41 protein-coding genes and 1 riboswitch are annotated in these 45,510 nt (G+C 70.8%); of the genes, 12 read left to right on the top strand and 29 right to left on the bottom strand.

Annotation, left to right across the window (positions count from 1 at the left end):
* Window positions 1-49 precede the first annotated feature (49 nt).
* The 3 genes from ACFWFI_RS10205 to ACFWFI_RS10195 are packed head-to-tail and all read right to left on the bottom strand — an operon-like array spanning window position 50 to window position 1,933.
* A complete protein-coding gene (locus tag ACFWFI_RS10205) occupies window positions 50-820 on the bottom strand; it encodes a DUF3710 domain-containing protein (protein WP_387387660.1) in 771 nt (256 codons plus the stop codon).
* A 1-nt stretch (window position 821) separates the two neighbouring features.
* On the bottom strand, window positions 822-1,349 hold the full coding sequence (dut, locus tag ACFWFI_RS10200) for a dUTP diphosphatase (protein WP_387387658.1): 528 nt from the start codon (window positions 1,347-1,349) through the stop codon (window positions 822-824).
* A complete protein-coding gene (locus ACFWFI_RS10195; RefSeq protein ID WP_387387657.1) occupies window positions 1,349-1,933 on the bottom strand; it encodes a PaaI family thioesterase in 585 nt (194 codons plus the stop codon). Before ACFWFI_RS10195 ends, dut begins: the two co-directional genes overlap by 1 nt.
* Before the next feature lie 58 nt (window positions 1,934-1,991).
* Between ACFWFI_RS10195 and ACFWFI_RS10190 the strand changes: the two genes are divergently transcribed.
* A complete protein-coding gene (locus ACFWFI_RS10190; RefSeq protein ID WP_387387655.1) occupies window positions 1,992-2,447 on the top strand; it encodes a DUF3093 domain-containing protein in 456 nt (151 codons plus the stop codon).
* A gap of 4 nt (window positions 2,448-2,451) precedes the next feature.
* Here ACFWFI_RS10190 and ACFWFI_RS10185 read toward each other — a convergent pair whose 3' ends face one another.
* The 4 genes from ACFWFI_RS10185 to ACFWFI_RS10170 form a co-directional block, all read right to left on the bottom strand.
* A complete protein-coding gene (locus ACFWFI_RS10185) occupies window positions 2,452-3,399 on the bottom strand; it encodes a hypothetical protein (protein ID WP_387387653.1) in 948 nt (315 codons plus the stop codon).
* A 12-nt stretch (window positions 3,400-3,411) separates the two neighbouring features.
* Window positions 3,412-3,708 carry a DUF4193 domain-containing protein gene (locus tag ACFWFI_RS10180; RefSeq protein WP_003965732.1) on the bottom strand — a complete coding sequence of 99 codons (297 nt, stop codon included), beginning with the start codon at window positions 3,706-3,708 and terminating at the stop codon, window positions 3,412-3,414.
* Window positions 3,709-4,112: 404 nt separating this feature from the next.
* Window positions 4,113-5,345: a sensor histidine kinase gene (locus tag ACFWFI_RS10175; protein WP_387387651.1), complete on the bottom strand. Its 1,233-nt coding sequence runs from the start codon at window positions 5,343-5,345 to the stop codon at window positions 4,113-4,115.
* A 7-nt stretch (window positions 5,346-5,352) separates the two neighbouring features.
* Complete coding sequence (locus tag ACFWFI_RS10170) at window positions 5,353-6,006, bottom strand: response regulator transcription factor (RefSeq protein ID WP_014153613.1); 654 nt, start codon at window positions 6,004-6,006, stop codon at window positions 5,353-5,355.
* Between the two features lie 364 nt (window positions 6,007-6,370).
* Between ACFWFI_RS10170 and ACFWFI_RS10165 the strand changes: the two genes are divergently transcribed.
* Window positions 6,371-6,544 (top strand): hypothetical protein, encoded by a 174-nt coding sequence (locus ACFWFI_RS10165; RefSeq protein ID WP_164992724.1) that lies wholly within the window; start codon window positions 6,371-6,373, stop codon window positions 6,542-6,544.
* 102 nt (window positions 6,545-6,646) lie between these two features.
* Here the strand turns inward: ACFWFI_RS10165 and ACFWFI_RS10160 are convergent, their stop codons facing one another.
* Together ACFWFI_RS10160 and ACFWFI_RS10155 are read right to left on the bottom strand one after the other, a co-directional pair.
* The gene (locus tag ACFWFI_RS10160) at window positions 6,647-7,447 is read right to left on the bottom strand and encodes an inositol monophosphatase family protein (protein WP_387387649.1); all 801 of its coding nucleotides are present in this window, start codon (window positions 7,445-7,447) and stop codon (window positions 6,647-6,649) included.
* A 75-nt stretch (window positions 7,448-7,522) separates the two neighbouring features.
* The gene (locus ACFWFI_RS10155) at window positions 7,523-8,647 is read right to left on the bottom strand and encodes a ferrochelatase (RefSeq protein WP_387387648.1); all 1,125 of its coding nucleotides are present in this window, start codon (window positions 8,645-8,647) and stop codon (window positions 7,523-7,525) included.
* A 125-nt stretch (window positions 8,648-8,772) separates the two neighbouring features.
* Here ACFWFI_RS10155 and ACFWFI_RS10150 point away from each other — a divergent pair, with 125 nt between their 5' ends.
* Both ACFWFI_RS10150 and ACFWFI_RS10145 read left to right on the top strand, forming a co-directional pair.
* On the top strand, window positions 8,773-10,017 hold the full coding sequence (locus ACFWFI_RS10150) for an MFS transporter (RefSeq protein ID WP_387387646.1): 1,245 nt from the start codon (window positions 8,773-8,775) through the stop codon (window positions 10,015-10,017).
* Window positions 9,977-11,296, top strand: coding sequence for a D-arabinono-1,4-lactone oxidase (locus ACFWFI_RS10145; RefSeq protein ID WP_387387644.1), 1,320 nt, complete (start codon window positions 9,977-9,979; stop codon window positions 11,294-11,296). Before ACFWFI_RS10150 ends, ACFWFI_RS10145 begins: the two co-directional genes overlap by 41 nt.
* 25 nt (window positions 11,297-11,321) lie before the next feature.
* Here the strand turns inward: ACFWFI_RS10145 and ACFWFI_RS10140 are convergent, their stop codons facing one another.
* The gene (locus ACFWFI_RS10140; RefSeq protein WP_387387643.1) at window positions 11,322-12,302 is read right to left on the bottom strand and encodes a RodZ family helix-turn-helix domain-containing protein; all 981 of its coding nucleotides are present in this window, start codon (window positions 12,300-12,302) and stop codon (window positions 11,322-11,324) included.
* A gap of 496 nt (window positions 12,303-12,798) precedes the next feature.
* On the opposite strand from ACFWFI_RS10140, the gene sepH reads away from it, so the two are divergent.
* Window positions 12,799-13,863, top strand: a complete 1,065-nt coding sequence (sepH, locus tag ACFWFI_RS10135; RefSeq protein ID WP_387387642.1) for a septation protein SepH — start codon at window positions 12,799-12,801, stop codon at window positions 13,861-13,863.
* An 83-nt stretch (window positions 13,864-13,946) separates the two neighbouring features.
* Here the strand turns inward: sepH and ACFWFI_RS10130 are convergent, their stop codons facing one another.
* Complete coding sequence (locus tag ACFWFI_RS10130; RefSeq protein WP_387387640.1) at window positions 13,947-14,774, bottom strand: sulfurtransferase; 828 nt, start codon at window positions 14,772-14,774, stop codon at window positions 13,947-13,949.
* Window positions 14,775-15,013: 239 nt separating this feature from the next.
* Here ACFWFI_RS10130 and ACFWFI_RS10125 point away from each other — a divergent pair, with 239 nt between their 5' ends.
* Entirely contained in the window at window positions 15,014-15,790 is a 777-nt protein-coding gene (locus tag ACFWFI_RS10125; RefSeq protein WP_387387639.1) for a VOC family protein, read from the top strand.
* Window positions 15,791-15,892: 102 nt separating this feature from the next.
* On the opposite strand, the gene ACFWFI_RS10120 is transcribed toward ACFWFI_RS10125, so the two are convergent.
* The 4 genes from ACFWFI_RS10120 to ACFWFI_RS10105 all read right to left on the bottom strand — a co-directional run bounded on the left by ACFWFI_RS10120 (window position 15,893) and on the right by ACFWFI_RS10105 (window position 21,356).
* Window positions 15,893-16,543, bottom strand: a complete 651-nt coding sequence (locus ACFWFI_RS10120) for a thymidine kinase (protein ID WP_387387638.1) — start codon at window positions 16,541-16,543, stop codon at window positions 15,893-15,895.
* A gap of 55 nt (window positions 16,544-16,598) precedes the next feature.
* Window positions 16,599-17,786 carry an alkaline phosphatase family protein gene (locus tag ACFWFI_RS10115; protein WP_387387637.1) on the bottom strand — a complete coding sequence of 396 codons (1,188 nt, stop codon included), beginning with the start codon at window positions 17,784-17,786 and terminating at the stop codon, window positions 16,599-16,601.
* The gene (locus ACFWFI_RS10110) at window positions 17,786-18,382 is read right to left on the bottom strand and encodes a DUF5998 family protein (RefSeq protein ID WP_387387635.1); all 597 of its coding nucleotides are present in this window, start codon (window positions 18,380-18,382) and stop codon (window positions 17,786-17,788) included. Before ACFWFI_RS10110 ends, ACFWFI_RS10115 begins: the two co-directional genes overlap by 1 nt.
* Window positions 18,383-18,443: 61 nt before the next feature.
* On the bottom strand, window positions 18,444-21,356 hold the full coding sequence (locus tag ACFWFI_RS10105; protein WP_387387634.1) for a bifunctional acetate--CoA ligase family protein/GNAT family N-acetyltransferase: 2,913 nt from the start codon (window positions 21,354-21,356) through the stop codon (window positions 18,444-18,446).
* Between the two features lie 165 nt (window positions 21,357-21,521).
* Between ACFWFI_RS10105 and ACFWFI_RS10100 the strand changes: the two genes are divergently transcribed.
* Window positions 21,522-21,803, top strand: coding sequence for an HPr family phosphocarrier protein (locus ACFWFI_RS10100; RefSeq protein ID WP_387387632.1), 282 nt, complete (start codon window positions 21,522-21,524; stop codon window positions 21,801-21,803).
* Window positions 21,804-21,976: 173 nt separating this feature from the next.
* Here the strand turns inward: ACFWFI_RS10100 and ACFWFI_RS10095 are convergent, their stop codons facing one another.
* The 4 genes from ACFWFI_RS10095 to ACFWFI_RS10080 form a co-directional block, all read right to left on the bottom strand.
* Complete coding sequence (locus ACFWFI_RS10095; protein WP_387387631.1) at window positions 21,977-22,681, bottom strand: GntR family transcriptional regulator; 705 nt, start codon at window positions 22,679-22,681, stop codon at window positions 21,977-21,979.
* A gap of 223 nt (window positions 22,682-22,904) precedes the next feature.
* Window positions 22,905-23,696, bottom strand: a complete 792-nt coding sequence (locus tag ACFWFI_RS10090; RefSeq protein WP_387387629.1) for a M23 family metallopeptidase — start codon at window positions 23,694-23,696, stop codon at window positions 22,905-22,907.
* Between the two features lie 12 nt (window positions 23,697-23,708).
* Window positions 23,709-23,877: riboswitch (cyclic di-AMP (ydaO/yuaA leader) on the bottom strand.
* Between the two features lie 190 nt (window positions 23,878-24,067).
* Window positions 24,068-25,450 (bottom strand): M16 family metallopeptidase, encoded by a 1,383-nt coding sequence (locus ACFWFI_RS10085; protein ID WP_387387662.1) that lies wholly within the window; start codon window positions 25,448-25,450, stop codon window positions 24,068-24,070.
* Between the two features lie 26 nt (window positions 25,451-25,476).
* Window positions 25,477-26,838: a M16 family metallopeptidase gene (locus tag ACFWFI_RS10080; RefSeq protein ID WP_387387628.1), complete on the bottom strand. Its 1,362-nt coding sequence runs from the start codon at window positions 26,836-26,838 to the stop codon at window positions 25,477-25,479.
* 246 nt (window positions 26,839-27,084) lie between these two features.
* Between ACFWFI_RS10080 and ACFWFI_RS10075 the strand changes: the two genes are divergently transcribed.
* Complete coding sequence (locus tag ACFWFI_RS10075; RefSeq protein ID WP_387387627.1) at window positions 27,085-29,535, top strand: DNA gyrase/topoisomerase IV subunit A; 2,451 nt, start codon at window positions 27,085-27,087, stop codon at window positions 29,533-29,535.
* A 33-nt stretch (window positions 29,536-29,568) separates the two neighbouring features.
* Here the strand turns inward: ACFWFI_RS10075 and ACFWFI_RS10070 are convergent, their stop codons facing one another.
* The gene (locus tag ACFWFI_RS10070; protein WP_387387625.1) at window positions 29,569-30,630 is read right to left on the bottom strand and encodes a CobW family GTP-binding protein; all 1,062 of its coding nucleotides are present in this window, start codon (window positions 30,628-30,630) and stop codon (window positions 29,569-29,571) included.
* A 20-nt stretch (window positions 30,631-30,650) separates the two neighbouring features.
* Window positions 30,651-31,814: a citrate synthase/methylcitrate synthase gene (locus ACFWFI_RS10065; RefSeq protein WP_387387623.1), complete on the bottom strand. Its 1,164-nt coding sequence runs from the start codon at window positions 31,812-31,814 to the stop codon at window positions 30,651-30,653.
* A gap of 138 nt (window positions 31,815-31,952) precedes the next feature.
* Between ACFWFI_RS10065 and ACFWFI_RS10060 the strand changes: the two genes are divergently transcribed.
* Window positions 31,953-33,329 (top strand): citrate/2-methylcitrate synthase, encoded by a 1,377-nt coding sequence (locus ACFWFI_RS10060; protein WP_387387621.1) that lies wholly within the window; start codon window positions 31,953-31,955, stop codon window positions 33,327-33,329.
* A gap of 42 nt (window positions 33,330-33,371) precedes the next feature.
* On the opposite strand, the gene ACFWFI_RS10055 is transcribed toward ACFWFI_RS10060, so the two are convergent.
* Complete coding sequence (locus tag ACFWFI_RS10055; protein ID WP_387387619.1) at window positions 33,372-34,379, bottom strand: LacI family DNA-binding transcriptional regulator; 1,008 nt, start codon at window positions 34,377-34,379, stop codon at window positions 33,372-33,374.
* A 181-nt stretch (window positions 34,380-34,560) separates the two neighbouring features.
* Here ACFWFI_RS10055 and ACFWFI_RS10050 point away from each other — a divergent pair, with 181 nt between their 5' ends.
* Both ACFWFI_RS10050 and ACFWFI_RS10045 read left to right on the top strand, forming a co-directional pair.
* Window positions 34,561-36,315: an ATP-binding protein gene (locus ACFWFI_RS10050; protein ID WP_387387617.1), complete on the top strand. Its 1,755-nt coding sequence runs from the start codon at window positions 34,561-34,563 to the stop codon at window positions 36,313-36,315.
* On the top strand, window positions 36,312-36,989 hold the full coding sequence (locus ACFWFI_RS10045; RefSeq protein ID WP_387387615.1) for a DUF7342 family protein: 678 nt from the start codon (window positions 36,312-36,314) through the stop codon (window positions 36,987-36,989). The genes ACFWFI_RS10050 and ACFWFI_RS10045 overlap by 4 nt, the downstream gene beginning before the upstream one ends.
* Before the next feature lie 48 nt (window positions 36,990-37,037).
* Here ACFWFI_RS10045 and ACFWFI_RS10040 read toward each other — a convergent pair whose 3' ends face one another.
* The 6 genes from ACFWFI_RS10040 to ACFWFI_RS10015 form a co-directional block, all read right to left on the bottom strand.
* On the bottom strand, window positions 37,038-38,630 hold the full coding sequence (locus tag ACFWFI_RS10040) for a solute symporter family protein (protein WP_387387613.1): 1,593 nt from the start codon (window positions 38,628-38,630) through the stop codon (window positions 37,038-37,040).
* A complete protein-coding gene (locus ACFWFI_RS10035; RefSeq protein ID WP_387387661.1) occupies window positions 38,627-39,067 on the bottom strand; it encodes a DUF485 domain-containing protein in 441 nt (146 codons plus the stop codon). The genes ACFWFI_RS10040 and ACFWFI_RS10035 overlap by 4 nt, the downstream gene beginning before the upstream one ends.
* 129 nt (window positions 39,068-39,196) lie before the next feature.
* The gene (locus tag ACFWFI_RS10030) at window positions 39,197-39,874 is read right to left on the bottom strand and encodes a response regulator transcription factor (RefSeq protein WP_387387611.1); all 678 of its coding nucleotides are present in this window, start codon (window positions 39,872-39,874) and stop codon (window positions 39,197-39,199) included.
* Window positions 39,871-41,034, bottom strand: coding sequence for a sensor histidine kinase (locus ACFWFI_RS10025; protein ID WP_387387609.1), 1,164 nt, complete (start codon window positions 41,032-41,034; stop codon window positions 39,871-39,873). Before ACFWFI_RS10025 ends, ACFWFI_RS10030 begins: the two co-directional genes overlap by 4 nt.
* Window positions 41,031-41,570: a DUF1453 domain-containing protein gene (locus ACFWFI_RS10020; RefSeq protein WP_387387608.1), complete on the bottom strand. Its 540-nt coding sequence runs from the start codon at window positions 41,568-41,570 to the stop codon at window positions 41,031-41,033. The genes ACFWFI_RS10025 and ACFWFI_RS10020 overlap by 4 nt, the downstream gene beginning before the upstream one ends.
* A 124-nt stretch (window positions 41,571-41,694) precedes the next feature.
* The gene (locus ACFWFI_RS10015) at window positions 41,695-43,821 is read right to left on the bottom strand and encodes a DNA gyrase/topoisomerase IV subunit B (protein WP_387387607.1); all 2,127 of its coding nucleotides are present in this window, start codon (window positions 43,819-43,821) and stop codon (window positions 41,695-41,697) included.
* A 432-nt stretch (window positions 43,822-44,253) separates the two neighbouring features.
* On the opposite strand from ACFWFI_RS10015, the gene ACFWFI_RS10010 reads away from it, so the two are divergent.
* Complete coding sequence (locus ACFWFI_RS10010) at window positions 44,254-44,487, top strand: DUF7455 domain-containing protein (RefSeq protein WP_014153643.1); 234 nt, start codon at window positions 44,254-44,256, stop codon at window positions 44,485-44,487.
* Between the two features lie 113 nt (window positions 44,488-44,600).
* Here the strand turns inward: ACFWFI_RS10010 and ACFWFI_RS10005 are convergent, their stop codons facing one another.
* Entirely contained in the window at window positions 44,601-45,431 is an 831-nt protein-coding gene (locus ACFWFI_RS10005) for a S1 family peptidase (protein WP_387387606.1), read from the bottom strand.
* Window positions 45,432-45,510: the final 79 nt, after the last annotated feature.

Here is a 45,510-nt window from a genome sequence, read left to right as displayed (position 1 = left end):
CCCCCTCCCCGGGGTGCGGCCCACCGGCCGGAACGAGCTGGGGGTGCGGTCAGCGCACCTCGGTGATCTCGGGCCCGCGCTGGAGCTGGCCCATGCCGCCGGAGAACTTCGAGCTCTCCTGGTCCTCCTGCTGCACGCCCTCGGGCACCATCTGGGCGTCCTCGGGAAGCTTCAGGACGATCGGGTCACGCGGGGCCATCGGACCCTCACCACGGACGACGACGGTGTCCCGGAAGATCGTCTCCAGCAGCCCGGCGGCCTCCGGCTGCACCGCGCCCTGGCCGGAGATCACGCCGCGAAGGAACCAGCGCGGTCCGTCGACGCCGACGAAGCGCACCAGCTGTACGCCGTTCTTCCCGTCCGGAAGCTGTACGGGGACCTGGGCGCGCAGTTCCCAGCCCAGCGGGCCCTCGACCTCGTCGATGATCCCGCCCTGCTGCGTGATGCCCGAGGCGATCTCCTCGCGCACCTCGCCCCAGATGCCCTCCTTCTTGGGGGCGGCGAAGGCCTGGAGCTGGACCGCGCTGTCGCGCACCACGACGGTGGCCGCGACGATCGCGTCACCGGCGACCTCCACGCGGAGCTCCATGCCCTCGACCCCGGGCACGAAGACGCCGCCCAGGTCCACCCTGCCCTCGCCGGGCTGGGAGACCTCGGAGATGTCCCACGGCCCGTCGGGGCGGGGGGCCGGCGGAAGGTTCGTGCGGCGCGAGCCGTTCCCGGCTCCGGTGTCGTCGAGCTCGTCGGCGACCTGCTCGGTCTCGCGCGCTTCGTCCGCCGTGTCCTTGGCGGAACCACTGTTCTTGCGACGTCCGAACACGTCAATGTCCTTCCCGGTCGGATACGACCGAAGCGTAGCTGTTCCCACCCTGGGTGTTACCGCCCGTGACGCCGTCCACCGCGGCGTGGCCGCCGGTGGATCCGAAGCCCCCCTCGGCCCGCGCCGAGCCGGGGAGCTCCGTCACCTCGTGGAAGCGCACCTTCTCGACCTGCTGGACGACCAGTTGGGCAATCCGGTCGAACCGTTCGAACCTCACGGTCTCGCGTGGATCGAGATTGACCACGATGACCTTGATCTCCCCACGGTACCCGGCATCGACCGTCCCTGGGGCGTTCACGAGAGCCACTCCGCAGCGGGCAGCGAGGCCCGAACGGGGATGCACGAAGGCGGCGTACCCGTCGGGCAGCGCGATCGACACCCCTGTGGGGAGCACCGCCCGTTCGCCCGGGGCCAGCTCGGCGGCCTCGGTGGTGACCAGATCGGCACCGGCGTCACCCGGGTGTCCGTAGCCGGGGATCGGCACGTCCGGGTCGACCCGGCGGATGAGTACGTCGACGGGGTGGCGCATCAGGGGTTCACCTCGAAGGCACGGGCGCGCCTGATCTGGTCGGGGTCGGACATCGCGGCCTGGATCTCCTCCGGCCGTCCGTTGTCGATGAAGTGGTCCACCTTGACCTCGATGAAGAGGGCTTCCGCCCGGACCGCGACGGGCCCCTCGGGGCCGCCGGTCCGCCCCGTCGCACGGCAGTAGATCTTCCGGCCGTGGACGGCGGTGACCTCGGCCTCCAGGAAGAGCACCGTGTCCACCGGCACCGGCAGGACGTAGTCGGTCTCCAGCCGTCCGGTCACGGCGATCACCCGCAGCAGCCAGCTCAGCGCGCCGAGCGTCTCGTCCATCGCCGTGGCCAGGACACCACCGTGTGCCAGCCCCGGAGCGCCCTGGTGAGCGGGCTTCACGGTGAACTCGGCGGTGACACTCACGCCCTCTCCGGCCGTCGCCTGGAGATGCAGTCCGTGCGGCTGTCCGCCACCACAGCCGAAACAGTGTTCGTAGTGGGAGCCGAGAAGCTCCCCGGGCGCGGGTGCGTCGGGATGGCGGACAGGCTTCACCGCGTCGGCCGGGGGTGTCAGACGTGCAGATGTTCCACTCACAGCCGCAGACCTTACCCGCGCGGCCGACCGCTGGTCGCGCCGTGCCAAGCTTGCTTTCATGCAGCCTTCCGCACCTCCCTTCGACGAACGTCTCACAGCGCCCCGTTCGTGGTGGCTCATCGCCTTCGGGATCGGCGTCGCGTGCGCGGTGATGTTCCTGCCGCTCGGCCTCCTGCCCATGCTCGGTGGCCTGGTCGCCGGTACGGCAGCGGCGTGCGTGGGCGTCAGTTCGTACGGCTCCGCGCGCATCCGCGTCGTGGCGGGCGCACTCGTCGCGGGCGACGCCCGGATCCCGCTGGAGGCACTCGGTGACGCCGAGGTGCTGGACGGCGAGGAGGCGCGCGCCTGGCGCACCTACAAGGCGGACACCCGCGCGTTCATGCTGCTGCGCAGCTACATCCCGACGGCGGTGCGGGTGAAGGTCACGGATCCGGCGGACCCGACGCCGTACGTCTATCTGTCGACCCGGGAGCCGCAGGCTCTGGTGGCGGCTCTGGCGCCCGTACCCGCCTGACGGGTCAGCGGCCGGGGTCGTCCAGTCCGTCGGGCAGCTCCTTGGCGGGCTTCGCCGGCTGCTCCAGCGGAGGAAGCTCCGGGAGGCGGTCCCAGGGGATCTGCTGGCGCCGCAGGTCGCTCCTGACCCGGTCGGCGAGCTTCCTGGTGTCCCGCCGGTTCATCATCGCGCCGACGGCGGCACCGATCATGAACGGGATGAGGTTCGGCAGGTCGCGCACGGTGCGCTTCATGATCTGCTGACGCAGCTCGCGCTTCATCTGCCCGCCCAGCGCCGCGTTGAGCGTGGTGGGCCGTGAGACGTCGATGCCGCGCTCCTCCGTCCAGGACGTCAGATACGCGGTGCTGCGCTGGCCGAGGTTGCCCGGGGGGCGTTGGCCGTAGACCTCGTGGAGCTCGGCGACGAGCTTCATCTCGACGGCGGCCACACCGGTGATCTCGGCTGCCAGCTCGGCGAGCATGGCGGGGGGTACGGGCATCATCGCCGCCGCCCCGATGCCCGCGCCGACGGTCGCCGTGGCGTTGCAGGCGCCCGCGACGAGCTTGTCGGCGAGCTCTTCGGGGCCGAGCCCCGGGAACTGCCTGCGCAGGGTGGCGAGGTCCCGCACAGGGACACGGGGAGCCGTGTCGATGATCCGGTCGGCCACCATGCCGACCGCGGCCGCGGCGCTCTCCCTGCTCCTGCGTACGCCTCGTTTCAGTTTGTGCAGGCGGCCGGATCGTGCCGGTCCGTCCTGCTCCGGCCCGGGTGGCGGGTCCGCCGCCCTTGCCACTTCGAGCGAGGCCGGACGGCCCCGCTCGTCGTCAGGTGTACTGCCGGGAGAGGCAGGCAGGGCGGCCTGGTGCTCGGCAGTGGGGCTCTCGCCCTCTGCCGGGCCTGTGCCGCCCTGATGTGCCTCCGACGACTTCGTGCGCCGCAAGCGCCGCTTCCGGAACGGTGTGTCGCCTGCCACGGCCGGAGGCCCTCAGTCGCAGTCGCGGCAGATGGGCTGGCCGTTCTTCTCGCGCGCCAGCTGGCTGCGGTGGTGCACGAGGAAGCAGCTCATGCAGGTGAACTCGTCGGCCTGCTTGGGCAGGACCCGCACGGCGAGCTCTTCGTTGGACAGGTCTGCTCCGGGCAGCTCCAGTCCTTCTGCCGCGTCGAACTCGTCGACGTCGACGGCGGATGCCGTCTTGTCGCTCCGACGAGCCTTGAGCTCTTCGAGGCTGTCCTGGTCCACGTCGTCGTCGGTCTTGCGTGGGGTGTCGTAATCCGTTGCCATGTCGCTCTCCCCCTCTTGGGTGTCTGCGGTGTCTCAGCGCACGTAACGCGTGAGAGGCCGGACTTGTGCCCGACCTGAGGCGGAGATTTTGCCTCACATCAAGGTCTGTTACTCAATCGACACCCAACCGGATCTCTCGTGAGCGATCAGCTTGGGTGGCGATGGGGACCGTACACGGTCCGATTGCTGCTGTTCACGGGCGCCACCCCGTGTACTTCCCGTGATATCGACCCCCGGAAACCCGGACGTTTCCAGGCTTTCGGGCAGATCTGTGATCACGGAGAGTAGAGGTACCGAAAATCGCTTCTGTGATCGATCACACAGGGACAGAACGGAAACAGGGTTCGAAAATTCCGCCCAAAGCGAACAGAGCGATCCAATGCGGCTTCACACCGTGAAGCCTCTCAGACCGGAAGGGTGACGCGCATCACGAGACCACCGCCCTCGCGAGGCTCCGCGATGATACGGCCTCCGTGGGCCCGCGCGACGGATCGTGCGATCGACAGGCCGAGCCCGACCCCCTTGTCGCTGCCCGTGCGCTCCGTCCGCAGCCGCCTGAACGGCTCGAAGAGGTTGTCGATCTCGTAGGCGGGCACCACGGGGCCGGTGTTCGAGACGGTCAGGAGCGCCTGCCCGTGCTGGAGCTCGGTGGTGACCTCCACCCAGCCGTCCTCGGCCACGTTGTAGCGCACGGCGTTCTGCACGAGGTTGAGCGCGATCCGCTCCAGGAGGACACCGTTTCCCTGGACGACGGCCTGAGCACGCTCGCCGCGGACCTCGACCCCCTTCGCCGCCGCCTCGGCCAGGGTCTGGTCGATGGCACGGTCGGCGACCTCGGCCAGGTCCACGGGTTTGCGTTCGATGATCTGGTTGTCGCTGCGGGCGAGCAGCAGCAGCCCTTCGACCAGCTGCTCGCTGCGCTCGTTCGTGGCCAGGAGCGTCTTGCCCAGCTGGTGGAGCTCCGGCGGGGCCTCGGGGTCGGAGAGGTGGACCTCCAGCAGCGTGCGGTTGATCGCGAGGGGCGTGCGCAGCTCGTGCGAGGCGTTGCCCACGAACCGCTGCTGGGCCGTGAAGGCCCGCTCCAGCCGGTCCAGCATCTCGTCGAAGGTGTCCGCGAGCTCCTTCAGCTCGTCGTCCGGCCCGTCCAGCTCGATCCGCCGGGTCAGGTCCGTGCCGACCACCCTGCGGGCGGTGCGGGTGATCCGGCCGAGCGGCGACAGGACGCGGCCGGCCATGGCGTAGCCGAAGGCGAAGGCGATGACGCTGAGACCCACCAGGGCCAGCAGCGAACGGTTCAGCAGGGAGTCGAGCGCGTGGTCGCGCTGCTGGTTGGCGCAGGCGTTGAGGGCCGCGTTGAAGGTGTCGGGACTGGCCTTCGTCGGCAGATCGCACACCTGGCTGGTGACCTGGCCGTTCACCACCTCGAACGGCAGGTCGCTTCCCACGTCGAGAGCCTGCGCCGCCAGCATGTAGATGATCGACAGCAGGAGGATGCCCGCGATCAGGAACATGCCGCCGTACAGCAGCGTGAGCCGTATCCGGATGGTCGGGCGCAGCCAGGGGTACGGGGACTCCTGCGCCTTGGGTTCCCAGGTCGGTTTCGGGGGTGCCTTCATGGGCGCCGGGGAGGCTGCCATCACGCCCTCAGATCCGGTATCCGGAGCCGGGGACGGTGACGATGACGGGGGGCTCGCCCAGCTTGCGGCGCAGGGTCATGACGGTGACCCGCACCACGTTGGTGAACGGGTCGGTGTTCTCGTCCCAGGCCTTCTCCAGCAGCTGCTCCGCCGAGACGACCGCGCCCTCGCTGCGCATCAGGACCTCCAGGACCGCGAACTCCTTCGGGGCGAGCTGGATCTCCTGCTCGTCCCGGAAGACCTCGCGGCGGTTGGGGTCGAGCTTGATGCCGGCCCGCTCCAGCACGGGCGGCAGCGCGACCGTGGTGCGGCGCCCCAGGGCGCGTACCCGTGCGGTCAGCTCGCTGAAGGCGAAGGGCTTGGGCAGGTAGTCGTCCGCGCCGAGCTCGAGTCCCTCGACCCGGTCGCTGACGTCACCGGACGCCGTGAGCATGAGCACCCGGGTGGGCATACCGAGCTCGACGATCTTGCGGCAGACGTCGTCGCCGTGCACCAGCGGGAGGTCCCTGTCCAGCACGACGACGTCGTAGTCGTTGACCCCGACCCGTTCGAGAGCCGCCGCTCCGTCGTAGACGACGTCGACGGCCATGGCCTCCCGGCGCAGCCCGGTTGCCACCGCATCGGCGAGCAGCTGCTCGTCCTCGACGACGAGTACGCGCACGGCGCAGTCCTTCCCTAGATCTCCGAAAAAACGGCGAGCGGCCCTCGTTCCGGCCGCTCGCTGCACGTCAGCGGCACCGACTGTGCGCGTCCATCCTGCCCGCAACGCGCATAAACCGGCGGTAAGACGGCGCGGCCCGGACCGTCACTCCAGGGAATTGATCGGATTTCCGGGCCAGTTGAGGTTTCTCGCGGACCGGCGGCGGGGAGGACGCTCTCACACCCCGCGATCACGCCATGTATGTGGCGTACCACAGCCCGTCCTGCTTCCAGAGGGACTGCGTGATCACCCGCACCCCGGCCTGCGCGCCGGGGGACCACCGGGCACACCCCCGTGCCACCGACCCACGATGAGGGGGCGCTTCATGGACGCTTTCACCGCAGGTCTGCTGCAACGAATCAAGACCACCGAGTCCGACCTCACGAGGGCTCGCGAGACGGGCGACGACTTCCTCGCGGATGTCGAGCAGGGAGAGCTTGACGACCTGCATCGCCTCGCCGCCGAGCACGGCGTGGAAATCGGCGCCACAAGCGTCTGAGCCGCCACGAGAGGGCCCCGGGAGCTGTCATGGCTCTCCGGGGCCCTCTCTTGTGCCGACGGCCTCCCTGGGTGCCTCAGCAGGCTCAGGGAGGGCGTTCGGTCAGTCGTGCCAGGCTCCCAGTTCCTCGAGGAGCGCCTGCAGCGGCTCGAAGACCCCCGGCGTCGCCGCGACGGTCAGGTCACCGTCCGCCGGCCGTCCGGGCCTTCCTCCGGTCAGGGCACCTGCCTCCCGGGCGATGAGATCACCGGCCGCGACGTCCCACGGGTGCAGTCCGCGCTCGTAGTAGCCGTCGAGCCGGCCGGCCGCCACGTCGCACAGGTCGATGGCCGCCGATCCCCCGCGCCGGATGTCCCGCAGTCGCGGGATCAGCTGCTGGGCCACGGCCGCCTGATGGGTGCGGACCTCCGTGACGTAGTTGAAACCGGTCGACACCAGAGCCTGGTCGAAGGGTGCCGTGGGGCGGCAGCGCAGTGCGTCCCCGTTCCCGTACGCGCCGCGGCCGAGCACCGCGTGGAACGTCTCGCGGCGCATCGGGGCCTCGACCACGCCGACGACCCGTTCGCCGTCGCGCTCGGCGGCGATGGAGACGGCCCAGGTCGGGAGGCCGTAGAGGTAGTTCACCGTGCCGTCGAGCGGGTCGATGACCCACCGGATCCCACTGCTGCCCTCGGCGCTGGCGCCCTCCTCGCCGAGGAAGCCGTCGGCGGGGCGGTGCTCGGACAGGTAGCCGGTGATCAGCTTCTCCGCCCGGATGTCCATCTCGGTGACGACGTCGATCGGGCTGGACTTCGTCGCGGCCACCCCGAGGTCGGCGGGACGGCCGTCACGCAGCAGCGCGCCGGCTCTGCGGGCCGCCTCCAGGGCGAGGTCGAGCAGTTCGGACAGGAGGGGGTCGGTCACAACGCTCCAGAGGTGGTGTCGTGGGCCGGGACGGGCCTGTCGGCGCCCGCGCGGCGGGAAGGCGGACGGCTGCGGCTAGAACGGGCTGTCGGCCCCCGCGGCGGCCGGCTTGAGTGCCCTGGCCGGGCAGCAGCCGACCGGGCAGAGGTCGTGGGAGGGGCCGAGCGTGCCCAGGGCACACGGCGCGACCGGGCGGTCCTGTTCGGCGGCGGCGCGCTCCAGTACGAGCTCCCGCACGGCTGCGGCGAACCGCGGGTCCGCGCCCACCGTCGCGGAGCGGCGCACCGGCAGTCCGAGCTCGGCGGCCTTCGCGGTGGCCTCCGTGTCGAGGTCGTACAGCACTTCCATGTGGTCCGAGACGAAGCCGATGGGCGCCATGACGACCGCCGGGACTCCGTCGCCGTGGAGTGCCTCCAGGTGGTCGCAGATGTCGGGCTCCAGCCACGGGATGTGCGGGGCGCCGCTGCGCGACTGGTAGACGAGCTGCCAGGGGTGGTCGACGCCGGTCTCCTCGCGCACGGCCTCGGTGATCAGCCGGGCGACGTCCAGGTGCTCGGCCACGTAGGAGCCGCCGTCGCCGTGCGTCTCCGCCGGCCCGGAGGTGTCGGCCGCGGCGGTCGGGATGGAGTGCGTGGTGAACGCGAGGTGCGCCCCCGCCCTGACGTCCTCGGGGAGGTCGGCCAGCGACGCCAGCACGCCGTCCACCATGGGCCGTACGAAGCCCGGGTGGTTGAAGTAGTGCCGCAGCTTGTCCACCCGGGGCACCGGGAGCCCTTCCGCCTCCAGTGCGGAGAGTGACTCCGCCAGGTTCTCGCGGTACTGACGGCAGCCGGAGTACGAGGCGTAGGCGCTGGTGGCGAGCACGGCGATCCGGCGGTGGCCGTCCGTGATCATCTCGCGGAGGGTGTCGGTGAGGTACGGAGCCCAGTTGCGGTTGCCCCAGTACACCGGCAGTTCGAGGCCGTGATCCGCGAAGTCCTTGCGCAGCGCGTCCAGCAGCGCCCTGTTCTGCGCGTTGATCGGGCTCACTCCGCCGAAGAGGAAGTAGTGCTTGCCGACCTCCTTGAGCCGTTCTTCGGGGATGCCCCGGCCGCGCGTCACGTTCGCGAGGAACGGGACCACGTCGTCAGGGCCTTCGGGACCGCCGAAGGACAGCAGCAGCAGAGCGTCGTAGGGAGCGGGATCACGCAGATCGGACATGCCCCGATCCTGCCACCCGCCGCCGACAGCGCGGCAACCGCCACCGCCCGGGTCCGGGTGGCAGCGGCCGCCCGTAAGCTGTGTCAGCCCCCTGCACACCTGACAGGCTTCCCCGGAGCTCCCCCTTGCCCAGCCCCTACCGCGCCATCTTCGACGCCCCCGGAAGCCGTGGGTTCTCCGCGGCCGGATTCCTCGGCCGGATGCCGCTGTCCATGATGGGGATCGGCGTGGTGACGATGGTCTCCCAGCTCACCGGCCGCTACGGGCTGGCGGGGGCGCTCTCCGCGACGCTCGCCATGGCGGCGGCCGTCATGGGCCCGCAGGTCTCTCGGCTGGTCGACCGGTACGGGCAGCGCCGTGTACTGCGCCCCGTCACGCTGTTCGCGGCCGCGTCGGTCGCGGGGCTGCTGGTCTGCGCCCAGCAGCGGCTTCCCGACTGGACCCTGTTCGTCTTCGCGGCGGGCGCGGGCTGTGTCCCGAGCGTGGGGTCGATGGTCCGGGCCCGCTGGGCCGAGATCTACCGGGGTTCCGGGCGGCAGCTGCACACCGCGTACTCCTGGGAGTCGATCGTCGACGAGGTGTGCTTCATCTTCGGGCCTATCGTCTCCATCGGTCTGTGCACCGCCTGGTTCCCGGAGGCCGGCCCACTGCTGGCCGGCGGGTTCCTGGTGGTGGGCGTCTTCTGGCTGACGTCCCAGCAGGCCACGGAGCCCAGGCCGCATCCGAAGGAGCACCACACGGGCGGCTCGGCACTGCGCTCGTCCGGACTCCAGGTGCTGGTGATGACCTTCGTCGCCACCGGGGCGATCTTCGGAGCGGTGGACGTGGTGACGGTGGCCTTCGCCGAGGAGCGCGGCCACAAGGCGGCGGCCAGCCTCGTGCTCGCGGTCTACGCCCTGGGCTCCTGTCTCGCCGGAGCGGTCTTCGGTCTGCTGCACCTGCGGGGGAAGCCGTCCACCAGGTGGCTGGTGGGGGTGTGCGCGATGGCCGTGAGTATGATCCCCCTCCAACTGGCCGGGAGCCTGCCGTTCCTGGCCGTGGCGCTCTTTGTCGCGGGCCTCGCCATCGCACCGACGATGGTCACCACCATGGCCCTCGTCGAACAGCACGTACCGCGCACCCAGCTGACCGAGGGCATGACCTGGACCAGTACCGGACTCGCCGTCGGAGTGGCGCTCGGCTCCTCCGCCGCAGGCTGGGTGGTCGACGCCTCCGGGGCCGAGGCGGGGTACGCGGTGCCCGCCGTGGCGGGAGCGCTCGCGGCCGCGGTGGGGCTCCTGGGGTACCGCCGGCTCGCGGAGCCGGTGCCTACGGGAGGGCGCGGGGAAGATGACCGACACCTACGCACGGACGGCGAACACGTGGCGTAACTGGGCGGGCAATGTCACGGCCCGGCCCGTACGCGTGGAGTCCCCCGCCTCCGTCGACGAACTCGCCGAGGTGCTCCGTAGGGCCTCCGAGGACGGACTGACGGTCAAGCCCGTCGGCACCGGTCATTCGTTCACCGCGACCGCGGCCACGGACGGGGTCCTCATACGCCCGGATCTGCTCACCGGGATCCGAGGCGTCGACCGTGAGGCGATGACCGTGACGGTCGAGGCCGGCACCCCGCTGAAGCGCCTCAACGCCGCGCTCGCCCGTGAGGGCCTCTCCCTCACCAACATGGGCGACATCATGGAGCAGACGGTCGCCGGGGCCACGTCCACGGGCACCCACGGCACCGGCCGCGACTCGGCGTCGATCTCGGCGCAGATCCGCGCGCTGGAGCTGCTCACGGCCGACGGCACGGTGCTGCGCTGCTCGGCCGAGGAGCACCCGGACGTCTTCGCGGCGGCCCGCATCGGGCTCGGGGCGCTCGGCGTGGTCACCGCGGTCACGTTCGCCGTGGAACCGGTCTTCCTGCTGACGGCCCGCGAGGAGCCGATGACCTTCGACCGGGTCACAGCCGACTTCGATCAGCTGGTCACCGAGAACGAGCACTTCGAGTTCTACTGGTTCCCGCACACCGGCAACTGCAACACCAAGCGCAACAACCGCAGCGCGGGCCCCGCCGCTCCGCCCGGGCGGGTCAGCGGCTGGATCGAGGACGAGTTCCTCTCCAACGGGATCTTCCAGGTCGCCTGTTCGGTCGGCCGGGCGGTCCCCATGGCCATCCCCTCCATCGCCAGGATCTCCAGCCGCGCCCTTTCGGCCCGTACGTACACCGACATCCCGTACAAGGTGTTCACCAGCCCCAGGCGGGTGCGCTTCGTCGAGATGGAGTACGCCCTGCCGCGCGAGGCGGCGGTCGCGGCCCTGCGCGAGCTCAAGGCCATGGTGGAGCGCTCACCGCTGCGGATCAGCTTCCCGGTGGAGGTCCGCACCGCGCCCGCGGACGACATGGCGCTCTCCACGGCCTCGGGCCGGGACAGCGCGTACATCGCGGTGCACCTGTACCGCGGCACGCCGTACCAGGCGTACTTCACGGCGGTCGAGCGGATCATGACGGGATACGACGGCCGCCCGCACTGGGGAAAGATCCACACCAGGGACTCCGGCTACCTGGCCGGGGCCTACCCCCGGTTCGGCGAGTTCACGGCCGTACGCGACCGGCTCGACCCGGACCGGCTGTTCGCCAACGACTACCTGCGGCGCGTGCTCGGGGACTGAGCCCGCGGAGGCGGACAGGACCGGATCACCGGTCAGTGTCCGTCCCGGCCCCGCCCTGCTGGTCCGGGACCTCGTCGGCCCCGGTCGGGTCAGGGGCGGCCGGAGTGGTGCCGTCGTCGCCCGGCGTCGCCGGGGCGGTGGCCTCCGGAGTCGAGGCCCCGCCGGACGCCGAGGGCGTGGGGGTGGGGTCCGTGGCCGAACCGTCGCCGGCGGAGGGATCGGGCTGCGCGCCGCCGTCCTCGTCCGGGTCCGTGCCGGGCGTCGTCGTGCTCCCGCTGCTCGGCACGTTCCCGTCGTTCCCCTGGTCACCCTGGTCCGAGTCGTCCTCCTGGCCCGTGCTGTCCGAGGGCGACGGCGAGGTCGTCCCCCCGTGGCGCTCGCCGCCCACGACGGAGCCGATGGTCGTCCGTCCGTTGCCACCCAGATCGTGGCCGGAGACCATTTCGTACACGGTGATGCCGGCCATCGACAGGACGAAGACACCGGTGGCCGCGAGGGCCGATCGCTTCCAGCCACGGACGCGAGTGCCGTGCGTACGGGCATCCGAGTAGGAGTCGCCCGTGATCGCGTCGCCGGGGCGTGGGTCTCCCCGGTACGCCTCGCCGGGGTTCGCCTCGGACGGCCGGAACTGTCGCAGAACCGTCGTGCGGTCCGCTCCGGGCTCCACCGTCCGCAGGGCCCTCGTGGCGTCGTCCTCCGGCCGCTGCGGCGCGGGATACGTCTCCCTGGTCCGCACCGTCACCTGACGGCCCGCCGGATGCTTCACCTGGACGGTGACTTCGCGGATCTGCTCACCGGTACGACGGAAGAAGTGCTGGAAGACCGAGCCACCGCAGGTGGCCACCACGCTCATCACGCCCGCGCCGGCGATGGTTCCGTAAACACCGAGCTGCGAGGCCATGACGGCCGCCGCGACCGCCGCGACGGCGCTGCCCGCAACCTGCGGCAGGCTCAGATCTATGCGCCTTTCCTTGCGTTCCGCATCACTCTGCGGCTTCTGAACCATGATCTGCCCCTGCTCGACAACTAGCCCACCTTGCACCAGGAAGGGACATTTGAGCGAATCAGATAGTTCCGATTCTGGAGATTTTGTGAAGCAGCACACGCATCGAGGGCATATCGCGAACAACGGGGTAACCCAACTCCCGTGCCCCGTGAGAACTTCGGCGGCGCGCCGGTCCACCCACGTGGCCCGAATGGAGTACTGTGGCGAGCCCTGGGGCCGGACTCCCGCATGGGAATCCGGAACTTCCGGGAGGGGGCCGAAGGCGGCACCCGAACCGGCGGCGCCGCGGCATCGCACGGGCGCCTGCTACATGCAGCGACCATCCGGTCGCCGTGCGTCGCAAACAGGTAACCGTGCCATCGTGGCGTCCAGGGCCAAGGCCCGACACGCCGGGTTACTTGGCAAGGTTGTGGCAGGCCGAACCCGGGCAGGTCACACTCGACTAGCGGAAGCAGCGACGCACGTGACGTCGGCAGGCACCACCCGGGAGGTTCCCATGCCCGAACTGCGTGTCGTGGCCGTCTCAAACGACGGCACACGACTGGTGCTCAAGGCTGCGGACAGCACGGAGTACACGCTTCCGATCGATGAGCGGCTGCGTGCCGCCGTGCGCAATGACCGCGCCCGGCTCGGCCAGATCGAGATCGAGGTGGAGAGCCATCTCCGCCCTCGCGACATCCAGGCGCGTATACGTGCCGGCGCCTCCGCCGAGGAGGTCGCCCAGTTCGCCGGCATCCCGGTGGACCGGGTACGCCGCTTCGAGGGCCCCGTGCTCGCGGAGCGTGCGTTCATGGCCGAGCGCGCCCGGAAGACTCCTGTGCGCCGTCCCGGCGAGAACACCGGCCCCCAGCTCGGCGAGGCGGTGCAGGAGCGCCTGCTGCTGCGTGGCGCCGACAGGGAAACCGTCCAGTGGGACTCCTGGCGCCGGGACGACGGCACCTGGGAGGTCCTCCTGGTGTACCGCGTCGCGGGCGAACCGCACTCCGCGAGCTGGACGTACGACCCGCCGCGGCGGCTGGTCCAGGCCGTGGACGCGGAGGCGCGCTCGCTGATCGGCGAGACCGACGACGTCGCGGCACCGGAGCCGAGCTTCCCCTTCGTGCCCCGGATCGCGCGGCTTCCGCGCGACCGGCCGCTGGACCGCGCGCTGGACCGCCAGATCGAGCGTCCCGCTCCCCCGGCGCCGGAGCCGGAGGAGCGCATCGGCGGGGTGTCCGCCGGCGAGCGCGACTCGCTGACCAGCCTCCTGGAGGCGGTGCCGAGCTTCCGCGGCGACATGGTCGTCCCGGAGCGGCCCTCGCAGCCGGAACCGCCCGCGCTCGAGCCCGCGCCGCAGCAGGAGCCCGAGGCGGACGAGCCCCCGGCCGCGGCGGCGTCCGCAGGTGCGGGTTCCGCCTACGCCGACGTACTGATGCCTCGCGCGGTGGCGGGCCACCGGGACCGGCTGACCGGGACGACGGACCGCCAGGCCGAGGCCGACGGCGTACGGCCCGGTCGCAGGGCGGCGGTCCCGAGCTGGGACGAGATCGTCTTCGGCACACGCCGGAAGAAGCAGGACTGAGGATCCGCCGGGAGGTCCGTGGCATGAGGAGGGCCCGTACGCGACGCCGTACGGGCCCTCGCTCCGTCCGGATGCCGGCCGCGTCAGGCGGGCTCCGGCCCCGTGGCGACGGGGCGGGACTCGTCCGAGGACCACTCCGACCAGGACCCTGCGTACAGGGCGGCCCGGTGTCCGGCGAGCTCCAGCGCCAGTACCTCATGGGCACCCGAGACGCCGGAGCCGCAGTAGACGCCGACAGGAGTGTCGCCGTCCGCACCCAGGGCGGAGAACCGGGAGGCGAGCGAACCGGCGGGCAGGAAGCGCCCGTCCTCGCCGACGTTCTGCGTGGTCGGCGCGGATACCGCACCCGGGATGTGGCCGCCGACGCGGTCGATCGGTTCCACGTCCCCCCGGTAACGCTCCGCGGCTCGTGCGTCGAGCAGCAGTCCGGCGCGGGCGAGCTCCGCGGCGCCGTCCGCGTCCAGGAGGCCGAGCGCGCCCGGTTGTGGCCGGAAGTCACCCTCGGCGGGCTTCGGAACGCCGGTCGAGAGCTCACCCGTCCATGCGGCGAGACCACCGTCCAGCACACGGACATCGAGGTGTCCGGTCCAGCGCAGCAGCCACCACGCGCGGGCAGCCGCCCAGCCCTGGCCTCCGTCGTAGACCACCACAGGGGTCTCGCGGCCGACGCCCGCCTGCCGCATGACGGCTCCGAAGGCCTCCGGGTCCGGCAGGGGATGACGGCCACCGCTGCCCGCCGGGCCCGCGAGCTCGGAGTCGAGATCGATGAACACCGCGCCGGGGATGTGCCCGGCCTCGTAGTCGGCGCGGCCGTTCGGCCCGCCGAGCTGCCAGCGGATGTCAAGGAGCACCGGCGGGCGCGGCCCTGCCGACTCGCTCATGTATTCGGATGCGGTGATGATGGGCTTCATGGGTGCCATCTTCGCGCAGGGGCCGCCCGCGATGACGTCGCACCGAATTGGATGTACCGCATCAAAACGGGCTTCGGCGTGAGCGGAAGCCGGAAAACGCGGCGCGGCCGGGGTGCCTCGGAGCCTCAGTGGTGCGAGCATCTGCACGGAGCGTACGCACCCGTATCCGTACCGCTGGAGGCCGTGCAGGCCCCGTCCTCCCGTACGGCCACCCCGATGGTACGAGGAGAGAGAAGAAGATGACCGAGGCTGCCACCCGGCGCACGCCCGGAGCACCGTGCTGGGTGAGTCTGATCGTGCACGGCCTGACCGCGACCCAGGAGTTCTACAGCCGGTTGTTCGGCTGGGAGTTCCGGCCCGGACCCGACCAGCTGGGGCCGTACGTCCGGGCGCTGCTCTGCGGCAAGGAGGTCGCCGGCATCGGACAGTTGCCGCCCGACCGGCATCTCCCGATCGCCTGGACGACCTATCTCGCCACCGAGGACGCGGATGTCACGGCGGAGGCGATCCGCTCGTGCGGCGGGACGGTGGCCGTCGGCCCCCTCGACGCCGGGGACGCGGGACGCCTCCTGCTCGCGTCCGACCCGAGCGGCGCGGTCTTCGGTGTCTGGCAGGCCGCCGAGCACCTCGGTACGGCCCTCGCGGGCACACCGGGCACCCCCGTGTGGAACGAGCTGGTGACCCGGGAGACCGCGTCGGTCGCCAAGTTCTACCAGGCCGTGTTCGGATTCGAGACCGAGGCGGTCGTCTCGGCCGACTTCGACTACCAGACACTGCACCTCCAGGGCCGTCCGGTGGCCGCCCTGCACGGTGTGGGGCACGCCCTGCCGCGCGACCGGGGGCCCCACTGGATGACCTACTTCCAGGTCGCCGACACCGACGAGGCGACGGCACGCGTGGTGGAGCTCGGCGGACACGTGCTGCACCCACCGCGCGAGGCTTCCAGCGGCCGGCTCGCCACGGTGGCGGATCCTGAGGGCGCGGTGTTCACGCTCGTCCGGCCGCCCGGCAGTTGAGCTGTTCGCGCACAGCCTCGCCGGTGACGGCGCGCACGGAACCACCCAACCGGCCCGGCCCGCACGGTGGTTGACCAGAGCCACCCATGTTCCCCCGGGCGGTCAGCCGTGGTTGACCGGCAGCACGTCCGGCGACAGCGCACCGGCGTGGGAGGCGGCACTCGTCATGCGGCGACGGTGGTGACGGCGGCACAGGACCTCGTAGCCGATCTCCGCGGCCGGCCGGTCGACATCGCCGACGACGACCTGCTCCCCCTCGACCACCATCACCCCGCCGACCGCCCGGGCGTTGTGCGTGGCGCGGGCACCGCACCAGCACATGGCCTCGACCTGGAGCGTCTCCAGCCGGTCCGCCAGCTCGATCAGCCGCTGCGAGCCGGGGAAGAGCTTGGTGCGGAAGTCCGTGGTGATGCCGAAGGCGAACACATCGAGACCGAGGTCGTCGACGACCCGGGCCAGCTGGTCGATCTGCTCCGGAGCGAGGAACTGGGCCTCGTCCACGATCACATGGTCGACCTTGTCCCCCTTGGACATCCGGCTCACGAGGTAGCCGTACAGGTCCATTCCGGGTGCGGCCTCGACCGCCTCCGTCACCAGGCCGAGCCGCGACGACAGCTTCCCCTCCCCCGCCCGGTCGTCCCGGGTGAAGATCACTCCCTGCAGACCGCGCGCCGACCTGTTGTGGCCGATCTGGAGGGCCAGGGTGCTCTTTCCGCAATCCATCGTTCCGGAGAAGAACACGAGCTCGGGCATGAGAAGGTGCGCGCCTTTCAGAGGTGGGGGCGGTGCGGGGAACGGAAAACGACGGCTACGAGCGTACTTCGAGGAGCGGGACCAGTTGTTCCACGGGCGTCAGCGAACCGTGCATGCCCACCATCGCGGACTCGTGGGGCTCGTTGACCGAAGCGGTGATCACCACGTCGTCCCGGGCGGCCGCCACCACATCGCCGATCCTGCCGTACACCCGCTCGTCGATCCGCGGGCCGAACCAGCCCGCCGCGATGGCCTCGTCACGGCTCGCCACCCAGAACTGCTCCCCGAGCACCTCGCGCCAGACGGTCAGCACGTCCGCCTGGGCACCGGGGACCGCGTACACATGGCGGGCGCGTCCTTCGCCGCCCAGCAGGGCGACTCCGGCGCTCAGCTCCCAGTCCTCGTCGAAGTCGATGCGGGACTCCTCGTCGAACGGGATGTCGATCATGCCGTGGTCGGCGGTGATGTACAGCGCCGAGCGGGGCGGCAGCTGCTCGGCGAGGCGCCGGGCGAGCCCGTCGACGTACATCAACTGGCCCCGCCATGAGTCGGAGTCGATGCCGAAGCGGTGTCCCTGGCCGTCGACCTCGCTGTAGTACGTGTAGACGAGGGACCTGTCACCGGCGGCGAGCCGTTCGGCGGCCAGGTCCATCCGGTCCTCGCCGGTGAGCCGGCCGAGGAAGGAACCGCCGCTGAGCGCGACCTCGGTCAGGGGGGTCTGCTCGAAGCTGGGGGCGGAGACCTGAGCCGTGCGTACGCCGGCCGCGTCGGCGAGCTTGAAGACGGTCGGGTACGGCTGCCAGGCCTTGGGGTCGGTCCACGGCCTCCAGCGGAGCTGGTTCATGAGCGCGCCCGTGTCCGGGTTGCGCGCCGTGTAACCGGGAAGGCCGTGCTCGCCGGGGGCCAGGCCCGTGCCGACCGAGGCGAGCGAGGTCGCCGTCGTCGACGGGAAGCCCGAGGTGACCGGGCGGCCCGTGCCGCCGCGAGACGTGGGGAGCAGCGAGTGCAGGAAGGGCGCCTCGTCCGGGTGGGCCTTGATCTGCTCCCAGCCGAGCCCGTCGATCAGGAAGACGCAGTTCCGGTCGGCGGGTGTGAGCTCCGGGATCCTCGCCTCGAAGCCGGGTACACCCTGCCCCGCGACGAGCGTCGGCAGCAGATCGGCGAGCGAGCCGGTGCCGTACTCGGGTACGGGCGCGGCCTCGGGAGCGAGCAGAACGGGGTCCTGCCAGGCGGGCTGGACCATCAGCGGGCGGTCGACGCGGTCGCGGCCGTGGCCTCGGAGAGGGACTGGGCGAAGGCAAGGGTCTGGCGTACCGTGTCCGGGCCGTCCCCGGCCTCGCTGACGCGCAGGCTCAGGTCGTCGGCGGTGGAGCTGCCGGTGTAGCCGTGGTCGGCCTCGCAGTTGGGGTCACCGCAGGCCGCGGGCTCGAGGTCGATACGGGAGACGGCACCCCAGCCGATGGTCAGGACGACCTCGCGGGGCAGCGTGCCGGGCACGTACTTCTCGGGGTTGGCGACGACGCGGCTGACCACGACGGACGAGATCCGGTCGAGCTTGACCGACTCGGTGGACGTCGTGGCGTAGGGCGTCGGGGAGCTCGTGTCGGCGGCCTGCTCGTCGGTGTGGCTGACGATGAAGCGGGTGTCCGTCAGGACGAGGACCGTGACATGGCGGCGGACCTCGTTGGAGTCGAAGGTGGTCTCCTGGTGCACCAGGTACGAAGCGACCGGCTCCCCGCCGACGGCGGCCTCCACCGCCTCGGCCACGAGGGCCGGGTAGTAGCCGCTGCGCTCGATCGCCGCGCGCAGCCCCTGGGTCGTCGTACCGGTCTTTGCCATGAGGACCATCCTACGGGGGGCCGGTGACTGCCGGGGACTCCGTGCGCGGGTCCGTGGGCGGTCAGTAGCTGGGGAGCCTGCGGGGGCCGAGATCGCTTCGGGCGGGCGGCGGGGCGAGCCGGACGCTCGCCCCGAGCACCGTCAGGCCGTGGGTGGCCACGACAACGGGTTCCAGGGCGACCGAGACCACCTCGGGGTGGTCGTCGACCAGCCGGGACACCCGCAGGAGCAGCTCCTCGAGCGCCGCGGTGTCCGCCGGTGCGGAGCCGCGCCAGCCGAACAGCACCGGCGCCGCCTTGATGGAGCGGATCAGCTCGGCGGCGTCGCGGTCGGTGGCGGGCACGAGACGGTGTGCCGTGTCACCCAGCAGCTCGGAGGGCGCACCCGCCAGGCCGAAGGAGAGGACGGCACCGGCGGCCGCGTCGATGGACGCCCTGACGACGGTGTCGACGCCCCTGGGTGCCATGGCCTGGACGACGGGCCGGAGTTCGGCGGGCGTGCCGAGCAGATCCGTCAGTTCCTCGTACGACCGGCGCAGTGCGTTCTCGTTGGCGAGATCGAGCCGGACACCACCGAGGTCGGCGCGGTGCCGGAGATGGGGTGCGGTGGTCTTGAGGGCCACTGGATATCCGAGCTTCGCGGCGGCGGCTACGGCGGCCTCCGGGTCGGGGGCCGGGAGCGCCGGCAGCACGGTGACGCCGTAGCGGGCGAGCAGCTCGCGGGCCTCGTCGTGGGTGAGCGGGCGGCCACGGCGGTCGGGGCTCGGGCCGAGCAGTGTCTCGATCAGCCCGGCGGTCCCGTGCTCGTCGATGGTCTCGTCCAGGAATTCGGGCACCTTGCCGGGGGACGCCGCGTGGCGCCGCCACTGGGCGTACTTCACCACCTCGCCGAGCGCGCGGACGGCTCGCTCGGCGGCGGGGTAGGCGGGCATCCGCCCGACGGCGGGCCCGGGGTGACCGGTGACGCTCCCGCCCTTTCCCGGCGCGGCCGGTGCCGGGGCGCCGGTCCTGGGCGCACCCGCACCCGGAGTGCCGGAGGAGGGCGGGGAGGAGATGCGTTGCGGCTCCGGAGCGGCGGCGGGGGCGGCGGGCCGGGGCGTGGCCGTGCTCGTCGCGGCGGCGAGGGCCTGCGCGAGGCCGCCCATCTCCACGTGCACCACGGCCACCGGCTTCGCCGGGCCGGTGGCCGCCGCCTCGCGCAGTGCGGCCGCCAGGACCTCACCGTCACCCGTCTCCGCCTCGCCGTTCTCCCCCACCCAGGGGATCGCGGTCACGATCACGGCGTCGCACGTACGGTCGGCGAGCGCCTCGGCCAGCGCGTGCCGGAAGTCCTGCGGGCTCGCCGCCGTGGTGAGGTCGCGGGGCGGGCGCGGGCGCAGCCCCTCCGCCAGGCAGGCGTCGTAGGTGAGGAGGCCGAGCGACTCCGAGTTGCCCAGGATCGCCACCCGGGGGCCGTCCGGCAGGGGCTGGCCGGCGAGGAGCAGGCCGACGTCGACCATCTCCGTCACGGTGTCGACGCGGATCACGCCCGCCTGGCGCATCAGCGCGGAGACCGTCGCGTCGGGGATACGGCTCACCGGTACGGCGTGACCCGGCGGATTGGTCCCGCTGTGCCGGGCGCCCTTCACCACGACCACGGGCTTCACGGCGGCCGTCCGGCGGGCGAGCCGGGTGAACTTGCGCGGATTGCCGAGTGATTCGAGGTACAGCAGGGCGACGTCGGTGCCCTGGTCCTCGTACCAGTACTGCAGGAAGTCGTTGCCGGAGACGTCGGCCCGGTTGCCCGCGGAGATGAAGGCCGACAGCCCGGCGCCCCTTCGGTGGAGACCGGACAGGACGGCGATCCCGATGGCGCCGGACTGGGTGAAGAGCCCGATGCGCCCGGCCTTGGGCGACTCCGGGGCGAGGGAGGCGTTGAGGCGGACCGCGTCGGAGGTGTTGATGATGCCGAAGGCGTTGGGGCCGATGATGCGCATGCCGTACGAGCGGGCCTGCCGGACCAGTTCCCGCTGCCGCTCCCGCCCTTCGGCGCCGCGCTCGGCGTAGCCGGCGGAGAGGACGACGAGGCCCTGGACCCCGTGTTCCCCGCAGTCGGCGACGGCCTCGGGCACCCGGTCGGCGGGGACGGCGACGACCGCGAGATCGACCTGTTCGCCGATCTCGCCCACGGAGCGGTGGGCGGGCACCCCTTCGACCGTTCCCAGGTCGGCGGCGAAGGACGTGTTCACCGCGTACGTGCGTCCGGTGAAGCCGGAGCCGAGGAGATTTCGCAGTACCGTCCTGCCCACGCCGCCGGGCGCGCGGCCGACGCCGATGACGGCGACGGACCCCGGGGCCAGCAGCCGCTGGACGGAGCGCGCTTCGGCCCGCTGTTCACGGGCACGCTGGACGGCGAGTGACTCGGCTGTGGGTTCCAGGTCGAGGGTGAGGTGGACGGAGCCCTCCTCGAAGCTGCGCTGCTGGGTGAACCCCGCGTCCCGGAACACCTTGATCATCTTGTTGTTGGCAGGCAGCACCTCGGCGGCGAAGCGGCGGATACCCCGCTCCCTGGCCACCGCCGCGATGTGTTCGAGAAGGGCCGACGCCACGCCGCGTCCCTGGTGGGCGTCCTGCACGAGGAAGGCGACCTCCGCCTCGTCCGCGGGTGCGGAGGCGGGCCTGCCCTGCTCGTTGATCCGGTCGAAGCGGACGGTGGCGATGAACTCGCCGCCGATCGTTACGGCCAGCCCCACCCGGTCGACGTAGTCGTGATGGGTGAAGCGGTGCACGTCCCGGGCGGAGAGACGTGGATACGGGGCGAAGAAGCGGTAGTACTTCGACTCGTCGGACACCTGCTCGTAGAAGCTGACCAGCCGCTCGGCATCGTCCGTGGTGATGGGCCTGATACGCGCGGTGCCACCGTCTCGGAGCACCACGTCCGCCTCCCAGTGGTCGGGGTACGCGTGATGCGGACTCTGCTCCGGAGTGGGCTCCATGGGCAAAGCCTACGGCCCGGGACACCGGTCGCGGCGGGATCGCGGCAGGGCCACGCTGAGGGGAGCCGGCGGGCGGCGAGCGGCCGGCGGCGACGCCGGGCACAGCAGTCCGCACTGCATGAGAGACTGGTCTAGACAACTCATCGTTACGTGAAGGGCAGAACCATGGCTGAGCGCCGCGTCAACGTCGGTTGGGCCGAGGGCCTGCACGCCCGCCCCGCTTCCATCTTCGTCCGTGCCGCCACGGCCTCCGGCGTCCCCGTCACGATCGCCAAGGCGGACGGCAACCCGGTGAACGCCGCTTCCATGCTCGCGGTGCTCGGCCTCGGCGCCCACGGCGGCGAGGAGATCGTGCTCGCGTCCGAGGCGGACAACGCCGAGGTCGCCCTGGACCGTCTGGCGAAGCTGGTCGCCGAGGGGCTCGAGGAGCTCCCGGAGACCGTCTGATTCCGGCCGTTCCGGACCGGAATTATTTCTGCGGAACAGCCGCGGCTCCCCCACCGGGAAGCCGCGGCTTTTCTGTTTCCTGATCCGCGGCATACAGGGCGCCATAAAGCCTGAATCAGGGCAGCAAAAAGAAAGCCCTTCGATAATTACCCTCTTTGTATACGGCGCATTTGTTAATGGCGGACTCCCGCGATGTTTACGGGGTGTTGCGAAGTCCTCACCCGCGCCGCGCCCGCCGCGTGCCCCGGCCGGTCCGTGCGTCGCAGCCGATGGGCCGCGGTGGCCCGCTCGGCGTGCTGGGTGGCGAGCGCCCTGGCCCGCTCCGCGTCACGGCGGGCCACGGCGTCGACAAGGGCGCCGTGCTCGGCCCATGAGTCCGCGGGGCGGGCCGGCTGCTCGACGACGTACATCCAGGCGATCTTGTGCCGGAGCTGGGTCAGGAGCGCGATCAGCGCGGGGCTGCCCGAGGCCTGGGCCAGCGTCTCGTGGAACCAGCCGCCCAAGGAGCGCAGATCCTCCCCCTCCCCCCTGCGCACCCGCTCCTGACCCAGCCTGACCAGGCCGCGTAGCACCTTGAGGTGCGCCTCGGTGCGGCGCTGCGCCGCGCGTGCGGCGCCCAGGGGCTCCAGGAGCATGCGGATCTCCAGGAGGTCGGCGGCCTCCTGCTCCGTGGGCTCGGCGACACAGGCGCCGGCGTGCCGGCGGGTGACGACGAACCCCTCGGACTCCAGGGTGCGCAGCGCCTCGCGCACGGGGACACGGGAGACGCCGTACCGACGCGCGAGCACCTCTTCGGTGAGGCGGCTGCCCCGTTCGAAGACACCGGAGACGATGTCGTCACGGATTGCCGTGCATACCGAATGCGCGGGAATGCGCATGTCCGAACCTCCGCCTTAATCCCCGCGAAACGCGGCCGATCGACGCCTGTTCTGTGACTCTATTGCAACCGGCCGGAATTTCCGATGGCGGGGTGGAATCCATGGATATCTTTTGGCCAGGGAGCACTTCCGCGAGGGCTTCGCTACGCATCTCGGCCGGGACACGGCGAAGGCCCCGGCGGGTGCCGGGGCCTTCGTCGGAGCGGTGTCGTGCGGGGTGGGGTCAGACCTGGACGCCGTGGGCCCGGAGGTAGGCGACGGGGTCCATGTCCGAGCCGTACTCGGGGGTGGTCCGGGCCTCGAAGTGCAGGTGCGGCCCGGTGGAGTTGCCGGTCGAGCCGGAGATGCCTATCTGCTCGCCCGAGCCGACGCTCTGGCCGACGGAGACGCCGATCGAGGAGAGGTGGCCGTACTGGGTGTACGTGCCGTCCTTCATCTTGAGCACGATGTTGTTGCCGTACGCGCCGCCCCAGCCGGCCTCGACGACCGTGCCGGCGCCGACAGCGACGACGGAGGTGCCGGACGCGGCCTGGAAGTCGACACCGGAGTGGGTGCCGGAGGACCAGAGGGCGCCACCGGACTTGTACCCGGTGGTGACGTGCGAACCGGCGACCGGGAGGTGGAAGGAGTTGAGCCGGGCGCGCTCGGCGGCGCGTGCGGCGCGCGCCTTCTCCTCGCGGGCCTCCTTGGCGCGGGCTTCCGCCTTGCGCTTGGCCTCGGCCTCGGCCTTCGCCTTGGCCTTCGCTTCGGCCGCGGCCTTCGCGGCGACTTCGGCCTGGTGCTGCTGGACCTTCGCCTGCGCCTCGATCTGGGCGGCGAGGGTGGTGTCGAGGGCGACGGTCTGGGTCAGACCGGTGCTGCCCGCGGTGACCTCGGAGTCCGCGGCGAGGGCCGGGGAGGCCGTGGCACCGATGACGCCGGTGGTGGCCAGGGCGGCGATGCCGGCGACCTTGGCGCTCTTGCGCGTCAGGCGGCTCGGGGCACGGTGCTTCCCGGTGGCACGGATGAACGCCATGGAGGGGCTGGTCCTTTCCTTCCTTCTCGCCTACCGGGTTAGCTGACGGGTTCGGAGCAGGAAGGTCTCCTACGGGCCCCTGGGCCTCCGACGAGGTACAGAGATCCGATTCACCCCAGGGACTTCATGGGTCCCCGGCTCCCCAGGCTCGCGCCTGACGGGGACTCGGCGATGACTGTCCGGCGCCGCGGGCGCGGCATTCGTCTGGCGGACAGCCGGGCCGACGCTAGAGCGGGCCGCTTTCACGCACCAAACGGAAAGGGCCTTTTGTCGCACATCCCACAGGACGAAAAGCACACTTTTCCGCAAAGCGGACAAATGACAGAACCCCGGCGAGAGGGACTCGCCGGGGTCCGTCATGTCCCGCTCTGTCAGCCGGTGACGACCGACACCTCACCGATGCCGAGTGCCCTCACGGGCTCCGCGATCTGTGCGGCGTCCCCGACCAGGACGGTGACGAGCCGGTCGACCGGGAACGCGTTGACCACGGCGGCGGTCGCCTCGACCGTGCCGGTCTCGGCCAGGCGCGCGTACAGCTCGGCCTGGTAGTCGTCCGGCAGGTGCTGCTCCACCTGGTCGGCGAGGGTGCCCGCGACGGAGGCGGCCGTCTCGTACTTCAGCGGGGCGACGCCCACGAGGTTCTGCACGGCCGTCTCGCGCTCGGCGTCGGTGAGCCCCTCGGCCGCCAGGGTGCGCAGGACCTTCCACAGGTCGTCGAGCGCCGGGCCTGTGGACTCCGTGTCGACGGAGCCGCTGATGGCGAGCATCGCGGCGCCCGTCGCCCCGGACGAGGACCCGGGCGCCGTCGAGCGCAGCACCTGTCCGAAGGCCCGGACACCGTAGGTGTAGCCCTTCTCCTCGCGCAGCACGCGGTCCAGCCGGGAGGTGAGGGTGCCTCCGAGGCAGTACGTGCCGAGGACCTGGGCGGGCCACACGCTGTCGTGCCGGTCCGCGCCGATCCGGCCGATCAGCAGCTGCGTCTGCACGGCTCCGGGACGGTCCACGATGACCACACGGCCGGTGTCGTCCGCGGTGATCGGGGGCACGGGCCGGGCCTGGCCGGCGTTGCCCGACCAGTCCCCGACGGTGTCGGAGAGCAGCGAGTCCAGGTCCACCTCCGTGAGGTCCCCGACGACGACCGCCGTCGCGGTGGACGGGCGGACATGGGCGTCGTAGAAGGCGCGTACGGCGGCGGCGTCGATCCGCCGGACCGTCTCCTCGGTGCCCTGGCGCGGACGCGACATCCGCGCCGTCGCGGGGAAGAGCTCCTTGGAGAGCTGCTTGGCGGCCCGCCGGGCCGGGTTGGCCTGCTCGTGCGGGATCTCGTCGAGCCGGTTGCCCACCAGGCGCTCGACCTCGCTCTCCGCGAAGGCCGGGGCCCGCAGGGACTCGGCGACCAGGCCGAGGGCCTTGGCCAGCCGGGAGACCGGGACCTCCAGGGAGACGCGGACACCCGGGTGGTCCGCGTGGGCGTCCAGCGTGGCGCCGCACCGCTCCAGCTCGGCGGCGAACTCCTCCGCGGAGCGCTTGTCCGTGCCCTCGGACAGTGCGCGCGCCATGATCGTGGCCACACCGTCCAGGCCCTCGGGCTCGGCGTCCAGCGGAGCGTCGAGGAAGATCTCCACGGCGACGACCTGCTGGCCGGGGCGGTGGCAGCGCAGCACTGTCAGCCCGTTGGGCAGGGCGCCGCGCTCGGGCGCGGGGAAGGCCCAGGGCCTTGCCTCGCCGGCGGTCGGCTGCGGGTGGTACTCCATCGCTACTCCAGTCACGGCGGCGTCGGTCACTTCTCGGCCCCCTCGTGCGCGTCGGTGCCGTCGGTCTCGTCGGTCTCCTCGGCCGGTTCGACCGGCTCGTAGACCAGGACCGCACGGTTGTCGGGGCGCAGGTGCGCCCGGGCGGCGGCCTTGACCTCGTCGGCCGTCACGTCGAGGACGCGGCCCACCGCGGTCAGGGCGAGCTGCGGGTCACCGAACAGGACGGCGTACCGGCACAGTTCGTCCGCGCGGCCGGAGACCGTGCCCAGCCGGTCCAGCCACTCGCGCTCCAACTGCGCCTGCGCGCGTTCCATTTCCTCCGCCGTGGGGCCCTCCTCGGCGAACCGGGCGAGCTCCTCGTCGACGGCCGACTCGATCTGCGGCACCTCGACGCCACCGGACGTCTTGACGTCCAGCCAGCCCAGCGAGGGCGCGCCGGCCAGCCTGAGCAGCCCGAATCCCGCGGCCACGGCCGTACGGTCGCGTCGGACCAGGCGGTTGTGCAGCCGGGACGACTCGCCGCCGCCGAGCACGGTCAGCGCCAGGTCCGCGGCGTCGCACTCGCGCGTGCCGTCGTGCGGCAGCCGGTAGGCGGCCATCAGCGCACGCGCGGGCACCTCCTCCTGGACCACTTCGCGGAGCTGCTCGCCGATGATGCCTGGCAGTGTGCCGTCGCGCGGGGGCTGCTTGCCGTCGTGGGAGGGGATGGAGCCGAAGTACTTCTCGATCCAGGCGAGCGTCTGCTCCGGGTCGATGTCCCCGACGACGGAGAGCACCGCGTTGTTCGGCGCGTAGTACGTGCGGAAGAACGCCTGCGCGTCCTCCAGGGTCGCCGCGTCCAGGTCGGCCATGGAGCCGATCGGCGTGTGGTGGTACGGGTGGCCCTCCGGGTAGGCGAGCGCGGTGAGCTTCTCGAAGGCCGTGCCGTACGGGACGTTGTCGTAGCGCTGGCGGCGCTCGTTCTTCACGACGTCCCGCTGGTTCTCCATGGACTCCTCGTCGAGCGCGGCGAGCAGCGAGCCCATCCGGTCGGCCTCGAGCCACAGGGCCAGCTCCAGCTGGTGCGTGGGCATCGTCTCGAAGTAGTTGGTGCGCTCGAAGCTGGTCGTCCCGTTCAGGGAACCACCGGCCCCTTGCACCAGCTCGAAGTGCCCGTTCCCCTTGACCTGGCCCGAGCCCTGGAACATCAGGTGCTCGAAAAGGTGAGCCAGACCCGTGCGTCCCTTGACCTCGTGGCGGGAGCCGACGTCGTACCAGAGGCACACCGCGGCGACGGGGGTCAGATGGTCCTCGGAGAGCACCACGCGCAGGCCATTGGCCAGACGGTGCTCGGTCGCCGTCAAGCCGCCGGAACCGGCCTGGGCTGTGGCCGTGTGACCCATGGGCATGTACGTCCCTTCGATCGGTACAGGATTTCCTGCCGGACCTGCCACTCTAGGCAAGCGCACGGGCACCTGGCGAAGTTCCCGTCGGGTGAATGTTGTCGTAGATGCTGCCGTAAACAGTGCCTCCGCGGAGGCGCTGTGGGCCGCTTCGGACGGGTCGAGGTCGGCGTTGTCAGAACGGCGGTCCACAATGGTCGGCGTCAGAACCTGAGGTTGCCCGACAGAATCTGTGAAGGAGTCGCAGCCGCGATGGCCCGCCGCAGCACGAAAACCCCGCCGCCGGACGACTTCGAGGAGAAGATCCTCGACATCGACGTCGTCGACGAAATGCAGGGCTCCTTCCTCGAGTACGCGTACTCGGTGATCTACTCCAGGGCTCTGCCCGACGCCCGTGACGGCATGAAGCCCGTGCACCGCCGCATCGTGTCCCAGATGAACGAGATGGGGCTCCGCCCCGACCGCGGCTACGTGAAGTGCGCACGCGTCGTCGGCGAAGTGATGGGCAAACTGCACCCGCACGGTGACGCGTCGATCTACGACGCACTGGTGCGCATGGCACAGCCGTTCTCGATGCGCCTGCCCCTCGTCGACGGGCACGGCAACTTCGGCTCACTCGGCAATGACGACCCGCCCGCCGCCATGCGGTACACCGAGTGCCGGATGGCCGACGCCACGTCACTGATGACGGAGTCGATCGACGAGGACACCGTCGACTTCCAGTCGAACTACGACGGCCAGGAGCAGGAGCCGGTCGTCCTCCCGGCGGCGTACCCGAACCTCCTGGTCAACGGCGCTTCCGGGATCGCGGTCGGCATGGCGACCAACATGCCCCCGCACAATCTCGGCGAGGTCATCGCCGCCGCCCGCCACCTCATCCGGCACCCGGGCGCCGACCTCGAGACGCTGATGCGCTTCGTCCCGGGCCCCGACCTGCCCACCGGTGGCAGGATCGTCGGCCTCGGCGGCATCAAGGACGCCTACGCCGCCGGGCGCGGCACGTTCAAGATCCGTGCCACGGTCGCCATAGAGAACGTCACGGCCCGCCGCAAGGGCCTCGTCGTCACGGAACTGCCCTTCGCCGTCGGCCCGGAGAAGGTGATCGCCAAGATCAAGGACCTGGTCGGCTCGAAGAAGCTCCAGGGCATCGCGGACGTCAAGGACCTCACGGACCGGGCGCACGGCCTGCGTCTCGTGATCGAGGTCAAGAACGGCTTCGTGCCGGAGGCCGTGCTGGAGCAGCTCTACAAGCTGACGCCGATGGAGGAGTCCTTCGGCATCAACAACGTGGCGCTGGTCGACGGGCAGCCGCTCACCCTCGGGCTCAAGGAGCTCCTCGAGGTCTATCTCGACCACCGCTTCGATGTGGTGCGCCGGCGCAGCGAGTTCCGCAGGACCAAGCGCCGCAACCGGCTTCACCTGGTCGAGGGCCTCCTCGTGGCGCTGCTCGACATCGACGAGGTCATCCGTCTCATCCGGGACAGCGACAACTCGGCTCAGGCGAAGGAGCGCCTGATGGAGCGCTTCTCGCTGAGCGAGATCCAGACCCAGTACATCCTGGACACCCCGCTGCGCAGGCTCACGCGCTTCGACAGGATCGAGCTGGAGACCGAGCGCGACAAGCTCACCGGGGAGATCGCTGAGCTGACCGCGATCCTGGATTCGGACGCCGAGCTGCGCAAGCTGGTCTCGTCGGAACTGGCCGCGGTGGCGAAGAAGTTCGGCACCGACCGGCGCACGGTCCTGCTGGAGTCCTCGGGTTCGCAGGTCGCGTCCGTGCCGCTGGAGGTCGCCGACGACCCGTGCCAGGTGCTGCTGTCGTCGACAGGCCTGCTGGCCCGTACGGCCAATGCCGACCCGATCGTCCAGGCCGAGGACGCGAGGAGGACGAAGCACGACGCGATCGTGTCGGCCGTCCCTGCCACGGCACGCGGTGACGTGGGTGCGGTGACGTCCACCGGACGGCTGCTCCGGCTCTCGGTGATCGACCTGCCACAGCTGCCGGACACCCATGCGGCTCCGAACCTGTCGGGCGGGGCACAGGTCGCGGAGTTCCTCACGCTGGAGGCGGACGAGGAGCTGATCTGCCTCACCACGCTGGACGAGGAGTCGCCCGGCCTGGCCATCGGCACCCTGCAGGGGGTGGTGAAGCGTGTGGTGCCCGACTACCCGGCCAACAAGGAGGAGTTGGAGGTCATCTCGCTGAAGGACGGTGACCGGATCGTCGGTGCGACACAGCTGCGTACGGGCGAGGAGGACCTGGTCTTCATCACGTCCGACGCGCAGTTGCTGCGCTATCCGGCGGCGTCGGTGCGTCCGCAGGGACGCCAGGCGGGCGGCATGGCGGGCGTCAAGCTCACGGCGGGCGCCACTGTTCTCTCGTTCAACGCGGTGGCTCCCTCGGCGGACGCCGCGGTGTTCACCGTCGCCGGCTCGCACGGCACGCTGGACGACTCCGAGCGGACCTGGAAGCTGACCCCGTTCGACCAGTACCCACGCAAGGGCAGGGCCACCGGCGGGGTGCGCTGCCAGCGCTTCCTCAAGGGGGAGGACGTCCTGGTGTTCGCCTGGGCCGGCGAGACCCCGGCGCGGGCGGCGCAGAAGAACGGCGCACCGGCCGAGCTGCCGGCCCCCGATCCGCGCCGCGACGGTTCGGGAACGCCGCTGACGAGCCCGGTCGCGGTGATCGCCGGACCGCTGTAGGACACCGCCGGACGGCGAGAGCCCCTGGGGGCCTCAGGCCTCGTCGTCCGGCTGCCGCACGTACCGCAGGACGCCCCACATGCTGCGCTCGAGCTCCTCGGTGGCGTCCTGCCACGCGTCCCGGCAGTCGTCGAGTTCCTTGTGCAGTGCCTCGGAGTCGATACCGGAGCCGATCAGCACGAGCTGGGTCCGCCGCGGTTCGTCGCGGGACCAGCGCTGAGGCACGAAGCGCAGGAACCTGCCGACGGCGTGCAGCGCGTACCGGTTGCCGGGGTCACCCGCGCCGAAGTCGGCGAATCCCTTGATCCGGTAGAGGCCCGCGGGCCTGGAGTCGAGGAACGCCATGAAGCGGCGAGGACTTAGCGGCACGTCCGCGGTGAAGGAGACGCTCTCGTATGCCGCGTGCAGATGCTCCTCGTGCGTGCGGTCGGCCTCGGGGAGCAGATCCTCGAACGTCAGCTGGCGGAAGGCGTCGTCCGCGTCCGGCCTCAGCACGGGGTCGAAGAGCAGCTCCGGGTCGATCCTCCCGTAGGCGGAGCAGATGACCGCCGCCCTTCCGCCCGCCGTGTCGACCGCCTCCCTCACGGCCCTCAGTTCGGCCTCCGCGACCCGGTCGGTCTTGTTCAGGACGATCAGGTCGGCGACCGCGAGGTGGCGGTCGATCTCGGGGTGGCGCTCCCGCGTGGCAGGGAATTCGGCGGCGTCGACGACCTCGACCAGTCCCCCGTACCGGATGTGCGGATTGTCGCTGGCCAGCAGCATCCGTACGAGTTCCTGGGGCTCGGCGAGACCACTCGCTTCGATGACGATCACGTCGAGCCGGGCGGCCGGCCCGGTCAGCGTCTCCAGGTAGTTGTCGAGCTCGCTCGCGTCGACGGCGCAGCACAGGCAGCCGTTGCCCAGCGAGACCGTGGAACCGACCTGTCCCGCGACGGTCATGGCGTCGATCTCGATGGACCCGAAGTCATTGACGACGACACCGATCCGGTTTCCCGCCCTGTTGCGGAGCAGATGGTTGAGCAGCGTCGTCTTGCCTGATCCGAGGAAACCCGCCAGGACGACGACCGGGATCTGCGGGGCGCGGGGCGGGGTCAACGGGGCCTTCCTCGGGTCGGTCAGAGTGCCGGTACGGGGTGTGGGGGCGGGGTCCCGACATAGCGGGCCGCCGGGCGGATGATCTTCGAGTCCTCCGCCTGCTCCAGGATATTGGCGCTCCAGCCGACCGTACGCGCGGCACAGAAGGTCGGGGTGAACATCTCACGCGGCAGCCCGCAGAGCTCCATGACGACCCCGGCGTAGAACTCCACGTTCGTGTGCAGTTCGCGTCCCGGCTTGAGCTCGGCGAGGATCGCCTCCACCTGGCGTTCCACCTCCACCGCGAAGTCGACGAGCGGGCCGCCGAAGCTCTGCGCGACCGAGCGGAGCATGCGTGAGCGTGGGTCCTCGGTGCGGTAGACGGGGTGCCCGAACCCCATGATCCGTTCCCCCGCGAGGACTCGTTCGCGGATCCAGCCGTCGATCCGGTCCGGAGTGCCGATGGCGTCCAGGGTGTCCAGCGCGCGGCTGGGCGCGCCGCCGTGCAGCGGGCCCGAGAGCGCGCCGACGGCTCCGACGAGGCAGGCGGCGACGTCGGCGCCGGTGGACGCGATCACTCGGGCGGTGAAGGTGGAGGCGTTGAAGCCGTGGTCGACGGTGGAGACGAGGTACCGCTCGACGGCCGCCGTCCGTGCGGCATCCGGTTCCTCGCCGGTGAGCATGTACAGGTAGTTCGCGGCGAACGGGAGGTCGTCACGCGGCTCGACCGGTTCCAGGCCCTGGCCGAGGCGGTACAGGGAGGTCAGCACGGTGGGGACCGCGGCGCATACGGCGAGCGCGTCCTCGCGGCGGCGGTCGGCACCGATGTCGTACACCGGGCGGAACCCGGCCGAGGCCCCGAGCAGCGAGAGTGCGGTACGCAGTCCGGCGAGCGGCCCGGAGACCACGCCGGCGCGGGCGATGGCGGGCAGCGCCTCCCGTACCCCGGCGGGCAGTCGGCGCAGGCCGGCGGTGCGGGCGGCGAAGCCCGCGCTCGCCGCCCGGCCGGGCAGCTCGCCGTGGAACATCAGGTACCAGACGTCCTCGAAGCTGCGGCTCTGTGCCAGCTCGATCGCCGAGTACTCCCGGTAGTGGTAGAAGCCCTCGCGGCCGCGCACGTCTCCGAGCCCGGTTTCGGTGACGATCACGCCGGCGAGCCCCCGAGGCACGTCGAGCGGGGCGGTTTCCGTATGCGTGGCAGGCATGGCAGGTCTCTCCTCCACCGATGAGTTGAACATTGATTCGACTGTCCATGATTGACTAATGCCGTGTCAATGTTGATTGAATCAACATGAAGTCTTGTCGGAGGTGATCCGTCCATGGATATGGATACGGTGGGCGCCATGACGCATGACTCGGCGCACGGGACCGGTACGCAGGACGCGGGAGGCGAAGGGCAGACGGAGGCCCGCCGGCTCACCACCCGGGAGGCTGCCGAGCGACTCGGGGTGAAGCCCGAGACCGTGTACGCATACGTGAGCCGGGGACAGCTCGCCAGCAGGCGGGCTCCTGGCGGACGCGGCAGTACTTTCGACGCCGCCGAGGTCGACGCCCTCGCACGCCGCGCCGGGCGCAGGGAACCTTCGCCGCCGTCCGCCATGGGTGACCTGGTCTTCCGTACCGGCATCACGCTCATCGAGCCGGACCGCTACTACTTCCGCGGCGTGGACGCGACCGAGCTCGCCCGCCGCTACGGCTACGAGGAGATCGCCGAGTGGATCTGGACGGGCGAGCTCCGCCCGGGCATCCGCTTCACGGCCGCGGCCGAATCCCTCGCGGCAGCGCGGCGCACCGCCGCCTCACTGCCACGGCACAGCAGCTCGACGGACCGGCTCCGGGCCGCTGTCGCCGCAGCCGCGTCCGCCGACCCCCTGCGGTTCGACCTCTCCCCCGAGGGAGTGCTCAACAGCGCACGCAACCTGATCCCCACCCTGGTGGGCGCGCTGCCGTCGACCGGGGAGCCGGGCGTCGAGGGTGGCGACGAGGGCGGCACCCACGGTCCTCTCGCCGCACAGCTGTGGCCGAAGCTCTCCGCCCGGCCCGCCGACGCGGCATCACTGGCCGTGCTCGACACCGCGCTCGCACTGCTGGCCGACCACGATCTCGCCGCCTCGACGCTGGCGGCACGCGTAGCCGCGTCGACCCACGCGCACCCGTACGCCGTGGTCTCCGCGGGACTGGGCGTGCTGGAGGGACCGCTGCACGGCGCCGCGAGCGGGCCGGCGCACCGCATGCTGACCGAGGTCGTGGACCGGGGTGGCGCGGCGCCGGTCGTCGCGGATCATCTGCGCGCCGGCCGGCGGGTGCCGGGGCTCGGTCACCGCCTCTACAGGGGCGAGGATCCGCGGGCGGGCGCACTGTTCGCGCTGCTGGACGAGATGCCGCAAGCGGCTCCGGCCATGGCGGCGGCCCGGGACGTGGTCGCGACCACCGCTCGCCACACGCCCCTGCACGCCAACGTCGACCTGGCCCTCGCCGTCCTCTCGGTCGCGTGCGGCATGCCCGCCGAGACGGGCGAGACGGTGTTCGCCGTGTCCCGTACGGCGGGCTGGATCGCCCACGCGATGGAGGAGTACGCGGAACGGCCGCTGCGTATGCGGCCGAGCGGGCAGTACAACGGTCCGCGCCCGCCACAGCCGCTGCCGTTCCCGAACACGGCCGGCCCGGACGCGGGTGCCTCGAAGGCGGCTCCGCCGCAGGGGTCCGGCCCTGCAAATTAGCTACAGCCGACGGAAATTCCCACCGGCCTCCTGCCGCGCCTACTACCGGGGCGGGCGGGCCGTGGATCCGCGGACGACCAGCTCCGGCTCGAAGAGGAGCTCGTCCGACGGCACGGCGCGCCCCCCGATCTGCACCGAGAGCAGTTCGACCGCGGCCCTGCCCATGGCTTCGATCGGCTGACGCACCGTGGTCAAGGGCGGCTCGGTGCAGTTCATGAACGCCGAGTCGTCGTAGCCGACGACGGAGACGTCCCCGGGCACCGACAGCCCGCGGCGGCGCGCCGCGCGCACCGCGCCCAGGGCCAGCGGGTCGCTGGCGCAGATGATGCCGGTGACCCCTTGGTCGAGCAGCCGCGTGGCGGCGGCCTGGCCGCCCTCCAGCGAGAACATGGCCCGGGAAACCCGCTCGTCCGGCACGGTCGCCCCCGACTGGGCGGCCAGCGTGCGGGCGGCGGTGAGCTTGCGCTGCGAGGGCATGTGGTCGGCCGGGCCGAGGACGAACCCGATCCGCTCGTGGCCGAGCGAGACGAGATGACGCCAGGCCTGCTCGACGGCCACGGAGTCGTCGCACGAGACCGCGGGGAATCCGAGGTGGGCGATGGCGGCGTTGATCAGGACGACCGGGATCTTGCGGTCGGCGAGCACCTTGTAGTGATCGTGGGGAGCGTCGGCCTGGGCGTACAGCCCACCGGCGAACACGACTCCGGACACCTGCTGCTGCAGGAGGAGCTCGACGTAGTCGGCCTCGGAGACCCCGCCCTTGGTCTGCGTGCAGAGCACCGGAGTCAGCCCCTGCTGGGCGAGCGCGCCCCCGACCACTTCGGCGAAAGCCGGGAAGATCGGGTTCTGCAACTCGGGCAGGACCAGCCCGACCAGCCGGGCACGCTCACCGCGGAGCTGCGTCGGACGCTCGTATCCGAGCACGTCCAGGGCGGAGAGAACGGCTTGCCGCGTGGCGTCGGAGACGCCTGGCTTGCCGTTCAGCACGCGGCTGACCGTGGCCTCGCTGACTCCTACTTTCTGGGCAACTTGAGCAAGTCGTCGCGTCATGAGCGCAAGATTAGCGCAAGAAACGCAAGAAGATTGCGTTACTGCGGATACCCACAGAACGCTCACAGATGGCGGCCTTGGAGGCAAGAGTCCTCAGCCTGTGAGCGACCGACCGGTGACCGACCGTCGATCGGCCGATCGGGATTTCGGGAAGCACGGTTCGCCCCTTACCGTTCGTACGATGAGCGCCCCACCGACCCCACGGGGACCGCGCCGGTTCGGCTGGCCGAAGCGGGTCTTCTCTCAGGTCCTGCTGATGCAGCTGGCCATCATCACCGGTGTCACCGTCCTCGTCACGGGCCTCTTCCTGGCACCGCTCAGCGCCCAGCTCGACGACCAGGCGATGCGCCGCGCCCTGGCGATCGCGCAGAGCACGGCGGCACAGCCGCAGATCGCCGCCTCGCTGCTCACCACCGAACCGCGCCCGGACGGTGCTGTCCAGACCGCGGCGGAGCGGATCAGGCGGTCGACGGGTGCCGAATACGTCGTGATCATGGACAAGCAGGGTGTGCGATGGTCACACACGGACTCCTCCCGCATCGGCGACGTCGTCTCCACCGACCCCAGCACGGCACTCGCCGGCAGGTCCGTGATGGAGATCGACAGCGGCACGCTCGGACGATCGGCCCGCGGCAAGGTACCGCTGCTCGACGAATCGGAGCGGGTCGTCGGCGCCGTCTCCGTCGGCATCGCGTACGACAGCGTCCGCGCCCGGCTGCTCGCCGCGATCCCCGGTCTGCTCGCCTATGCGGGCGGAGCCCTGGCCGTGGGGGCGCTTGCCGCCTATCTGATCTCGCGCCGTCTCCAGCGACAGACCCATGACCTGGCGTTCTCCGACATCTCGGCGCTGTTGACCGAGCGTGAGGCCATGCTGCACAGCATCCGCGAAGGGGTCGTCGCACTCGACCGCACAGGGCGCATCAGGCTCCTGAACGATGAGGCCCAGCGACTGCTCGGCCTCGGCCCCGGCGCCGCGGGCAAGCAGCTCGACGAGGCACTGGGCGAGGGCCGGACCACCGACGTGCTGGCCGGGCGGGTGGTCGGCGACGACCTGGTGACGGTCCGCGGCAGCCGCGTGCTGCTCGCCAATCGGATGCCGACCGACGACGGCGGGGCTGTGGCCACTCTGCGCGACCGTACGGAGCTGGAGTATCTCGGCCGTGAACTCGACTCCACCCGTGGCCTGATCGACGCGCTCCGTGCCCAGGACCACGAGCACGCCAACCGGCTGCACACCCTCCTGGGGCTGCTGGAACTGGAGATGCACGAGGAAGCGGTGGAGTTCATCACGGAAGTCGTGGGCGTCCACCGGGCGACGGCCGAGCAGGTCACCGAGAAGGTCCACGACCCCCTGCTGGCCTCCCTCCTGGTAGGCAAGGCGACCGTGGCCGCGGAGCGCGGCGTCGCCCTGCGCATGGCTGAGGAGACCATGCTGCCGGACCGGCTGGTGGACCCACGCGGCCTCGTCACGGTCCTCGGCAACCTGGTCGACAACGCGCTGGACGCGGCTGCGGGATCGACGGACGCACGGATCGAGGTCGGGCTGCGGGCCGACGGCCGTACGGTGGTACTACGGGTATGCGACAGCGGTCCCGGTGTACCGGCCGGTGACCACGAATCCATCTTCATGGAGGGCTGGTCGACCAAGGAACTCCCGGCGCACGGCAAGCGCGGTCTGGGACTCCCGCTGGTACGGCGGCTCGCCGAGCGACAGGGCGGCAGCGTGTCCGTATCGGGATCCCCCGAGGGCGGGGCGGTGTTCACCGTCGTCCTTCCGGAGGCCCTGCGCGAACCGGACCGGCTCGGCACCCTGGGCCCGGGTGAACCTGACCTGCCGGATATCCCCGACCTGGGCGCAGCCACCCGGCGGGACGCCTCCGCCGGGAGCAACCGGTCGGCTCCCGTACGGCCCGCTACGTCAGGAGACGCCCCGTGATCGAGGTTCTGGTCGTGGACGACGACGTACGGGTCGCCCGGATCAACGCGGCGTACGTCTCCAAGGTGCCCGGATTCCGGGTGGCCGCCGTGGCCCACTCGGCAGCCGAGGCTCTCGCAAGGATCGGCGAGGTGCCCATCGATCTGATCCTGCTCGACCACTACCTGCCGGACCGCAACGGTCTGGCCGTGGTGCGGGAACTGCGCGCACTGGGCCGTCACACCGATGTGATCATGGTGACAGCCGCACGCGACGTCGCGACCGTTCAGGCGGCGATGCGCCACGGGGCGCTCCAGTACCTGGTGAAACCGTTCGCCTATGCCGGGCTTCGCACCAAGCTGGAGGCGTACGCGGCGCTGCGCCGCACCTTCGAGGGCGGCGGGGAGGCCGAGCAGACGGAAGTGGACCGGCTGTTCGGGGCCCTGTGGGCCACGGGTGGATCCGACCTCCCCAAGGGACATTCGACGACCACCGCGGAGCTGGTCCGTCAGGCCCTGCGTTCGGCCGACGGCCCGCTCTCCGCTCAGGAGATCGCGGAGAGCGCCGGAATGAGCCGGCAGACGGCCCAGCGCTATCTGAAGCTGCTGGAACGCACGGGCCGGGTAAGGCTGTCCCTCAAGTACGGCGAGACGGGCCGTCCGGAACACCGGTACACCTGGGCCACCGGCTCCTGAAGCCGCCGCACCTCCGCCCCGCCCGCGCCGCCCTCGCCACGCCCGCGCCTACGCCGCCCCCGCTCCGGTCAGCGACCGGACCTCCGTCTCCGCGTGCTTGGCCTGGTCGGGCGGTTCGGGTGAGGTGACCGTGCCGATCCAGCCGGCCAGGAAGCCTGCGGGGATCGACACCAGCCCCGGGTTCTCCAGAGGGAAGAGCGCGAGGTCCACACCGGGGAAGAGCGAGGTGGGGCTCCCCGACACGACCGGCGAGAGCAGGACGAGCACGACGGCGGGGATCAGCCCGCCGTAGACCGCCCAGACCGCTCCCCGTGTGGTGAAGTTCCGCCAGAACAGCGAGTAGAGCAGCGCCGGGAGATTGGCGGAGGCCGCGACCGCGAAGGCCAGCCCCACCAGGAACGCGACGTTCAGATTCTGGGCGAGGAGACCGAGCGCGATGGCCACCACCCCGATGCCCGCCGCGGCCACCCGGGCCACGCCGACCTCGCTCCGCTGCTTGGCGCCCGGCCGCCGGAACGAGGCGTAGAGGTCGTGGGCGACGGAGGCCGAGGAGGCAAGGGTGATCCCGGCGACGACGGCGAGGATCGTGGCGAAGGCGATGGCGGCCACGACAGCGAAGAGCACAGTGCCGCCCGTGGAGCCCTCACCACCTCCGAGAACGAGCGCCAGGAGTGGAACAGCCGTGTTCCCGGACGCGTTGGAGGCCCGGACATCCGCGGAGCCGACGATCGCGGCCGCTCCGAATCCGAGCACGATGGTCATCAGGTAGAAGCTGCCGATCAGTCCGATGGACCAGACGACGCTGCGCCGGGCCGCGCGGGCGGTGGGAACCGTGTAGAAGCGCGACAGGATGTGCGGCAGGCCGGCCGTGCCGAGGACGAGGGCCAGGCCGAGGCTGACGAAGTCGAAACGCGCCGTCCAGCTCCCGCCGTACCTCAGCCCGGGCGAAAGGAAGTCCCTGCCGTGTCCGCTGCGTTCCGCGGCGGAGGTGAGCAGGGCGTTGACGTCGCCGTGGAAGCGGACGAGGACCAGCACGGTGAGTGCGACGGCTCCAGCCATCAGCAGGACCGCCTTGACGATCTGGATCCAGGTCGTGGCGCGCATGCCGCCGAGCGACACGTAGATCACCATGAGCGCTCCGACCCCGACCACGGTCCACGACCGGGCGGTGTCGCTCGTGCCGCCGAGCAGCAGCGCGACGAGGCTCCCCGCACCCACCATCTGGGCCACCAGATAGAGCACCGAGACGGTGACGGACGAGGTGCCCAGCGCCGTACGCACCGGGCGCTCCGCCATACGGGCGGCGACCACATCGGCGAGGGTGAACCGCCCGCAGTTGCGCACGAGTTCTGCGACGAGGAGCAGGACTACGAGCCAGGCCACGAGGAATCCGACGGAGTAGAGCATGCCGTCGTAGCCGAAGAGGGCGATCAGTCCCGAGATGCCGAGGAAGGACGCGGCGGACATGTAGTCGCCGGCGATGGCGAATCCATTCTCCATGGGGGAGAACAATCGTCCGCCCGCGTAGAACTCCTCGGCGGAACCCTGCCTGTTCCGGCCGACCCAGGTGGTGATGCCGAGCGTTACGGCGATGAACACGCTGAACAGCAGCAGCGCCAGCGTCTGATGGTCCCCCCTCACCGGCCGGCACCTCTTGTCATCTCCTGGGTCTCCCAGCGCAGTTCCAGTGCGACCCGGTCCCGGTGCAGACGCGCGTGACGGGCGTACGCCCAGGTGAGCAGGAACGTGGTGAGGAACTGTCCGAGTCCGGCCACCATGGCCACGTTGAGCGCGCCGACGACGGGACGCGCCATCAGGTCGTGCGCAGTGGTGGCCGCGATCACATAGGCGAGGTACCAGAGCAGGAAGGCGGCTGCCGCGGGGACCACGAACCGTCGGTAGCGACGGCGTACCTCTCGGAATGCCGGGCTGTTCTGCACCTCCAGATAGATCTCGGCCGCGCTGTGGCCGCACTGCTCCACCGACCGGAACCGCCCGTCGGCCGCGATGGCCTCCGTGCCGTCCGACTCGCCCCACCCGGCTGCCGGCGCCTCGTACCACGGGTCGTCGAGCCGCATCGCTGCGGTGTCGGGCCCTGCTTCCTTCTCCACCAACAACTCCCTTGTCCACGAGCCTTTTCGGCCGCGTAGCCAAGAATGGGCAGATCGGGAAGATCCCGGGCACTTCATTCGCCGCGCTTCACCATTTCAGGTGACGGAAGTGCCGGGCGGGTGTGCGAGCCCCCGGCCGTACGCATAGCGCACCGCCCCTGTTCTGTCGCGCGCGCCCGTCTTGGAGAAGAGGTTGTTGATGTGGGTCTTCACCGTGGCCCGGGAGATGTGCAGGGTGCGTGCGATCTCCGTATTGGACAGTCCGTCCGCGATGAGGACCAGCACCTCGGCCTCGCGGGGAGTGAGTCCGTCGGGCAGCTCCGACGGAAGCGGCGCCCCCGACTCGACGGCCTGGGACGTGACCCGCTCCAGCAGCCGGCTCTGCACCTTGGGTGAGAGCCCCGCCTCACCGGAGAGCACGGCCTGGATGGCCTGGGCGATCTCCTCACCGCGGGCGTCCTTGGTGAGGTAGCCTCGCGCACCCGCCTGCAGAGCGGTGAACAGCGAATCGTCGTCGGCGAACGTGGTGAGGACCACCACTTGCGTACGTGGGTACTCCCTGCGGATCCGGCGCGTGGCCTCGACGCCGTCGCAGCGGGGCATCCGCAGGTCCATCAGGACCACATCGGGGTCCGTCCCGGCGACGAGAGCGACAGCCTCGTCCCCGTCCTTCGCGGCCCCGACCACCTCGATTCCGGGCAGCAGGCCCAGCAGCATGACGATGCCCTCACGCACCACCGACTGGTCGTCGGCGACCACGACCCGCGCACTCACGCGGGCACCCGCAGATTCACCACGAACCCCTCCTCGTCCGGCCCCGCCTCCAGCGTCCCGCCCAGCAGTTCGGCACGCTCCCTCATCCCCACAAGACCGTAACCGGAGCCACTGACAGCGAGCTCGTCCGCCGGACGGTGACCGCCGGAGTCCCGTACTTCCAGGGCCACCGCGTCCGGCTGATACTCCAGCCGGACGGAGACGGCTGCCCCCGGAGCGTGCTTGCGGGTATTGGTCAGGGCCTCCTGAGCCACCCTCCGCACCGTCTGCGACGCTTCCGCGGTCAGTTCCCTCCGCTCGCCCGCGACGGCCACCTCGGCCGGCTCACCGGCCACCAGCTGACGCAGGAAGTCCTCCACCGGGATCATCTCCCCCCGCAGGGCGGAGAGCGCCTGGCGCGTCTCCGCGAGGCCCTCACGCGCCATGGAGCGCGCCGCCACCACTCTCTCCAGCACCTGGTCACGGAATTCCGCGGAAGGCTCGCGTTCGATCAGCAGCCGGGCCGCTTCCAGATGCACCAGTTGGGCGGAGAGGCTGTGGGCGAGCACATCGTGGATCTCGCGCGCGATCCTGGACCTCTCCGCCAGCGCGGCCGCCCCGGCTTCCGCCTTCCTCGCGGCCCGCTCCTGGGCGAGGAGACGCTGGGAGCTGCCGCGGGCCTCGGCATCGAGCCGCAGCACATACCCGCCCAGACACAGGCTGCCCGTGGTGATCACGGTCGTCAGCCAGCCGTCGCCCTTGACGACCGCGTAGGCCAGGAGGGTCACCCCGGTGAGGGGGACCGCGGCGAACAGCGGGAGCCGCTCCAGGGCGACCACCGCGCACCCGCACCAGAGCACGGCCGCGAGCGCACCGGCGCCCGCCTCCAGGGCCCCGAACGCCACTACCGTCAACAGCACCAGCAGCCCGAGGGAAGGCCCGAGACGGTGCTCCCGGGTGGTGCGGAAGAACGCTCTGCCGGCTGTCGCGCAGCCCGCCGTCACCACCAGGCCGACCGCGACCTGCCAGAGAGCGAACCGCCCGCCCGCGAAGGCGCTCCAGAGAAGGCCGACGAACACCGCACTCCATACGAACCGTGCGATCACGGCTCGGGACCGGGTATGGGGCGCTCGGGTGAGAGCCTCCCTGGAAGGCCAGCTCGTCCACGTACTGCGGTTCACGCCCCGCCCTTCGACATGACCCGTGCGGCAGCCGACGGCGCGTCACCGGCCTGGAAACCTGCGGTGACACCGTACTGCTCCCTCATGCCCTTGGTCCGCAGGGCCAGTACACCGCTGCGCGCGAACAGCATCGCCGCGAGCGATATGAGCAGGGCCGCTGTCCCCTGGTGTACACCGAGCAGGACGGCGGCCACGGCCATCGAGACGCGCAGGGCCATCCCTCCCACCCACACGAAGAGGGTCGCCCTGGTGCCCCGGCTCCAGAAGGAATCGTCCGGCCCCTGCCACAACCGCGCGGTCCAGCCCCATCCCGCACCGGTGACCAGCCCCACCACGAGTCCCGCGCCGAGCATCACCGCCGACAGTGTTTCGTGACGCGGATCGAGGGCTCCGTCACTGCGCAGGGCGACGATGAACAGGACCACCGGCAGCACCCACCACCGCTTCTGTTCGCCGACCCGCTGGGCCGAGAACTGGCGCACGACGACGAGCGCGACAACCGCAAGGATCACCAGAACGTTGAAGAGCTCTGACATGTGACAGCCTCCGAGGGGCGCGAAGTTTTGGTGTCTTCGACGCTACGGAGGCGCGGGGATCATGGGATCGGCTCAGGGGCTGACCGTGGGTGGAGAAAGTATCTCCACCCACGGGTGGAGAGCGTCAGACGTCGATGCGCGAGCGGTCCAGGGTGGCTGCGGAGCTGGTGATGAACTCCTTGCGGGGGGCGACCTCGTTGCCCATCAGCAGATCGAAGACCTGCTCGGAGGACTCCAGGTCGCCGATGTTGATCCGGCGCAGTGTGCGGTGGCGCGGGTCCATGGTGGTCTCCGCCAGCTGGTCCGCGTCCATCTCGCCGAGGCCCTTGTACCGCTGGATCGAGTCCTTGAACCTGACGTTCTTCCGCTGCAGCTCCAGCAGGGTCTGCCGGAGCTCGTTGTCGGAGTAGGTGTAGATGTACTTGTCCTGGCCCTTCTTGGGCTGGACGAGCTCGATCCGGTGCAGCGGGGGCACGGCCGCGAAGACCCGCCCCGCTTCGACCATCGGCCGCATGTAGCGCTGGAAGAGCGTGAGCAGCAGGGTGCGGATGTGCGAACCGTCGACATCGGCGTCCGTCATCATGATGACCTTGCCGTAGCGAGCCGCGTCGATGTCGAAGGTGCGTCCGGAGCCCGCTCCTATGACCTGGATGATGGCTCCGCACTCGGCGTTCTTGAGCATGTCCGAGACGGACGACTTCTGAACGTTGAGGATCTTGCCTCGGATCGGCAGCAGGGCCTGGAACTCACTGTTGCGGGCCAGCTTCGCCGTGCCGAGGGCCGAGTCGCCCTCCACGATGAAGAGCTCGCTGCGCTCCACGTCGTCGCTCCGGCAGTCGGCGAGCTTCGCGGGCAGCGACGAGGACTCGAGCGCGGTCTTGCGGCGCTGCGCGTCCTTGTGCTGGCGGGCGGCGATGCGGGTGCGGGCAGCGGCGACCGCCTTGTCCAGCACCGCCCTGGCCTGAGCCTTGGCGTCGCGCTTCGTGGACGTCAGGAACGCCTTGAGCTCCTTGGCGACCACATTGGCCACGATCCGGTTGGCCGCCGAGGTGCCCAGCACCTCCTTGGTCTGCCCTTCGAACTGCGGCTCCGCGAGACGTACGGTGACGACCGCGGTCAGGCCTTCCAGGGCGTCGTCCTTGACGATGTCGTCCTCGGCGACGCGCAGCAGCTTGGCGGAGCGCAGGACCTCGTTCACCGTCTTCGTGAGGGAGCGCTCGAATCCGCTGACGTGGGTGCCGCCCTTAGGGGTGGCGATGATGTTGACGAAGGACTTGAGGTTGGTGTCGTAGCCCGTGCCCCAGCGCAGTGCGATGTCGACAGCCAGCTCACGGGTGACCTCGGTCGCCGTCATGTGCCCACGGTCGTCCAGGACCGGCACGGTCTCCTTGAACGTTCCCGTTCCGTTCAGGCGCTGAACGTCGCAGACGGCCTTGTCCTGCGCCAGGTACTCGCAGAACTCGCTGATTCCGCCGTCGAAGCGGAAGGTCTCCTCCGTCTTGCCCTCGCCGTCGATGCCCCGCTCGTCGCGCACGACGATGGTGAGGCCGGGCACGAGGAACGCGGTCTGGCGTGCCCGCTGGTACAGCGTCTCCAGGTTGAGCTTCGCGTCCTTGAGGAAGATCTGGCGGTCCGCCCAGTACCGCACCCGGGTACCGGTACGGGTCTTCGGGACGCGCTTGCCCTTGCGGAGGCCGTTGGCGGGGTCGAAGGGGCTGTCCGGCCCCTGCTCGGTGAACATGCCCGGGACACCGCGCCGGAAGCTGATGGAGTGGGTCGCGCTGTTCCGGTCGACCTCGACGTCCAGCCGTGCGGAGAGCGCGTTCACGACCGAGGCGCCGACGCCGTGCAGGCCGCCCGACGCCGCGTAGGAGCCGCCGCCGAACTTTCCGCCGGCGTGCAGCTTGGTCATGACGACCTCGATGCCGGAGAGCCCGGTCTTGGGCTCCACGTCCACGGGGATGCCCCGGCCGTTGTCGCGGACCTCGACGGAGGAGTCGTCGTGGAGGATGACCTCGATGGAGTCGCAGTAGCCCCCGAGAGCCTCGTCGACGGAGTTGTCGATGATCTCCCAGAGACAGTGCATGAGTCCGCGGCTGTCCGTGGACCCGATGTACATCCCGGGGCGCTTACGGACGGCTTCGAGCCCTTCGAGGACGAGAAGGTGCCGCGCGGTGTAGTTGGAGCTGTCCCTGTCTGCGCCGCCTGCTCCGGTCAGCAGCGCAGTGGACGGCACGGAATCGGCGGTCACGCGGTTCGCTCCTCGCTGAATTTCATTTGGGGCCCAGTGGGTAACGGGCTCGGCGTCGGTAGCCGCTGAGAGCCTACCGAGGCCTGGTAGAGCGGTTGTAACGCCACCCAGGGGGAATCCTTATGCTAGTGCAGCCTCGCATACGCGTTCGATCATTCGTTGGAGTGACGCGCACATCACGTTCCCTTCGAGGCATGAACCATTTAGGCTCCGGGCACGTCCTCATGAACAACCGGCAAGCCAGCCGGCGGACCGGCCCACACAAGCAACGCGAAACCGTAGCGCTACGCAATACGGCACATTCGCCGCCAAACGGCAACAGACAGCCATCCTGAGAAGAAGTTTCGAAGAAATGCCACGAGCGGGAACGTTTTCGGCCTGGTTGGATGTTGACCCTGGTACGACAGCTCGTCGAGCTAGAGAAGAGGCGACGTGACTACTGTTCTGACCCCCGCGAGCCCGCTGACCGCAGCAGACCGCTGTGACCGTTGCGGCGCCCAGGCATATCTGCGCGTCGTCCTCATCAGCGGCGGTGAACTGCTCTTCTGTGCCCACCACGGGCGCAAGTTCGAGCCGGAACTCAAGAAGATCGCCGCGGAAATACAGGATGAGACAGATCGGCTCACTGCCGTGCAGGCCAGTGCCGCCGACGAGGAACAACACTGACACCTCGCATCCACGACGAGCCATGGGCCCGGTCCAGGACCGGCCGACGGGCGGCCTCCCCACCGGGGAAGCCGCCCGTTCTCGTATTCTCCGACGCGGTGTGGTCCCAGCGGTCAGGCTGCGCCGGCCATCCACCGGGCGGCCGCGGATACACGTGTGTACACCCCTGGGCTGTCGGGGCTCCCGCAGCCGCTCCCCCAGGAGACAAGCCCGACGAGGCGCCCACGGGCCACCAGCGGGCCTCCGCTGTCCCCCTGGCACGCATCCCGCCCACCCGCGGTGTCACCGGCGCAGAGCATCGATGAGGCGTCGTACGCGCCTTGTGTGCCTCCGGGGTACGCCTGGGCACAGTCGCTGTCGGGCAGCACCCGCACCTTGGCGGCCCGCAGCCGGGAGGCGTAGGCCCCGTAGCCGGTCGTGTCCCCCCAGCCGTACACCGTCGCCGCGGTGCCCGGCTCGTACGCCGGGCTCCCGGCCCCCGCCATCGGGATGACACTGCTCTTCGGCAGCGCCCGGGCCAGCGTGAGGACCGCGAGGTCGGCGGCATTCGTGCGCGGGTTGTAGCCAGGGTTGACCCACGTCGTACGCACGGGGATCTCCTGACCGCCAGGCCCGTTCAGCTCGTCCCGTCCGGCGATGATCCGCAGATCCCGGACCTCGGGGACGGCGGCCCCCAGGACGTCCTCCCGGAGGCAGTGTGCGGCCGTCAGCACCTTGGTGGGCGCGATGGCCACTCCGCCGCAGAACTGCCCGGCGCGGGTTCCTCCGAACCGGTCACGGCTCGACAGAGCCACGGCCCACGGACTGTCCGCGACAGCCACCGGCCTCCCGCCGACGATGATGCTGTCCGCCGCGGCCGTGGCCGGAGGGCCGAGCGGTATCACCGCCGCAGCGACCGCCAGGGTGAAGGCGGCCGGAAGGACATGGACGAGAATGCGGGGCATGGAGTCTCCTTACGCCGAGGTGAGCATTGCCCACTCAGCGTCATCCGCTCCGGTGCCCGCCGCATGCGCACATGGGCCG

This window comes from Streptomyces sp. NPDC060209 (assembly GCF_042728155.1).
Taxonomy (GTDB): Bacteria; Actinomycetota; Actinomycetes; order Streptomycetales; family Streptomycetaceae; genus Streptomyces.
This window is presented reverse-complemented; position numbering and strand designations above follow the sequence as displayed.

Coding starts and splice junctions, on each gene's coding strand:
- dut (WP_387387658.1), bottom strand. CDS start 1,349: ATGCGCCACCCCGTCGACGTACTCATCCGCCGGGTCGACCCGGACGTG.
- ACFWFI_RS10190 (WP_387387655.1), top strand. CDS start 1,992: ATGCAGCCTTCCGCACCTCCCTTCGACGAACGTCTCACAGCGCCCCGT.
- ACFWFI_RS10180 (WP_003965732.1), bottom strand. CDS start 3,708: ATGGCAACGGATTACGACACCCCACGCAAGACCGACGACGACGTGGAC.
- ACFWFI_RS10175 (WP_387387651.1), bottom strand. CDS start 5,345: ATGGCAGCCTCCCCGGCGCCCATGAAGGCACCCCCGAAACCGACCTGG.
- ACFWFI_RS10165 (WP_164992724.1), top strand. CDS start 6,371: ATGGACGCTTTCACCGCAGGTCTGCTGCAACGAATCAAGACCACCGAG.
- ACFWFI_RS10155 (WP_387387648.1), bottom strand. CDS start 8,647: ATGTCCGATCTGCGTGATCCCGCTCCCTACGACGCTCTGCTGCTGCTG.
- ACFWFI_RS10145 (WP_387387644.1), top strand. CDS start 9,977: ATGACCGACACCTACGCACGGACGGCGAACACGTGGCGTAACTGGGCG.
- ACFWFI_RS10140 (WP_387387643.1), bottom strand. CDS start 12,302: ATGGTTCAGAAGCCGCAGAGTGATGCGGAACGCAAGGAAAGGCGCATA.
- sepH (WP_387387642.1), top strand. CDS start 12,799: ATGCCCGAACTGCGTGTCGTGGCCGTCTCAAACGACGGCACACGACTG.
- ACFWFI_RS10130 (WP_387387640.1), bottom strand. CDS start 14,774: ATGAAGCCCATCATCACCGCATCCGAATACATGAGCGAGTCGGCAGGG.
- ACFWFI_RS10125 (WP_387387639.1), top strand. CDS start 15,014: ATGACCGAGGCTGCCACCCGGCGCACGCCCGGAGCACCGTGCTGGGTG.
- ACFWFI_RS10120 (WP_387387638.1), bottom strand. CDS start 16,543: ATGCCCGAGCTCGTGTTCTTCTCCGGAACGATGGATTGCGGAAAGAGC.
- ACFWFI_RS10115 (WP_387387637.1), bottom strand. CDS start 17,786: ATGGTCCAGCCCGCCTGGCAGGACCCCGTTCTGCTCGCTCCCGAGGCC.
- ACFWFI_RS10110 (WP_387387635.1), bottom strand. CDS start 18,382: ATGGCAAAGACCGGTACGACGACCCAGGGGCTGCGCGCGGCGATCGAG.
- ACFWFI_RS10105 (WP_387387634.1), bottom strand. CDS start 21,356: ATGGAGCCCACTCCGGAGCAGAGTCCGCATCACGCGTACCCCGACCAC.
- ACFWFI_RS10100 (WP_387387632.1), top strand. CDS start 21,522: ATGGCTGAGCGCCGCGTCAACGTCGGTTGGGCCGAGGGCCTGCACGCC.
- ACFWFI_RS10095 (WP_387387631.1), bottom strand. CDS start 22,681: ATGCGCATTCCCGCGCATTCGGTATGCACGGCAATCCGTGACGACATC.
- ACFWFI_RS10090 (WP_387387629.1), bottom strand. CDS start 23,696: ATGGCGTTCATCCGTGCCACCGGGAAGCACCGTGCCCCGAGCCGCCTG.
- ACFWFI_RS10085 (WP_387387662.1), bottom strand. CDS start 25,450: ATGGAGTACCACCCGCAGCCGACCGCCGGCGAGGCAAGGCCCTGGGCC.
- ACFWFI_RS10080 (WP_387387628.1), bottom strand. CDS start 26,838: ATGCCCATGGGTCACACGGCCACAGCCCAGGCCGGTTCCGGCGGCTTG.
- ACFWFI_RS10075 (WP_387387627.1), top strand. CDS start 27,085: ATGGCCCGCCGCAGCACGAAAACCCCGCCGCCGGACGACTTCGAGGAG.
- ACFWFI_RS10065 (WP_387387623.1), bottom strand. CDS start 31,814: ATGCCTGCCACGCATACGGAAACCGCCCCGCTCGACGTGCCTCGGGGG.
- ACFWFI_RS10060 (WP_387387621.1), top strand. CDS start 31,953: ATGACGCATGACTCGGCGCACGGGACCGGTACGCAGGACGCGGGAGGC.
- ACFWFI_RS10055 (WP_387387619.1), bottom strand. CDS start 34,379: ATGACGCGACGACTTGCTCAAGTTGCCCAGAAAGTAGGAGTCAGCGAG.
- ACFWFI_RS10050 (WP_387387617.1), top strand. CDS start 34,561: ATGAGCGCCCCACCGACCCCACGGGGACCGCGCCGGTTCGGCTGGCCG.
- ACFWFI_RS10035 (WP_387387661.1), bottom strand. CDS start 39,067: ATGCGGCTCGACGACCCGTGGTACGAGGCGCCGGCAGCCGGGTGGGGC.
- ACFWFI_RS10020 (WP_387387608.1), bottom strand. CDS start 41,570: ATGTCAGAGCTCTTCAACGTTCTGGTGATCCTTGCGGTTGTCGCGCTC.
- ACFWFI_RS10005 (WP_387387606.1), bottom strand. CDS start 45,431: ATGCCCCGCATTCTCGTCCATGTCCTTCCGGCCGCCTTCACCCTGGCG.